The organism is Klebsiella sp. BDA134-6 (assembly GCF_015601345.1).
GTDB classification, from domain to species: domain Bacteria; phylum Pseudomonadota; class Gammaproteobacteria; order Enterobacterales; family Enterobacteriaceae; genus Klebsiella; species Klebsiella grimontii.
The window spans coordinates 5,799,561-5,856,253 of record NZ_CP064784.1; the positions used below are offsets into that span (position 1 = coordinate 5,799,561).

A 56,693-nucleotide genomic window follows, 5' to 3' on the forward strand; every position below is an offset into this window, starting at 1 on the left:
ACCAGCTCCACGTCGAGACCATATTTCTCTTTGGCCACTTTCTTCGCCACTTCCGCCACATCCTGTTCCGCGCCGTTAATGACGCCGACTTTAATGTGCTTCGCATCGCTGCCCTTCTGGTCGCAGCCCGCCAGCAGCAGGCCCGCCAGCACCACGGCGGCGGCTGTCCGTAAACGCAATTTCATTGTTATAACCCCATCAGTCCATAGAAAATCGTTATTATTTTTCGTCTGAAACTATAACGACTTTATGGCGAGGTTTTAAACGCAAAAACCGCAACCGGAAATAAAATCATCTTCCCCCTTTCTCCCGGGGGGCGGCTCGCTGCGCAGAACGGGGACGCGCCTTACAGCCCCAGCTCACTCAATCCCGGGTGATCGTCCGGGCGGCGGCCCTGGGGCCAGTGAAACAGACGCTCGCTCTCGGTGATGGGCAGATCGTTAATGCAGGCGTAGCGCGTATGCATCAGTCCGTGCCGATCAAACTCCCAGTTCTCGTTGCCGTAAGAGCGAAACCAGTTGCCGCTGTCATCTTGCCACTCATAGGCAAAGCGTACCGCAATACGGTTATCGCTCCACGCCCACAGCTCCTTAATCAGCCGGTACTCCTGCTCTCTACGCCATTTGCGCTGCAGGAAGTCGATAATCTGCGTTCTGCCGTGAACAAATTCGCTGCGGTTACGCCATTCGCTATCGACGGTATAGGCCAGGGCGACCTTAGCGGCATCGCGGCTGTTCCAGCCATCTTCTGCGGCACGGACTTTTTGCGCGGCGCTCTCGCGGGTGAACGGCGGCAGAGGCGGACGTTGTTCGGTCATCATGAATCTCCTGTATGAATACCCTTCATACTTCAAGTTGCTTATGTGTTGGCTATGGATTACTCGGCCCATCCATGGGCCTCGCCCTCACGGGCCGTCGCAAGCGACGTTCAAATCTGCTCCCGGCAGATTTGTCGTTCCCCCCAGTCACATAGTTATCTATGCTCCTGGGGACTAATAAAAGGCTCCTGCCTCTCACCGGAGGCCAGACTTCGGCTGGTCAAATTCGTTCCCGACGAATTTGTCACTCCCTTGCCGCCTTTAAGCAACTCGAATTATTTGGGGTATATAAGCTGCTGCAGGCGCTGATTTTCCCGCTCCAGTTCGTCAATACGCTGTTGCAGCGTCTGGCTATACTCCGCCACCTGCTGAGCGGTGTAGCGGGGAGTAATATGCTGGGGGCAGTTCCAGTCAAAAGCCTGCAAATGAAAACGGTAAATACGCTCAATCCGTGCCCGATAGTTCTCCGGCGCGACCCGCGCCAGCAGCTGCGGGTCGGCATCCGCCGCCGTCACCTCTACGGTGGCGTAGATTTTCAGCCTGGCACGGCGCGGGTAATCCATCAAAAACAGGCAGGCCCGATCGCTGCCGCGCAGGTTGCCGGTGGTGATGTACTGGCGATTACCGGAAAAATCCGCCATCGCCAGGGTGGTTTCATCCAGCAGATGCAGAAAGCCCACCGGACCGCCGCGATGCTGAATATAGGGCCAGCCGGTTTGCGAAAGAGTGGCCAGATAGAAGCTGTCGCGGGTGGCAATCATCGCCTCCTCGCTGGCGCCGAAGCGCTCACCCCGGCGCTGGCGATGCGGCGACTGCCACAGCTCATCGCTGCCCATTTCATGCTGGACAGCCATCACGTCCGGCGTCATGGCGATATCAAGAAATTCTGCTGGCATAGTTCCTCCCGATGCGTTGCGGCGTAACTCATCATGGACTGTGCTGGCAGAAAAGATAATAGTGGGAATATGACAATCATCTTTCCATAAAACGGGATAATTATGGACCGACTCAGCGCGATGGCGCTGCTGGTGAAAATTACCGAGCTCGGCAGCATGTCGGCGGCGGCGCGGGCGTTGAATATGCCGCTGACCACCGTTAGCCGCCAGGTTGGCGAACTGGAAAATACCCTCGGCGTGCGCCTGATGATCCGCACCACCCGCAAGCTGACGCTGACCGATGCCGGCGTCGATTATGTCGCCGCCGCGCGGCGCATTCTCGAAGAGGTGGAGAACGCCGAGCGCCAGGCGGCGGGCGAATATCAGGAGCCAAAAGGCGAGCTGGTTCTCTCGGCGCCGACCATGTTTGGCCGTCAGCATGTTTTACCGGTGGTGACGGATTTTCTCGCCCGTTACCCGCAGATTCGCGTCCGTTTACTGCTTAGCGACCGCAACGCCGATCTGGTGGGCGATCATATTGATTTAGCGGTACGGATCGGCACCCTGCCGGACAGCGGGATGGTGGCCACCCGGCTGGGCGAGATGCGCATCGTCACCTGTGCGCACCCGGCTTTGCTGGAAAAACACGGCATACCTGAACGCCCGCGCGAACTGGCCGCGCTACCGATCATTCGTATTGAATCGCCAATGCCTTATCGCGGCTGGCGCTTTAACGCCGAAGAGGCGGAGGACCGGCTGGTGGCGCTGCAGCCGGTGCTGTCGCTGACCACGCCGGAGAGCGCCGCCGACGCCGCCCGTCTGGGGGCAGGCGTGGCGCGCCTGCTGCACTACCAGGCGATTGACGGTCTGGCCTGCGGCGAACTGACGCTTTTCCTGCAGGCGATGGAACCGGAACCTGCGCCGGTGCACCTGCTGTACACCTCCCGGGATCTGGCTCCGCTTAAGCTGCGTAAATTCATCGATTTCGCCGCGCCGGCTCTGCGTCAGGCGCTGTTGCGTATCGCCGCCGCCGTCTAGCGCACGCTGGTTTTCAGCGGCGCTTCTTTCAGTAGCCAGGAGAGGGCAAACGCCACCGCCATAATGCAGGCCGCCATCAGAAACGCCGCATGGATAGCGGATCCGAAGGCGTCCAGATAATCGAGGCGGATCTCCGCCGGGAGATTCTGTACCGCCGCCGGGTTCAGCGCCCTCGGCAACTGTGCCCCCTCAGGTAGCAGGCGCTGAAGATTGCTTTGCAGCACGTGGGTAAATACCGCCCCGAACAGCGCCACGCCGATGGAGCCGCCAATCGATCGAAACAGCGTGACCCCGGAGGTCGCCACCCCGTACATCTGCGCGGGCATCGCGTTCTGCACTGCCAGCACCAGCACCTGCATCACCAGTCCCAAACCCGCTCCTAGTACCCCGGTAAACAGATAGAGCTGCCACATCGCGGAGTGGATGGTAATGCGCGTCAGCAGCACCATGCCGACCACCCCCAGCAGGGTGCCGATAATCGGAAACACCCGATACTTACCGGTACGGCTGATAATGCGCCCGCTGATGATTGACGTCAGCAGCAGGCCGCCCATCAGCGGAATCAGCTGCAGGCCCGCCTCGGTCGGCGTCGCTTCTTTAACCACCTGTAAATAGAGCGGCAGAAAGGTCACCGAGCCGAACAGCGCCATGCCGATAACAAAGCCAATCAGGCTGCATAGCAAAAAGCTGCGGTTGCGGAACAAGGAGAGCGGAATAATCGGCTCGCTGGCCAGCCGCTCTTCATGAATAAAGCCGATAATCCCGACCAGGCCGAACGCCAGGATGCACCACAGCTGCGGGTCGCTCCACGCGCGGACGCTGCCGCCCTCGGAGGTAAACAGGATGATGCACAGCAGCGCCATGCTGAGGTAAATCGCCCCCAGCCAGTCGATCTGATGCTGGCTGCGTTTGTTGCTGCTGTGAAAGACCGCGCCGATCACCAGCAGCGCAAACAGCCCCAGCGGCAGGTTGATGTAAAAAATCCAGCGCCAGGAGGCGTGCTGCACCAGGAAGCCGCCGATTAACGGCCCAATTACCGTCGCCAGGCCAAAGACGCCGCCGAACAGGCCCTGATAGCGGCCGCGATGCGCCGGCGGGATAACGTCAGCCACCGCCGCCATGCTGATCACCATCAGGCCGCCGCCGCCGAGCCCCTGCAGAGCGCGCATCAGCACCAGTTGAGTCATATTTTGCGCCAGCCCGCAGAGGGCGGAACCGGCAAGAAACAGCACAATCGCTACCTGCAAGACGATTTTGCGCCCGAAGAGATCGCCGAATTTGCCGTACAGCGGCACCGCGATGGTCGAACTCAGGATGTAGGCGGTGACCACCCAGGAGAGCTTATCCAGTCCGCCGAGCTCGCCGACGATGGTCGGCAGCGCGGTGGAGACAATAGTCTGATCCAGCGCCGAGAGCAGCATCACCAGCAGCAGGGCGCTGAAGAGCAGGCGGATTGAGGGGACCGCCGGTTGGCTGGCGATTTCAGTTGTCATAGCATGACTCGCTTGAAATTAATTAAATGCATAATTAATATTTAGGGAAATGATGAATCTGGTCAAGGGATCGCCACACGATGTCAGCACAAAAAGACAATGAAGCCCCGCGTCGGCCCGGTCGCCCTCGCGGGCAGAAATCCGGCCCCGCCAACCGCGAACAGCTGATGGATATTGCCCTGGCGCTGTTTGCCCGCCACGGGATCGCCCGCATTTCGCTGAACGCCATTGCCAAAGAGGCGGGGGTAACGCCCGCGATGCTGCACTACTACTTCAGCTCGCGCGAAGCGCTGGTGGAAAAGCTGGTCGAAGAGCGCTTTATGCCGCTACGCAGCGAGATCGGACAAATTTTTGTCGCGCACGGCGACGATCCGGTCACCGCTTTTACGCTGCTGATCGAATCCCTGGCGATGATGGCGGAGAAAAACGCGTGGTTCGCGCCGCTGTGGATGCAGGAGATCATCGGCGAGATGCCGGTGCTGCGCCAGCATATGCACGCGCGTTTTGGCGATGAGAAGTACCACAAGATGCTGGAGACGGTGCGCCGCTGGCAGCGGGAGGGCAAGCTTAATCCGGCACTCTCCCCGGAGCTGCTGTTTACCACCCTGATAAGCCTGGTGCTGGTACCTTTTTCCCGCACCCACACCGATCCGCGGTTGCAATCGGTGGACAGGCAAATGATTGTCAGCCACGCCCTGGCGCTGATAAGCAGCGGGATCGGCGGCTGAATCCCCCCCGGCTCGCGCTGCGCTTAGCCGGGCTACAGGTGCACAGCCGTCTGCAATCCGGGGAATACAATCCGGTTCACAACCGCCTGCGATCGGGTAGCCCGGATAAGGCGACAGCCGCCATCCGGGAGATACAACCCGCTTCACAGCCGCCTGCGTTCGGGTAGCCCGGATAAGGCGACAGCCGCCATCCGGGAGATACAACCCGCTTCACAGCCGCCTGCGTTCGGATTGCCCGGACAGGCGCATAGCGCCGCCTCCGGGAGGATCTCCTGGGCCTGCTTTACAATACTTTCGATAAATAATGGCGCTGCATACCCGCGTGCGGGAAGTCCGGCAGCGACATCTGCAGCTGATAGCCCAGCTTCTGATAAAACGGCAGCGCCTGGAAGCTGAACGTATCCACCAGCATATGGCTGCAGCCGCGCTCCCGCGCCTGGTTTTCCGCTTCATACATCAGCTCGCTGCCAAGGCCGCTGCCGCGCGACGTTTCGCTGACCCACAGATATTCAATACACAGCCAGCTGCCCTTGCGTTTGGCAATCAATCCCCCGCGCATCTCGCCAGCAGCATCGCGTGAATAAACGCCCAGCTCGCCGAACTGGGCCGGGTCCAGAAAGCGCAGATTGAATTCCCGCAGCCCCGTCAGCAGCTCTTCCTGATCGGCGGGATTAATGTTCTCTGTTATTATTAATGTCATTGATTATCTCCATCTTTTATTTTTCATAGACCATTCACCATCCTACTTTCACAAAATATCCTTTTTTTCTCCATTATTTCCTGACTAAATTCCCTGCACTAAATTTTGTGTAAAAAATCTTCCCATCATTCGGTTCAGACGTATAATGGGAAAAATGAGAACGATCATTCTCAAAAACACAAACCATGGAGGATCCCATGAAAATGCCCTGTAGCTGGCGTCACTCCTCGGTTCAGAGCCTGTAACCGCCGTCTGATACCGTATTCGCCGCACGGGAAACTGTCGGAAAAACCGTTTAATTAATATCGGTATTCGCAGGGTCATTTACTGCAAACAGGAATATTTACTTCCCATTTGGTTATTTGTGCTTGCCCGGAGATGCATCATCGCCCGGCCCATCACCCCGCCAGTAAATTTGCGGGGCGGACGTCGTTCATCCTGAGAAAATATAATGAAATATACTTTAGCCCCCATCGCAGCAGCATTATTTCTCCTTAGCGGGTGCGATAATGCGCAAAATGCTTCCCCGCAGCCGATGACGCAGGAAGTCGGCGTCGTGACCCTGCAAAGCCAGCCTGTCCCGGTGGTGAGCAGCCTGACCGGACGCACCACCGCCTCGCTTAGCGCCGAAGTGCGCCCGCAGGTGGGCGGTATCGTGCAAAAACGCCTGTTTACCGAGGGTGACATGGTCAAAGCCGGGCAGGCGCTATACCAAATCGATCCGTCAAGCTATCGCGCGACGTTTAACGAAGCCGCCGCCTCGCTGAAACAGGCCCAGGCGCTGGTCATCGCCGACTGCCAAAAAGCCCAGCGCTACGCGGTGCTGGTCAAAGATAACGGCGTCTCCCGTCAGGACGCCGATGACGCGATAGCGACCTGTAATCAGGATAAGGCCAGCGTCGAGTCGAAAAAAGCGGCGCTGGAAAGCGCGCGCATCAACCTGAACTGGACCACCGTGACCGCACCGATTGCCGGGCGCATCGGCATCTCTTCCGTCACCCCGGGCGCGCTGGTGTCCGCCGATCAGGATACCGCGCTGGCGACGATCCGCGGACTGGATACGATGTACGTCGATCTCACCCGATCCAGCGTCGATCTGCTGCGCCTGCGTAAGCAAAGCCTGGCGAGCAACAGCGATACCCTTAACGTCACCCTGACTCTTGAAGATGGCAGCACCTATAGCGAAAAAGGTCGCCTGGCGCTGACCGAAGTGGCGGTAGATGAATCGACCGGTTCGGTCACGCTGCGCGCGGTCTTTCCCAATCCGCAGCACGTGCTGCTGCCGGGGATGTTCGTTCGCGCCCGCATAGACGAAGGCATCATGAACGGTGCGATTCTCGCCCCGCAGCAGGGCATCACCCGCGATGCCAAAGGCGATGCCACCGCGCTGGTGGTTGACGCTAATAACAAGGTTGAACAGCGCAGCGTGGAAACCGGCGAAACCTACGGCGACAAATGGCTTATCGTCAACGGCCTGAAGAGCGGCGACCGGCTGATTGTCGAAGGGACCAGCAAAGTCGCGCCCGGCCAGCAGGTAAAAGCCGCCGAAGTCAAAAATGACGGAGGCAATGCCTGATGTTTTCCCGTTTCTTCGTGCGCCGCCCGGTCTTCGCCTGGGTTATCGCCATTCTGATTATGCTCGCCGGGATTCTGGCTATCCGCACCCTGCCGGTCGCCCAGTATCCTGACGTCGCCCCGCCGGCGATAAAAATCTCCGCTACCTACACCGGGGCTTCTGCGGAAACCCTGGAAAACAGCGTCACCCAGGTTATCGAGCAGCAGCTCACCGGACTGGACAACCTGCTCTACTTTACGTCCACCAGCAGTTCCGACGGCTCGGTCAGCATTACCGTCACCTTTGAGCAGGGTACCGATCCGGATACCGCCCAGGTTCAGGTGCAGAACAAAGTGCAGCAGGCGGAGTCGCGCCTGCCGAGCGAAGTTCAGCAATCCGGCGTGACGGTGGAGAAATCGCAGAGCAGCTTCCTGCTGATCCTCGCGGTGTATGACAAAAACAACAAAGCCACCAGCTCCGATATCTCCGACTGGCTGGTCAGCAATATGCAGGACCCGATGGCGCGTATTGAAGGCGTCGGCAGCCTGCAGGTGTTCGGCGCGGAGTACGCCATGCGCATCTGGATGGACCCGACCAAACTGGCCTCCTATTCGCTGATGCCATCCGATGTGCAATCGGCGATAGAGGCGCAGAACGTGCAGGTGTCCGCCGGTAAAATCGGCGCCCTGCCCGCCGCCAACGCGCAGCAGCTGACCGCCACCGTCCGTGCCCAGTCGCGACTGCAAACCGTCGCCCAGTTCAAAGAGATTATCGTCAAGAGCAAGAGCGACGGGTCGGTGGTGCGCCTGAGCGACGTCGCCCGCGTGGAGATGGGCAGCGAAGATTACACCGCCTCCGCCAATCTCAACGGCCACCCGGCTGCGGGGATCGCGGTGATGATGGCGCCGGGCGCTAACGCCCTGAATACCGCGACGCTGGTGAAAAACAAGATTGCCGAGTTCCAGCGCCAGATGCCGCAGGGCTACGATATCGCCTACCCTAAAGACAGCACCGAATTCATCAAAATCTCGGTGGAGGATGTGATTCAGACGCTGTTCGAAGCGATTATCCTCGTGGTCTGCGTGATGTATCTGTTCCTGCAAAACTTCCGCGCCACGCTGATCCCGGCGGTGGCGGTGCCGGTCGTGCTGCTGGGCACCTTCGGCGTGCTGGCGCTGTTCGGCTACTCCATTAACACCCTGACGCTGTTTGCAATGGTGCTGGCGATAGGCTTGCTGGTGGATGACGCCATCGTGGTGGTGGAAAACGTCGAGCGTATCATGCGCGACGAAGGGCTGCCCGCCCGGGAAGCCACCGAAAAATCGATGGGCGAAATCTCCGGCGCGCTGATCGCCATTGCTCTGGTGCTCTCGGCAGTGTTCCTGCCGATGGCCTTCTTCGGCGGCTCAACCGGGGTGATTTATCGCCAGTTCTCGGTGACCATTATCTCGGCGATGATGCTCTCCGTGGTGGTCGCCTTAACCTTAACCCCGGCGCTATGCGGCGCGCTGCTGAGCCATTCTAAACCGCATACCAAAGGCTTCTTCGGCGCCTTTAACCGCCTGTGGGGACGCACCGAGCAGGGCTATCAGCATCGTGTTGTCGGCGGCCTGCGCCGCTCGGCAATGATGATGGGCGCTTTTGTCCTGATTTGCGGCGGCATGGCGCTGGCAATGTGGAAACTACCCGGCAGCTTCCTGCCGACGGAAGATCAGGGTGAAATCATGGTCCAGTACACGCTGCCCGCCGGGGCGACGGCGGTACGTACCGCCGAGGTTCGCCGCCAGGTCACCGACTGGTTCCTGACGAAAGAGAAAGCCAATACCGACGTGATCTTTACCGTCGACGGCTTTAGCTTTAGCGGCAGCGGACAAAACGCCGGGATGGCCTTCGTGTCGCTGAAAAACTGGTCCGAACGTAAAGGCGAAGAAAATACCGCTCAGGCCATCGCCCTGCGCGCCACCAAAGAGCTCAGCAGCATTCGCGACGCCACCCTGTTCGCCATGACTCCGCCGTCGGTAGATGGCCTGGGGCAGAGTAACGGTTTCACCTTCGAACTGATGGCCAGCGGCGGTACCGATCGCGATAGCCTGATGAAAATGCGCAGCCAGCTGCTGGCGGCGGCGAATCAAAGTACCGAGCTGCAGTCAGTTCGCGCCAACGATCTGCCGCAAATGCCGCAGCTGCAGGTGGATATCGATAACAACAAAGCCGTGTCGCTCGGACTGTCGCTAAGCGATGTTACCGATACCCTCTCCAGCGCCTGGGGAGGAACCTACGTTAACGATTTTATCGATCGCGGTCGCGTGAAGAAGGTCTATATCCAGGGCGAAAGTGACGCCCGCGCCGTGCCGTCTGACCTCGGTAAATGGTTCGTGCGCGGCAGTGACGACAGCATGACGCCGTTCTCCGCCTTCGCCACCACCCGCTGGCAATACGGCCCGGAAAGCCTGGTGCGCTACAACGGTTCCGCCGCCTTCGAAATCCAGGGCGAAAACGCCAGCGGCTTTAGCTCCGGCGCGGCAATGGACAAGATGGAGGCCTTAGCCAATAACCTGCCCGCCGGCACCACCTGGGCGTGGAGCGGCATGTCGCTGCAGGAAAAACTCGCCAGCGGCCAGGCGATGAGCCTCTACGCTATCTCGATTCTGGTGGTCTTCCTGTGCCTCGCGGCGCTGTATGAGAGCTGGTCGGTGCCGTTCTCGGTGATCATGGTGATCCCGCTTGGGCTGCTCGGCGCGGCGCTGGCGGCGTGGATGCGCGGTCTGAGCAATGACGTTTACTTCCAGGTGGCGCTATTAACCACCATCGGCCTGTCGTCAAAGAACGCCATCCTGATCGTTGAATTCGCCGAATCGGCGGTGGAAGAGGGCTATTCCCTCTCGCGCGCCGCCATGCGCGCCGCGCAGACCCGTTTACGCCCTATTGTGATGACCTCGCTGGCGTTTATCGCCGGGGTACTGCCGCTGGCGATCGCCACCGGAGCCGGGGCCAACAGCCGCGTGGCGATCGGTACCGGGATTATCGGCGGCACCCTGACCGCAACGCTGCTGGCGGTGTTCTTCGTGCCGCTGTTCTTTGTGCTGGTGAAACGTTTCTTCACCCGCCATCGTTCTTCCCAGGAGTAAGTTATGTTTCGTTTTACCTTAATTTTTGTTGCGCTCCTGACGGCGGGCTGCGTCTCTCTCGACCCGCACTATGAACGTCCAGCCGCGCCGGTCCCGGCGACCCTGCCGGGCAGCCACGGCGAGGCAACTGCGGTAGTCAGCGACTGGCAGCAGGTGGTGAATGACGCCCGCCTCAAAAAAGTGGTGAACATCGCGTTGACCAGCAACCGCGACGTGCAGAAAGCGCTGGCCGATATCGAGGCCGCGCGCGCCCAGTTTGGCGAAACCCGCGCCTCGCTGTTTCCGACCCTCGACGCCGAGCTGAGCCATACCCGCAGTAAAACGGTAGCCAGCGGCCTGTCGTCGGCAGCGGAAGCCGACGGCGCGGTCTCCAGCTTCGAACTGGATCTGTTTGGCAAGAATCAAAGCCTGACGCGCGCCGCGCGGGAAACCTGGCTTGCCAGCGAATTCACCGCCCAGAATACACGTCTGACGATGATCGCCGATCTGACCACCGCGTGGATAACTCTCGCCGCGGACAACAGCAATCTGGCGCTGGCGCAGGACACCATGGCCAGCGCGGAGAACTCGCGCCGCATCGTCACCCGCCAGATGGAAGTCGGCACCGCCTCGGCAGGCGACCTGAGCGATGCCGAAAGCGTGTACCAGCAGGCGCGCGCCAGCGTCGCCAGCTACCGCACGCTGGTGGCGCAGGACAAAAATGCGCTCAACCTGCTAGCCGGAGAAACCGTGCCGGATAGCTTGCTGCCCGGCACGCTGGAAAGCCTTGGCGATCGCAGCATCACCCTGGTGCCGGCGGGCGTCTCTTCATCGGTACTGCTGCGCCGCCCGGATATCCAGGAAGCGGAGCATAATCTGAAGAGCGCTAACGCCGATATCGGCGCTGCGCGGGCCAATTTCTTCCCGTCCATCTCGCTGACCGCCAGCGCCGGGGTCGGCAGCGACTCGCTCTCGTCGCTGTTCAGCCACGGTATGCAGGTATGGTCATTCGCGCCGTCCATCAGCCTGCCGCTGTTTACCGGCGGTAGCAACCTGGCGCAGCTACGCTACGCTGAAGCGGAGAAAAAGGGGCTGATCGCCACCTATGAGAAAACGATTCAGAGCGCTTTCAAAGATGTCGCCGACGCGCTGGCGCGGCGGGAAACCCTCAGCGAACAGCTGGACGCGCAGAATAAATACGTCGCGGCGGAACAGAAATCGCTGAATATCGCGCTGAAGAGCTATCAGGCCGGGGTCGGAGATTATCTGTCGGTGCTGACCGCCCAGCGAACGCTGTGGTCGGCGCAGGCCACCCTGATATCCCTCCAGCAAACGGACCTGGAAAACCGCATCACCCTCTGGCAGTCGCTGGGAGGCGGCGCCAGCTAACGCCTTTACCGGGCGACAGCGCCCGGTTTGATGACAAGGAGCTCGCTTGTATGTCCCGAATTTCCCTTTCCTGGGTCGTGGTTCTCGGTTTGCTCAGCGCCATTGGGCCGCTGTGTACCGATTTCTATCTTCCCGCGCTGCCGGAAATTACCCAGCAGCTTAGCGCTACCGGCACGCAGACCCAGCTCTCGCTGACCGCGGCGCTGATCGGCCTCGGCCTTGGGCAGCTGTTTTTCGGTCCGCTGAGCGACCGCATTGGTCGTAAAAAGCCGCTGGCGCTCTCTCTGCTGCTGTTTATCTTCTCCTCGGCGATGTGCGCGATAACCTACGACATTCACCTGCTGATCGCCTGGCGATTTCTGCAGGGCTTCGCCGGCGCGGGCGGCTCGGTGCTATCGCGATCCATCGCCCGAGACCGCTATCAGGGCACCCTGCTGACCCAGTTTTTCGCCCTGCTGATGACCGTAAACGGCATCGCGCCGGTGCTTTCACCGGTACTTGGCGGTTGGATCATTACCGCCTTCGACTGGCGTATCCTGTTCTGGGCGATGGCGGCGATCGGCGTAGTGTTACTGCTGCTCAGCCTGACGGTGCTGCACGAAACGCTGCCGGGAAAAAGCGCCGCATCGGTTGCGCAGCGGCAGGATGAAACTCCTGTGCTGAAAAATCGCCGCTTTATGCGCTACTGCCTGATTCAGGCGTTTATGATGGCCGGGCTGTTCTCCTATATCGGCTCGTCTTCGTTCGTTATCCAGAGCGAATATGCCATGAGCGCGATGCAGTTCAGCCTGCTGTTCGGCCTTAACGGTATCGGGCTGATTATCGCGGCGCTGATCTTTTCCCGCCTGGCGCGCCGCTTCAGCGCCGAATCTCTGCTGCGCGGCGGTCAATTGCTGGCGGTGGCGTTTGCCGCCATCACCCTGCTCTTCGCCTGGCTACCGCAGCCGACGCTAGCGCTGGTTGGCCTGTTTTTTACCGTTTCCATGATGAGCGGCATCAGTACCATTGCCGGCTCGGAAGCGATGAATGCTATTAACGCCAGCCAGTCCGGCACCGCTTCCGCCCTGATGGGCACGCTGATGTTTGTGTTCGGCGGGATTGCCGCGCCGCTGGCCGGACTCGGCGGCGAAACGATGCTCAAAATGAGCCTGGCAATGACCCTTTGCTATCTGGCCGCGCTGCTGATTGGCCTGAAAAAACCGCGTTCTGTCGCATAATCTCCTCCGGTGGTAATAAAATATTCCAATTTTATTACCACCATATTTCCCGCCAATGCTGAAATCTCCTATTATCCATTCAACACCAATCGTGATAGCCTTCACATGAAAGGAATAATTAATTCCTTATACTGCCCGCCACTGTGAATGAAGAGGTTCTTATGAGTATCGACCTGAGCAAACTGCTGACCGAGCGCCGCAACGCCAATAGCGCCAACATTGACACCCTTTCCACCGAAGAGATGCTGACGGTGATTAACCAGGAAGACCAGCAGGTGGCTCACGCCATCACCCCCTATCTGGCGCAAATTGCCCAGGTGGTGGATAAGGTCGCGGCGGCACTGCAGGCGGGCGGTCGACTGATTTATATCGGCGCGGGGACCTCTGGTCGTCTGGGGATCCTTGACGCCAGCGAGTGTCCGCCGACCTTTGGCACTCGCCCCGAACAGGTGGTGGGCATCATCGCGGGCGGCCATAAAGCGATTCTGAGCGCCGTAGAGAACGTTGAAGATAACAAAGCGCAAGGGGCAATGGATCTGCAGAATATTAATTTTAGCAGCCGCGATGTGCTGGTGGGGCTCGCGGCCAGCGGACGCACGCCGTTCGTCATCGGCGCCATGGAGTATGCCCACAGCCAGAACGCTTTCGTCGCCATCGTCAGCTGCAACCCGCACGGGGAAATGGCCCAGCTGGCGGACGTCGCCATTACGCCGGTGGTCGGCCCGGAAGTCGTTACCGGCTCAACGCGGCTGAAGGCAGGCACAGCGCAGAAGCTGGTGCTGAATATGATCTCCACCGGGGCGATGATCCGCATCGGTAAGGTCTACAGTAACCTGATGGTGGATGTTGAAGCGACCAACGCCAAGCTTATCGAGCGCCAGGTGTCCATCGTCATGGAAGCGACCGAATGCGATCGCGCAACCGCCCAGAGCGCGCTGGAGGCCTGCGGTCGCCACTGCAAAACGGCGATTGTGATGGTGCTGGCTGATTTAAGCGCCGCCGAGGCCCAGGCGCTGCTGGCAAAAAATAACGGCTACATTCGCAAGGCGCTGAGCCACTCCTGACCGCTGACCAACAGGTAATCTGCAATGGCAAAAATAAATAAAGAGATGATAGCGCGGATCCTTCGACACGTTGGCGGCGCCGGTAACGTCGCGCAGGCGGGCAACTGTATGACCCGGCTACGCCTGACTTTGCGCGATGAATCACGGGCCGATAGCGCCGCCATCCGTCAGATTGAGGGCGTAATGGGGGTTATCGTCAGCGATGAGCAGTTCCAGGTCGTGCTCGGCCCCGGCAAGGCGCAAACCGCGGCGGAAATGATGAATGCGTTACTGGAAGATACCCCGGCGGATGCGCCATCGCTGGCCGATGTCGCCGCCGAGAAGAAGCAGGCGCTGAAGAACAAGCAAACCAGCGGCATCCAAAAATTCCTCGCTAAATTCGCCACCATCTTCACCCCGCTGATCCCCGGTTTTATCGCCGTCGGCCTGCTGTTAGGGTTCGCCACCCTGGCGGAGCAGATATTTGTCCTCGAAAACGCGCATCCGAACGCGACGATGGTGGCGCTGATCGGCTACATGAAAGTGTTCAGCAAGGGGATGTTTACCTTCCTGAGCATCCTGATCGGCTATAACGCCCAGAAAGCCTTCGGCGGCTCCGGGGTCAACGGGGCCATCGTCGCTGCGCTGTTTGTCCTCGGCTATAACCCGGAGGCTACCAGCGGCTTCTATTCCGGAATTTCGACCTTCTTCGGCCACGGTATCGACCCGCGCGGCAATATTATCGGCGTGCTTATCGCCGCGATTATCGGCGCATGGGTGGAACGACAGGTACGCCGCATCATGCCTGCCAACCTCGATATGATCCTCACCTCGGCGGTGACGCTGCTGATCATGGGCGCGATCACCTTTACCGTCATAATGCCTATCGGCGGCTGGCTGTTTACCGGAATGTCATGGCTATTCCTGCACCTTAACGGTAACCCGTTCGGCTCTGCGGTGCTGGCCGGCCTGTTCCTGCTGGCGGTGATGTTCGGCGTCCATCAGGGCTTCGTGCCGGTCTATTTTGCGCTGGTGGATGCGCAGGGGTTTAACTCGCTGTTTCCGATTCTGGCGATGGCCGGGGCCGGACAGGTCGGCGCGGCGCTGGCGCTGTTCTGGCGGGCGAAGCACGGCTCTCTGCTGCGTACGCAGATTAAAGGGGCGATTATCCCCGGCTTCCTCGGCATCGGCGAACCGCTGATTTATGGCGTCACGCTGCCGCGCATGAAGCCGTTTATCACCGCCTGCCTCGGCGGCGCCTGCGGCGGTTTCTTTCTCGGGCTTATCGCCTGGCTGGGGCTACCGGTCGGCCTGAATACGGTATTTGGCCCTTCCGGGCTGGTGGCACTGCCGCTGATGACCTCCAACAGCGGGATCTACGCCGGAATGGCGGTGTATGCCGCAGGGCTGGCGGTCTCTTATCTGTGCGGCTTCGCTCTGACCTGGCTGTTCGGCAGTAAAAACGTTGATTTGAGCTAAGAGGCGCGTCTGGCGCACGGCGGTAAACGTGAGTTTATTCGCCACATGGCGGGAGGCAATGACGCCCCATGCTGAATATTTTTTGCACGTGGCGCCGCGTTTCTGTCTACCCGGTCAGGCGCCAGCCGCCGCCGGGCAACGTCGGCCAGGGTACACATCTGATAAAGGATCCAGCGACCATTTCCTGCCCCGCTTCCCACACGTGCTCATGCTATGATACTGCTTTCGCACTATTTTCACCTGAGGGAAAGATGGGCTCCAGCAAAAAAGGGATGCTGAACGTACTGATCGCCGCCGTGCTGTGGGGCAGTTCCGGCGTCTGCGCGCAATATATTATGCAGCAAAGCCAGATGTCATCGCCGTTTCTGACCATGACGCGCCTGTTGTTCGCCGGCCTGATCCTTCTGATGCTCTCGTTCTTCCACGGCGATAAGATCTTCCGCGTCCTGCAAAACCGTAAAGACGCCGTCAGTCTGCTGATCTTTTCGCTGTTCGGCGCGCTCACCGTGCAGTACACCTTTCTGATGACTATCGAGCAATCCAACGCCGCCACCGCGACGGTGCTGCAGTTTCTGTCGCCGACGATTATCGTCGCCTGGTTTGCCATCGCCCGCAAAACGCGCCCCAGCCCGCTGGTGCTGGCGGCCATCGGCACCTCGCTGGCGGGCACTTTTCTGCTGGTGACCCACGGCAACCCAACGACGCTGTCGATTTCCCCCACGGCGCTGTTCTGGGGGATTGCTTCAGCGTTTGCCGCTGCTTTTTATACGACTTACCCTTCGACGCTGATTGCCCGCTACGGTACGCTGCCGATTGTCGGCTGGAGCATGCTGCTCGGCGGCGCGATGCTGCTGCCGTTCTACGCCGGACAGGGCAACCATTTTGTGGTGACCGGCGGCCTGCTGCTGGCCTTTTTCTACCTGGTGGTCATCGGCACCTCGCTGACCTTTAGCCTCTACCTGAACGGCGCGCAGAAGATTGGCGGCGCGAAGGCGGGGATCCTCAGCTGCGCGGAGCCGTTGAGCAGCGCTCTGCTCTCTCTGCTGCTGCTCGGCATCACCTTTACCCTCCCGGACTGGCTGGGCACGCTGCTGATTCTCTCGTCGGTGGTGCTGATCGCCATGGATTCGCGGCGGCGGGTTAAAACGGCCTGAGGATTATCGGGCAGGAGATGCTGCGACCTGCGTTTGCAGCATCTTCAGGTCGTCATCCGACAGCTCACAAACCACCTGCACCAGCTCGCGCTCAAATCCCTGTTCCAGACATGAACGAGCAATACGCAATGCCTCTTCTCGTTTACCCTCCTGAAATCCTTCATAAAACTCCAGGTATAATTCCAACAGATATCCCAGTAAATACTCAGGTTATAACTCCTGTGGTATCTCTTCCAGCGGTAGTCTCTCTACAATCGTCATTAATTTTCCCCCATCTTGAGGGATGCATCCTGGAATGCATTCAGATCATCATCCGAGAGCCCAATAGTCATCCGTACCAGCTCGCGCTCAAACCCCTGCTCCAGAAGTGAACGGGCAATACGCAACGCTTCTTCTTGTCTACCCTCTTGTTTACCTTCTAACTTGCCCTCTAACTTGCCCTCCAACTTGCCTTCTTGTCTCCCTTCCTGCCGTAGCCTTTCCGCAATCGTCATGAATACCTCCTTATGTTGAGGAACGCGCCGCTCGACCTCGTGAAGAAATTCACCAAAATGAGGCGCATCGCCACACTGCAGCATGTAATTAAACAGCGCTTTCAACTGGCTGTCATTAGCGCAACCTTTAACCAACAGCTCTGCTAATCGCTCCACCAGGCCAAGTAAATCGCGCTGGCGAATGTGCTTTTGAATCAGCTCCAGCAGCGCCACACGCCGGTTCTGCATGATCTCGTCATCCGGCACCACCGTAATATCCACCAGCGGGAAAGCGGCGGCATAGATCCGCCGCGCGGCCTCCGTATCGGCAAACTCATCCAGCCAGCACAGCGAGAAAGGATAGGGGCTTTTCGCGCCGTGATAGAACAGCATCGGCACCACCAGCGGCAGCGTTTTGTGCCCGGCGTCCAGATGACGCTGCATCGCCGCCAGCGCGTAGCGCATCAGCCTGAATGCCATATGCGCTTCCGGCGTGCTCTGATGTTCAATTACCACGTAGATATAGCCGTCACCGTCGCGGGTTTTCAGCGACCACAGTACGTCGGAGTAGCTTGCGCGCAAATCGGCCTCAATAAAGCTGCCGGACTCCAGCTTAAGCGTTTGCAGGTCGCACAGCTGGCGCAGCGAAGCGGGAAGATGAATCTCGATAAAATCCCTTGCGCACTCGGGATGCGATAAAAACTGTTTAAAAACCGCATCGTGCGGCGTCGAGGTCGTTCCTTTTTTCGTCATGGTCCGCCATCCCTGAAACGCGATGGCTGGAATATATCCATCATCGCGACGCCGGGCATCTGCGCATCAACGGCTTTGCTTGCCGCTACGGAAGATAAATTTCAGCGACTGAAACAGATACATTCCTGCGGAAAGCGACACGCAAAAATGTTGATTCAGGAATGCGTCTATAGTTAGAGGAACGCTTTAATAAAAATAAGGATATCCGTGATGACGAGAATGAAAATTGCGCTTTCGCTGGCCGTCTGTCTGGTGCTCCCCAGCGTGGCGACAGCCGCACCGCTCTCCGGGCTGAAGTTTGAACAGCAAAAGCAGCAGATAGTGAAAGATGTGAGGAAAAACTGCCCTGCCAGCAGCGCGCTGGACGATACGCAGTTTGCTAACCGCGTACTGGAATCAGCGGAAAATAAGACTGCCGTACAAAGCGCGACGCGGGCGCTGGATAAAAACAACAGCGCCGCTTACCAGAAGGCCATTAGCGGCATTACTTGCCCCATGCCCTAGCGCCGGTTGCGGGGGAGCGCCATCAACGGTTCGGAATGATCAAATCCCCGCGCAGCGGGCTGCTGCCGAGCATTTGCGTCTTCTCGGTCAGCCAGTTAACGATCTGGCTGGCCATCGCGTCCATTGAATATTCTATCGCCGGAATAGTCGGAATACCGGGCAGCTGTAACGAGCCCGCAAGGCTGAACACCATGACTTTTTCCGGCACCGCACGATTAAACGCCTGGAACTGCGGCACCACCAGTTGCGCCTGCTGCTCGTTGGCCACCAATAACGCATTAAAATTCAGGGTGGTTGCGTTGTTTACCAGCTCCTGCACCGCCACGGATGGCGAATGGCTGTCGAGAAAAACCAGGTTGCGATTGAACGGCAGAAAATTCTTTTCCAGCGCATGCTTATAGCCCAGCAGAACCTGGTCAGCAAAGCCGCTGGCCTGGGGATGGATTAGCGCAATCTGGCGCCGCCCCTGGCTTATCAGATAGTTGCAGGCCGTTTCCGCCGCGAAGGCGTGGTCAAACTGAATGCTATTCGTTCCGTCGCTTTCCAGGCAGTCAATCAGTACCACGTCGGGCCGGTCGATATTGAGCGGAAACCGCGCGCCGATGATTAACACATTATCGCAAAGGCCGCAGGTCAACTCTTCCAGCGAATGCAGCACTCTGTCGCGGCTGTTGGCAAAACGCAGCAGCAGATGCTTCTGGTGCTGGCTGAGCTGTTTTTCCAGCGCGTAGAGATAGCTGGTGGTTTGATTTATGTTGTCCTGGGCGCAAATGACGCCGATGCAGCCAGTGGTCTGACTCAGCAAAGATTGCGCTATCATATTCGGCCGGTAGTTAAGCTCTTCCGCCGCCTGCAGTACCGCCTGTCGGCTGGCTTCCTTTACGCCGCGCGAACCGCTCAACACCCGAGAGACTGTGGCTTTAGACACCCCAGCTAACCGCGATACATCGTTGATTGTAGACATTATTTTCCCCTGACAGGGCCAATCCGATCCCTGTAAATCCTTAAACCTGAATCGCTTCAATAATCACCAGCGGCAGTATATCCGTTTCCCTTTTTATTTGGAAACCGATTTTCCGTTTCATGGAAAATCGTAGCAAAAACCAGGAAAATTTGTGAGCAAAATCTAATTAACAGCCCCTTTGACTGACAGATCTTGATGATTATCACAGTTCTGTTTTTTATAAATGGAAACCGGTTTCCGTCTGATATCAAATCATCCACGCAATAACTTTTTACATTTTGAGGACGAATGTCGATGTACAAGATTATGCTGTGCTGCTCTGCCGGAATGTCCACCAGCCTGCTGGTCAGAAAGATGGTTGATGCCGCGAAGGAACGTAATCTGCCAGTGCAGATTGACGCCTACGGAGTTTCCGAATTTGACATGCAGTTTCCGCAATACCAGGTGGTGCTTCTTGGGCCACAGGTGAAATACATGCTGAAAAACTTATCTGAGAAAGCCGCTCCCCTGAATATTCCGGTCCAGGCGATTAACACCATGGATTACGGAATGCAGCGGGGAGATAACGTCCTGGATTATGCCCTGTCGCTGATTGCAGCGCATTAAGAGGTGTGCAAATGAGTTCTCTGTATCAGTCCATGATTGCCGTGATCGAGCAATCAATTACCCCGCTGGCAGGACGCCTTGGGCAGCAGAAATACGTTATCGCGATTCGCGATGGCTTCACTGCCGCATTGCCGTTTATGATCATCGGCTCATTCATGCTGGTATTTATCTTTCCACCTTTCTCCCCAGATACCACGAATGGTTTCGCCCGCGGCTGGCTGGATTTCTCCCAGCAATACCGTGAACAGCTGATGCTGCCGTTTAACCTCAGCATGGGCGTAATGACGTTTTTTATTTCGGTGGGAATCGGCGCCAGCCTCGGACGTCAGTTCCAGCTCGACCCGGTAATGTCCGGTCTGCTGGCGTTCATGGCCTTCTTACTGGTTGCCGCGCCGTACGCCGATGGCAAAATCTCCACCCAGTACCTCTCCGGTCAGGGCATTTTTACCGCTTTGATCACCGCCATCTACTCCACCCGCGTTTACGCCTGGTTAAAGCAGAACAATATTACGATTCGCCTGCCAAAAGAGGTGCCGACCGGCGTGGCCCGCTCGTTTGAAATTCTTATCCCGGTACTGGTGGTGATCGCGACCCTGCATCCGCTGAATCTGTTTATCGAAGCGCAGACCGGTATGATTCTACCGCAGGCGATTATGCACCTGCTGGAGCCCCTGGTTTCCGCCTCTGACTCCCTGCCGGCGATTCTGCTTTCCGTCCTGATGTGCCAGATTTTCTGGTTCGCCGGAATCCACGGTTCGCTGATCGTGACCGGTATTATGAACCCCTTCTGGATGGCCAACCTGTCGGCAAACCAGGCCGCGCTGGCGGCCGGTGCGGCCCTGCCGCATGTCTATCTGCAAGGTTTCTGGGATCACTATCTGCTCATAGGCGGCGTCGGTTCCACGCTTCCGCTGGCGTTCCTGCTGCTGCGTAGCCGCGTAACCCATCTGCGTACCATCGGTAAAATGGGCATTGTGCCAAGCTTCTTTAATATCAACGAACCGATCCTGTTCGGCGCGCCGATTATCATGAACCCGATGATGTTTATCCCGTTCGTCTTTGTCCCGATGATCAACGCCGTTCTGGCTTATGGCGCGACGCGTCTCGGCTGGCTCAGCCAGGTGGTTTCGCTGACGCCGTGGACGACGCCGGCGCCTATCGGCGCATCATGGGCTGCAAACTGGACGCTAAGCCCACTGGTCATGTGCCTGATTTGTATGGTGATGTCGGCGCTAATCTATCTGCCATTCCTGCGCGCCTATGAACGCTCGTTAATGAAAACTGAAGTTGAAAAAGCAAAAGCCGCGGTTCCGGTTGCCGAAACGGTCAGCCAATAATGAATCAATATATTTAATATTATATTTTAGATGACGGCATAAATAATGCGGAAAAGGGATTTTGCTGCATTATTTTAAATAATAAAGTTAATGACCTCAGGACCTATCATGATTGAATTAGAAGATGCGGTAATGGAAATTATCGTTAATGCGGGACAGTCACGCTCATTGTGTTTTGAAGCACTCCATTGCGCCCGCAACGGTAATATAGATGAAGCGCGCTTGCTTCTGAATGAAGCCGATGGCTACGCCCGCCGGGCGCATCAGATGCAGACCCAGCTTATCGAACAGGATGCCGGCGAAGCGCGCCAGCCGATGACGTTAATTATGGTCCATGCTCAGGATCACTTAATGAATTCGCTGCTCGCCCGTGAATTTTCGGAAGAGTTAATTCATTTATATCAGCGTTAATTTATATAAATATTTAACAACAGTACCTGGAATAAATACACCAGCTTATCCTGGCGGGATAGCTATTATCTGAATATATGAATTATTAAAAGCGAGATAATGATGAAAACTGTAAAAATGCTGCCATTAACCATGGCGGTCGTCGCCGCGCTGTGCCCAATTTCCGTATTCGCGCAAGAATTTACTCAAGAACAGATCGACGCCATTGTGGCGAAAGCCGTCGATAAAGCTCTGGCCGAGCGCCAGGCAAAAATCGACGCCGCCGCCGATAAAAAAGTGGACGTCATTACCAACCCGCAGACCACCGCGGCCACGCCGGATATGGCGATCCCCTTCGGCCTCAAGTTCAGCGGCTACGCCCGCTACGGCGCGCAGTTCCAGACCGGCGATCAGAAGTTTGTCGGCGTGGATGGCTCCTATAACGGCGCCTCGGCGATCGGTCGTTTAGGCAACGAAGGTAACGGCGGCGAATTCCAGATAACCAAAGCCTTTAAGAGCAATAAAGGCGCGATCTGGGATATCAACGTCATGTTTGACCACTGGAGCGATGAAGTTAACCTGAAAAAAGCCTACGTCGGCGTCACCAACGTGCTGGAATCTAACCCCAACGCTTATATCTGGGCAGGCCGCGACTTCCATCAGCGTCCGCAGCAGGGGATCAACGACTACTTCTGGATGAACCACGATGGCCAGGGCGCCGGGGTGAAAAACTTTGAGATCGGCGGCGTGCAGTTTGACGTGGCGGGGGTGTCGCAGGTGGAGTCCTGTAGCCCGGAAGTGATGGCCGATGAGGCCAACCCGTCGCGCATCACCTGTACCGGCGGCTCCGGTACCGGCGATAACGGCCACTACGCCCTGACCACCAAAACCCACAACATCAAGGCCGGGCCGATCGACGTTGAGGTATACGCCAACTACGGTTTTGATTCGAAAGCGGTGGACAGCGACGAGCGTCTCGACGCCTGGCAGGGCGGGCTGGTGCTGAGCCACACCAACGACAGCGGCGTCAATAAAGTGATCCTGCGCTACTCCGATAACTCGGATAACAGCGTCTACAACAAAACCGATGACCTGACCGCTATCTACGCCAGCTTTGAAGGGCTGCATAAATTTACCCGGCAGGCGCAGATCGAATATCTGCTGGCCTTCCACGACTATGACAACGGCAAGGACAACACCGATAACCGCAAAAACTACGGCGCCATCGTCCGTCCGATGTACTTCTGGAACGACGTGCACTCCACCTGGCTGGAAGCGGGCTACCAGCGCGTCGATTACGACCAGGGCGGCGATAACCACGGCTGGAAGCTGACGCTGTCGCAGAATATCGCCATCGGAATGGGGCCGGAGTTCCGTCCGATGCTGCGCTTCTACGTGACCGGCGGCCAGGTGGATAACAAGCGCACTGCGAAGGTCAACGGCACCAAAGACGAACAGCTGGATTCGCTGAACGTCGGCGGCATGTTTGAAGCGTGGTTCTAAGAGAGTGAAATCGCCCGGGGTCACGGTGTAAGAGCCTGACCCGGGTGCGCATTCCCGGAGGCGGCGCTGCGCGCCTGTCCGGGCGACCTAACCGCAGGCTGCGGTGAACCCGTAGCCCCATTACACCCGCACTTTCGTCGCCACCAGCAGGCCGGTAATCAGCATCAACGTACCGGAGAGGACCAGCGGCGAGAGCAAACCGAGGTGATCCAGCGCCACGCCGCCAACCGCTGCGCCGCAGGTGTTAGCCAACTGGATCACCGCCACCTGAATCGACCCGGCTTTTTCCGCCTGATCGGACAGGGAGCGGGTGATCCACGTTGACCAGCCTACCGGTATCAACGCGAAGGCAAAGCCCCAGATTACCGCCACCGTCGACGCCACGATTTTACTCTCTCCCCACAGCACCAGCACCGCGGCGCTGATAGCCAGCACTACTGGAGCAATCGCCAGCGCCGCTTTCACCGAGCGCTTGAGCAGCATTGAGGAGAGCGAGGTGCCGACAAAGCTGGCGATGCCGAAGCTGAGCAGTACCAGCGTCAAACCGTCGACGTCAAAGCCCGCCAGCGTCATATACACCGGGCGGATATAGGTAAAGAAAGCAAACTGGCCAGCGAAGGCCATAAAGATGGCGCACATCCCGGCCATCACGCCGGGCCGCTTCAGCAGGCCGAACATGTTTTGCTGCGCCGAGGTCGACTCGCCCGGCAGAGACGGCAGCGCCTTCAGCACCCAAATCGTACAGATCACGCCCATGACTGCCGCGCCGTTAAAGACGTTACGCCAGCCGATAATACCGCCAAGGAAGCTGCCCAGCGGCGCGGCGATCACCAGCGCTATCGATACCGCGCCGAAAATAACCGATAGCGCTTTGGGCACCACGCGCATCGGCACCAGCCGCATGGTGAGCGACGCCGACATCGCCCAAAAGCCGCCCAGCGCCAGACCAAGGCACGCGCGGCCCAGCAGCAATAACGAAAAGCTGTTGGCAAACGAGACCAACAGGCAGGAAAGGGTCAGCAGAACCGAAAACAGGATCACCACGTAGCGGCGATCGGTACTGCGGATAATTGAGGTGATAAACAGGCTGGCAAACATCGCCACGAACGCCGTAGTGGTAACCGACTGCCCGGCAACGCCTTCGGAGATGCCCAAATCCTGCGCCATCGGCGTGAGCAGGCTTACCGGCAGGAACTCAACGGTAATCAGGCAGGCAACGCAGAAGGCCACCGCAAAAACAGCCGACCAGTTGGGTCGCGCTGACTGATTAGCCTGGGGCGAAGTGGCATTCGAAGGGGTCATAAGTTACCTGCATGGTTGAACGACGGGGAAGCCGCGCAGTGTAACATTTTAAATGTGACGAATTTAACGTTTTGACAACTTTTCAGGCCTTGCAAAGCTCCTGCGTAGCTGCTCGCATAACCGGAAAATCACGTTCTCAGGTATTTCAGAACAGTAAGAGGAAGAAATAACATAGCACTTGGTGCTATATTTATGGTTACAGGATGTCAGCCAATGCGTGTTTTTAAAACGAAATGGTTTACCAGGGAAGCCCGGGCCCATGCGATTGATGATGGCGAACTCTGCAAAGCGATTGAAGCCACTCTCCTGGGAAAAGCAGATAACCTTGGTGGCGGCGTTTACAAAAAACGCCTCAATAAAAATCGCGATCGCGCAATTATTCTGGCAAAGGGCGCTGCGCATTGGTTTTACACATTTTTATACGCCAAACAGGATATCGCCAATATCGATAACCGAGAACTCGCGGCGTTCCGTGAGTTAGCCAGGCATTATTCCCTTCTCAGCGAGGAGAAAATGGCGGCATTGGTTAAGAGAAAAGAATTGGTGGAGATTTGTCATGACTGCAAAAACTAAATTCAAAAGCCCCGCCTTTGAAGCTATCCATAGCGCTGCAGCAGGTTTATACAGTGTTGATGCGATCGCGCAGGAGACAATGCGCAGCTTTGATGAAACATGCATCAGCCGCGTAAGCGATTTCCAACCTGGTGAAATTAAGGCTCTACGTGACCAACTCAACGTCAGTCAGCCGGTTTTTGCCCGCTATCTGAACACCAGCGTTTCCACGGTCCAAAAATGGGAAAGCGGGGCAAAACGCCCCGGTGGGCTGGCACTGAAATTACTCACCATCGTGCAAAAACATGGGTTAGAGGTACTGGCATGATGGCTTTGTTGCGATGACTTTTGCACCGGTGGCCTCGTCGGCGTGACGTTTAACGAAGCCAACAGTGCACCGGGAAGTGATATCAGTGCAGCCAGTGGACGCCATCCTCCGGCAAAAACAGCGCGTTATAGCGCTCCTGCAAAGCGTGCAGCTCACTCACTTCCGGCTCCAGCTCGCGAAGAAAACCTTGTGCCAGGCGGATTTGCGCTTCGGTAATCGGCGCCGCGAGGCGGGACTTTTTCATCAGCCGATACCAGTAGTGCAGGTTCTGCTCGCTGCCGTCGACGATAGCGACCTGCCAGACCAGCAGCACCTGCGCGGCATTTTGCAAATGCGCTTCATTCGGCCGCTCCAGGTAGCGCAGATACTCGTTGCCGGCGGTTTTTCCCAGCTGATCGATCATCGATTCCAGCGGTACCGGCGTAATGCCTAACCGTTCGCTCAGACGGCGAATCGCACGGCGTGAATCAGAGGTAAGCACCCGAAATCCCACAACAAATACCACTATCAGCGTGGCCAGTCCTAACCAGATCATGCATCCTCTCATTCAATCGCAGCCCCACTATCATAATGGGAAATTGCCCGCTGTCGACTGCCGGAAGTACCATAATGTGACTTATCGCGGCCCCGTATCGCTATCATCAAACCGCCCGGCAAGAGGCATAAAAAAGCCCGGCGCAGAGGCCGGGCAACGTAACTCACACCCAATGACTCAGGCAGTCTGCAAAGTTTGTGTCTTTTTCTGGCGGCGGATTTTACGTTCCTCAAAGACCGCGACGATGGCCATCAGGCAGATGCAGCCAATTGCCGCCGCATCCAGCGCCGCAAAGGTGCCCGCCCAGCCGGTGAGGCCGAAAATTGGCGTACCGTCGGCAATCATCCCGAGTCCCAGCTTGGCGAAGCTGTCGCCGATCAGATAGGCGAAGGTGCCCTTGATCCCGTCGGCAGCGCCAATCGCTTTTTTCGGCACGAAGCCTACCGCGGCGACGCCGATCAGCAGCTGCGGGCCAAACACCAGGAAACCCAGCGCAAACAGCGATGCGAGATAAACGTATTGATTGCTGGCATGCTGATAAACCCCTAGCGTGGCGATAATCAGCGCCAGCGCAACGCAGGCCACCAGCGCGCGGCGTCCGTTTGCCAGATCCGACAGCCATCCCCACAGCAGCGTGCCAACCAGCGCGCCCACTTCAAACAGGGTAAAGCCCTGAATCGCCACCTCTTTGGAGAGCTTCAGCTCCTGGAAAGCGTAAACGGTGGACCACTGATCGATGCCGATGCGTACCACGTACAGGAAGATGTTGGAGAAGCACAGCAGCCAGATAACTTTGTTCTTCAGCACGTATTCGACGAAGATCTGCCATTTGGTCATGGCATTCTCTTCCGTCTCTTTATCCTCTTCGCTGATCTCTTCGCCAAACAGCTCTTCGGCGTTACCGAGACCGTAGGATTCCGGGGAGTCGCTGCCGAAGCGCAGGCCGATAAAACCGACGATTAACGCAATAATCGACGGGAAGATAAACATCCCGATCACGTGGCCGTCAAACAGGTAGTTGGCGCCAAACAGCGCCACGCCCGCCGCGCCGGCGCCGCCGAGGTTGTGAGAGATATTCCAGAAGCCGAGGAAGGTGCCGCGCTTACGGCGAGGCGTCCACTTGGTAATGGTCGAATAGCTGCACGAGCCGCCGGTGCTCTGGAAGAAGCCGCTCAGAGCGTAGAAGGCGATCATCAGGAACAGGCTGGTCGACCCCGCGCCCATGCTGGCGCTGAAGCCGAGCATACAGATGGCCGAGAGAATCAGCATAAACGGCAGAAACTGCTTGGTGTTCTTACCGTCTGCGTAGTAGGAGACCAGCGTTTTCCCCACGCCGTAGGTGATAGAAAAGCCGAGGCCGATCATCCCCAGCTGCGTCATACTCAACCCGTAGGTAGAGATCATGTCGTTCTGCGCGATATTAAAGTTTTTGCGGATCAGATACATGGTCAGATAGCCGATGAAAACCACCAGATACGACTGCATGAACGGTTTGAACCACATTTTGCGCCGCGCTTCGAGCGGCAGGTCCAGGGTTGGCTTGCGCACCTGGTTTAAGAAGGCCAGCATGATTGGGTGACTCCTGAGCTGATTTAGTACCTGCGAATGGCAGGCATTGTAAAAATCAGCCGGGAGACTCGCCTGAGACAGCGTCCAGGCGAAACCGGGAAAATTTCTTAGTTTTACGCCATTCGGCGAAGAAAGGTGAAGTCGGTCACGCTTCTCGCGGCGCCTGGGCGTTTAAAAACGGCAGCAGCAGCAGGGCGGAAATACCGGCGGCAATGGCAATAACCACGAAAAATCCGCTCCAGTGCCAGATCTCCATCACCTGCGCCAGCGGCCAGCCGGAGAGCGATGCGCCAAGATAGGCAAACAGGCCAACAAAGCCGGTTGCCGCCCCAGCCGCCTCTTTGTGCGAGCACTCCGCCGCCGCCATGCCGATCAGCATCTGCGGGCCAAAAACGAAAAAGCCGGCGGTAAAGAAGCAGGCCGCCTGCATCACGTAGCTGGCGAACGGCATCAGCCACAGCCCGCCAACCGACAACAAAATCCCGGCGGCGAAAATCAGGTTCATCGGCCCGCGGTTGCCGTTGAAGAGCTTATCCGAGCCCCAGCCCGCCACCAGCGCGCCGATAAAACCGCCCACTTCGAACATGGTGACCGCCGAATTCGCCGTGACCAGATCGACGCCGAGCGTTTCCGACATGTACAGGTTGCCCCAATCGTTAATTGCCGCGCGCACCACGTATACCAACACGTAGCACAGCGAGAGCAGCCAGATATAGGGATTCAGCAGCACGTATTTGGTGAGGATCTCTTTGCGAGTCAGGCCAGCGCCCTCCTGCTGCTGAGCAATCTCCAGCTCATCGTGCCGCCAGTCGCCCACTGCGGGCAGGCCGACCGCCTGCGGCCGGTCGCGCAGCCGCCAGCAGAGAAACAGCCCGGCGAGGATCGCCAGCATCCCGGCAATCATCATCCCCGTTCGCCAGCCGTAGTGCAGCGCCGCCGCGCCAACCACCATCGGAATCAGCGCCCCGCCGACGTTATGCGCCGTGTTCCATAGCGCCCACCAGCCGCCGCGCTCGGTACGCGAATACCAGGCCGTCAGCAGGCGGGCGCATACCGGCGAACCCCATCCCTGGAAGAAGGCGTTCAGCGCCCACAGCAGCGCGAAGGCCCACAGGGAAGTGGAAAAGCCAAACAGAATATTCACCACGCCGGTAGCGACCAGGCCGATGCCCATAAAATAGCGGGCGTTAGAGCGATCGCTGACGATACCGGAGAAAAATTTCGATAGCCCATAGGTGATGTAGAACAGCGTCGCCAGCAGACCGATATCGCTGCGGGTCAAAACGTTGCTGGCGAGAATTTCCGGCACCGCGGCGTTAAAGCTTTTACGGGTGAAGTAAAACAGCGCATAGCCCAGCCAGATGGTCAGCAGAATATGCCGACGCCAGTAGCGGTAGCGCTCGTCCAGCGCCTGTTTGTCGGTAATCGGCGGAGCATCGGGCGGGGATTTTAAAAAGGCAAACATTATCGTTCCTCAGGCGTAACGCAGCGGCAGGCTGACGCAAACGCGAGTGCCGTGGGTGCAGGAGATGGTCAGGGTGCCGCCCAGGGCGGTGACGCGCTCGCGCATGCCGGTGAGGCCAAAGCCCTGCTGACCGGAGCCCGGCGGCAGGCCGCAGCCGTCGTCCTCGATCACCAGCATCAGCCGCTGCTCCTGCTGCCAGCCTTGCAGCGTGACGGCGCTGGCGCTGGCATGTTTGACGATATTATTCAGCCCCTCCTGGCAGACGCGGAACAGGGTGACGCGCTGGTTTTCGCTCAGCAGCGACTCATCGATACGCCACGCCAGATGGCTGACCATACCGCGATCCTCCAGCTCCATTTCGCGCATCAGCGAACGTACCGCCTGTTCAAGCGTCAGGTCGTCCAGCTGGCGTGGACGCAAGCGCCCCAGCAGACGGCGCACGGAATCGTAGACGCCGAGCGAGAGCTGCTCAATCAGCTGACCGCTCTGCCTGACGCTGGCGCTGTTGGGCGCCAGCCGCTGAACGATCCCCGCCTGGGTACGAATTGCGGTGATGGTCTGCCCGATATCATCGTGCAGCTCGCGGGCCACCTCGCGGCGCACGCTCTCCTCGGTTTCCAGCAGGCGCTCCGCCAGCCGCTGGTTACGCACCAGCTCCTTTTGCAGCGATTGATTCAGCTCGCGCAGCCGCTGTATTCCGGCGCCCAGCAGCAGGCCGGTCAAGCTTTGCGCCAGCAGCGAAAGCAGTAAATCCACCGGATGATCGTGCCAGGTCTGGCTGGCAATCAGCGCGATGGCGTTCATCAGGGTCGCGATCAGCGCCCCCTGCCAGCCGTAATGCCAGGCCAGAGCGATAATCGGCAGCGCCAGGCAGAAGGGCGTAAATCGTGAGAGCTCGGCGGGCAGCCCCAGTTGGAGCCAGAGGCTGACGCTGAACAGCAGCAGGTACCAGATAAGATGCCGCCCGCGCCAGTTCACCGGCTGCGAGACCAGCGATGGCCCCAGCGGCCGCCAGACGGTGCTGGTAAGGTAGTGCCAGATAACCAGACAGGTGGGCGCCAGCGTCAGGCCGCCGGTCAGAGTCAGCAGCAGCGCATTCAGCCCCTCTTTACCTTCCGCCAGCCAGGGTAGCGATTGCAGCAGCGCGGCGGCAATCAGCGCTGCGCCCTGGCGCAACAACGTCAGCCAGTCACGCTGATGACGATAGCGCGATATCAGCGCCACCGGCAGCAGAGTCAACAGGCTTCCAGTCATCAATATTATCGGGTGCGCCAGCGCCACTTCCTGCGCCAGCCAGAGGATCAGCAGCCACTCCGCGCCCAGCAGAACCGGCCAGTAGCCGCGCGGGCACTGCAGCATCAGGCCAAGCCGCAGGCCAAAGGGGAAAAGCAACACCGCAAGGTCGGGGCGCTCCACCAGGTGCAGGCTGATGCTCCACAGGCAAAACCACGCGGCGGAAAAGATAAAGCAACAGCCGACGACCGAGAGCAGCCGCGAGAAAAAGGCTTTCATTGCCAGCTATCGAACATGCGGCGCGCCAGCTCGACGTCGTTGCTGACGCCCAGCTTTTCGAGCAGGTTGGCGCGATGAACGTGGACGGTTTTCGGCGACAAGCCCAGCTCGGCGGCAATCTCTTTTACCGCCATCCCCTGCGCCAGCTTTTCCGCCACCTCGCGTTCGCGCCTGGTCAGCGGGTCCCGTCGTCCGGCCGCCAGCTTCATGGCGATATCCGGCGTCAGATAACAGCCGCCAGCCGCCACGGTGCGCACGGCAGCGATCAGCTCATCCGGGCTGCAGCGCTTAGAGAGAAAACCGCGCGCCCCTGCGTTCAGCGCCTGCTCCACCAGCGCCGGGCTGTCATGCACCGACAGCATGACGATCGCCATCCCTTTCGGCAGCTGGTTTAATAATTCAAGCCCGGAGATATCCGGCATCGAGATATCGCAGATGCAGACCTGCACGCCGCGACCGGGCAGCCCCGCCAGCGCCTCGCGCCCGGAACCGAATTCGGCGACGACCTGAAAATCGGCTTCCAGCCCCAGCAGTTGGGCAAAGCCGGATCGGACGATAAGGTGATCGTCAATAAGGGCGATTGTGGTCATGGCGATTCCTGGCGGGTTAAAAAACGCGCTTACCTTAACGATAAGCGCGCAGTGGTTCAAGCCTCGAGCGATTATTCGAACAACACCGCGATTTTGCTGAACAGGGTAGTAAGCAGTTACGCAATGGGCTGGACAGTCGGTAAGCCCTTTGACTGCAGACGAACAATTTAAAATTTTTGTCTTATTTGAGTAATCGCAGTGTAACGCTATAAATTATTCATGCCGAGAATGATTTATATATTATGACAGGCAGAATGCCATGCGGCCATTATGTACAGAGAGTAACCAGCGTGATATTGTCTCTTTGATATCAGCAAGGAAAAATATATGCAGCAACGGCCTCACTTAGCAAAGCAAACGATCGATGAGCACCAGCTCAATAAGCTAAATAAAACAACACAGAGCAAAACGGATAAGCTGTCGCATAGCGGTAAATTGGCTTATATCAATGATAACTACTGTGAGATTACGCGTAACTACACTTCATTTTATGGGATGAACATCCTGGGCGTGGTGCTTTTCTTACCTGTTGCTATTTTATGCTTTGGTGCTGTTTTATTTTTTTTCTATGATGCGATATTTAATTATGCGCGATATGTTGAAACCTGGCAGTCCAGAGCAGACGATCAACTTTTAATGCATTTCGCAGTTGTTATTATATTTTTTATGACTTTTGTTTTCGCAGCCGTCGTAAATTACTTTATCTTCGCCCCTCGTCACTATCCCGTTCGTTTTAATCGGAAAACAGGCAAGGTTTATGTTTACGATCACGTTATGTATAGTATTACTTATAAATTAACTTATACTTTCTGGTGGTATTACCCTTTTTATAAGAGAACAAGACCTGAATGCAAAGAGTATGACTGGAGTCAGATACAAGCCATCAGTATATATTCACGCAATAAGCACTCATCATACTCCACCATTCGCTGTATCGTTTATGACTCCAGTATTAGCACCACTATGATCGATGCCTTTAACCTGATATCGACCGACGCAGGTACGGACGCGCTATTAATGCCTAACTACAAGCTGTGGCTATGGATCTGTAACTATATGAGTTTCAACGATCGGTTATTAGACACATCCGTTAATACGCAAGTTGGCATTTATGGCCGCGAAGTAAAGTGGCCTGATGATATAGATAAAAAATCGAAAGCGTTCTCTTTAGATGAGTACAGAAGAATCTGCTCTGAATAAATCCAGAGCAGATTTTCTTCCCGGCAGGAATATGTCCAGCGGAAAAATTAGTTACTCAAAAAAGACCGCAATTTTGCTGAACATGGACGGGTCTGACTGGTTGCGTACCACCTTCTCAACGTCTTCCAGCTTTTCGATCTGGCTAATCATCTGCCCGAGGCGCTGATCGTCGTTGACCAGCAGCCAGATGCGGCTCTGGTTGCTGTCCTGAATCGGCAGACAAAGAATGCCTTCCACGTTGAAAGCGCGGCGGGCAAAAAGGCCGCAAACGTGGGTCATCACGCCAGGGTGGTTGCGCACGGTGAGCTGTAGAATAACGTTTTCATGAGTCGCTTGTTGCATGGCTTATTCCCCCACCATTTCAGTATTGGCCGCACCCGGCGGTACCATTGGATACACTTTTTCTTCGGCATCGATACGCACGTGGATCAGCGCCGGGCCTGGGCGGTCGATAATCGCCTGCAGCGCCGCCTGCGGGTCGGCTTCGTTATTTAAATTACAGGTTTGCAGACCAAAACCAGCGGCGATCTGCATAAAGTTGACCATGCCAGGATAGGTGGCGGCAAACACGCCCTGCTTATAGAACATGCTTTGCTGTTGATGCACCAGCCCCAGCGCTTCGTTATTCATCAAGATGATTTTCACATCCAGCTGATTTTCCGCCGCCGTCGCCATCTCCTGAATATTCATCATCAGGCTGCCGTCGCCGGAGAAGCAGATAACCTTGCGCTGCGGGTTCGCCAGCGCCGCACCCACCGCGGCAGGTAAGCCAAAACCCATCGTACCCAACCCGCCGGAGGTCAGCCACTGGCGCGGACGGTTCAGCGGATAAGCCTGAGCGGTCCACATCTGATGCTGGCCAACGTCGGTAGTGATGATCGCTTCATCATCCACGCAGGCGGCCACGGCGTTAATCAGGCCGTAATGGGAGAGCGGGTCTTTCTCCTGCGGAATGGTGCTGGGGAACTCGCGCTGCAAATCTGCCACCAGCTGCAGCCATGCGCTGCGCGGCTGCGCCTCGACCTGCGGGATCAGCTGCTCCAGCACTTCGCCAACGTCGCCCTGAATCGCCACGTGCGGCTGCTTGATTTTACCCAGCTCTGAGCGGTCGATATCAACGTGGATAATTTTCGCGTTCGGGCAGAACTGCTCGGTTTTACCAATCGCCCGGTCATCAAAACGAGCACCTAAAACAATCAGTAAATCAGCCTCTTGAAGAATAAAGTTGGTACTGCGCGCACCGTGCATCCCCAGCATGCCCAGCGACAGCGGGTGCGCTTTCGGCAGCATCCCCAACGCCATTAAGGTCAGGGTAGTCGGCAGATTAGCTTTCTCCGCCAGCTGGCGAATCTGCTCAGGAGCGTTGATGACCCCACCACCCAAATAGAGTACCGGACGCTGCGCCGCGTTAATCATTGCCGCCGCTTCGCGCACGCTGGCGCTATCGAATTCCGGGGCTGCCATGCGGGCGCCGGGTTCCGGCAGGGCGTCGAGCTCAATGGTCGCCGCCTGAACATCCTTAGGAATATCTATCCACACCGGCCCTGGTCGCCCGGACTGCGCGATGCGAAACGCGTCGCTTATCACCTGCGGCAGCTCAGCAATGTTGCGGACCAGATAGTTATGTTTGGTGATGGGGATAGAGATACCGTAGGTGTCGACTTCCTGGAAAGCGTCGGTGCCGATCATTGAGGCCGGAACCTGGCCGGTAATGCACACCAGCGGAATCGAATCCAGACGGGCGTCGGCGATAGCGGTGATCAAGTTAGTGGCTCCCGGGCCGCTACAGGCCATACACACGGCGGGTTTGCCTTCGGTACGCGCCATGCCCTGGGCGATGAATCCCGCCCCCTGCTCGTGACGCGCCAGAATATGGCGGATCTGCGTGCTTTGGCTTAACGCATCGTAAATGGGAAGGATGGAGCCGCCCGGAATGCCGCTGACCGTGGTGATCCCCTGACGCTCCAGTAAATGAACGACTAACTGCGCGCCAGTGAAGCGCATTTTTTCTGATGTTGTGCCCGAACTTGCCATGCTCCAGTCCTTTTATTCTGAGCCGACTTACCGAGGGGCATGAAACGAAAAACCCCGCTCGGTTTGCGCCGGCGGGGTTTGGAATTCGTGTTGTTCCGGACCCTACGGCGCGTTGCCGACGACGACCACCACAGACACGACGACCACCGCGGCAGGCGCGGTTAGTAGTAGGGTCGAAGTCAGCGTGGTAGCGTTCATTAGGGACCTGTTGTCTCAAAAAAGGGAATGAATTTATACAAACACAGCTTTTGTCATTTCACAATGGATTTATTTTCAACCAGGGAAAACTGCGCGGAAGATCACATTAATTTGCGGAGGAGAGATGAAAAACAAAAACCCCGCCGCGGCGAGGTTTTTTGCTCGGTGTTTTTACGGTTGGTAGCCGCAAGCACACTGTATTACGTCAACGAAAAAAGTATACGCGATCGGCGAAGAAGGCGCAATTTTCACGACGGTTTTTGCTGATGTAGAGTATGGATCGCGTAGGCAAATTTGTCCAAAAAATACTGTTCATACATACAGTATTCATTCTATACTGAGGGGGTACGCAGGGTGAATCTGGGGCCGCACTTTTACCGGCGCAAAAAAAAGTCCTGGCTGAAACGGGTGGTGCCGTCAGCGCCTTAACCCCAGAAGAGCACACTGTGTTACGTCAACAAATACCCCGAATTATTGAGTCCGCCACCGGCAGGTGGCGTCTGAATATGACGGGTATACCCTGGCTGGCAACAGGCGGCGGAAAGGTACGCCAGCCGGTTGTGCTCCTGAACCAGAGGAGACGCGTATGGGCGGAGTGGATATCGTTGTTCTCATCCTGAAACTCATGGTTGCCGTGTTGCAACTACTTGATGCAGTCCTGAAACAGTTCCGCTGATTCAGGTTCAAGTCGCACCTGGGAGGGGCGGGAAACCGCCCCTCTACAGGCTAACCTGACGGAGAAAATTATGGCCCCCTTGTTGATTGCCGCCATCACCCCGGACGAACCCGGTTTTTCGGCGTTGCGCGCCGAAAGCCTGGCGCAAAATCTGAATATGCTTGGCCGCCTGGCTGAGAACTGGCAGAGTGGGAAAAACCGCTTTGACGCACCGGGAGAAAAGCTGCTGGGGGCCTTTGCGCATGGGCAGCTGGTCGGCGTTTGCGGACTGAATATCGACCCTTTTAGCCAGCAGGTGCGGGCCGGGCGAATCCGCCATTTATACATCGGTGAAAGCCACCGTCGACAGGGGATCGGGCATCAGCTGCTGGTCTCGGTTATCACCCACTCCGGCGCCAGCTTTGATTTTCTCAACACCCATGCGCCGTCAACTGCCTGGTCGTTTTATGAAAATCTGGGGTTTCGCCCGGTGCATGATGAACCGCGGGTCACCCATCGCCTGTTTTGTTCGCTCTAGCCGCAGCTGGCTGACGACAAGCGCGCATGTTACAGTCCAGTGACGATTTTTTCCTCAGCGCCAGGCCGTAATGACCATTACCGTATTCTCTATTTTGCTGTTTGCCGCCCTGCTTCACGCCAGCTGGAACGCTATCGTAAAAGCCAGCGGTGATAAACTGTACGCGGCGGTCGGCGTTAGCGGCTCAGCGTCGCTCATCGCGCTGGTTATGCTCCCCTTTTCCCCCCAGCCGACGCTGGCCAGCGTGCCGTTTCTTGCCGTCTCCTGCGCGCTGCAGGTGGTGTATACGGTGCTGGTGGCAAAAACCTATCAGGTCTCGGATATGAGCCAGACCTATCCGCTGATGCGCGGGACCGCGCCGCTACTGGTGGCGATAATCAGCGTCATCTTCCTTGGCGACCATCTCTCCCCGCTGGCATGGCTGGGCATCGGCGTCATCTGCCTGGCGATTCTGGCGATGGCTTTTAACGGCCGCGCCAGTTCAAGCCAGGGTATCGTACTGGCGCTAATCAACGCCTGCTTCATTGCCGGCTACACGCTGGTTGACGGGACCGGGGTACGGCTTTCAGAAACCGCGCTGGGCTATACCCTGTGGACCTTTTTTATGAACGGCTTCTGCCTGCTGGGCTGGGCGATGATTGCCCGACGCCCGCAGGCCAGTCGCTATCTGCGCCAGCACTGGAAGAAAGGCATGGTGGGTGGCGTCGGCACCATGGGCTCCTATGGTCTGGCGCTGTGGGCAATGACTCAGGCGCCGCTGGCTGTGGTTGCCGCCCTGCGCGAAACTTCGATTCTTTTCGGCGCGGTTATCGCGTTTATCCTGTTGAAAGAGAAAATGGTTCCATTGCGTATCGTTGCCGCCTGCGGTATCGCCGCTGGGGCGATTTTGCTGCGGCTGTCTTAATCTATACCCTAAATAATTCGAGTTGCAGGACAAAACGGTTAACCGTTTTGAACAGCGCTTGCGCTGGCCCCGTAAGGGGCGAGGCCTTAGGCCGAGTAATCCGCAGCCAACGCATCTGCAACTTGAAGTATGACGGGTATATACATGGCAACATTAGTTGCCGATTGTTGTTTACAAAACCTGCCTGAAAATCCTCCCACAATCACCGTCACGTGGTTGTCCTGTCATTATTATGTGGTAGATTCCTCCATCGTTTTGCGGATGTGCCAGTCACATATTCTCTATACTCAACTTTATACAAAGTATTCATCGACATGAAACGCCATAAGAACTTCAATTTGTTGTTGATGCTGGTACTGCTGGTGGCCGTAGGCCAGATGGCGCAGACCATTTATATTCCGGCGATTGCCGATATGGCGGTATCGCTAAACGTTCGCGAAGGCGCGGTGCAGAGCGTGATGGCCGCTTATCTACTGACCTACGGCGTCTCACAGCTTTTCTACGGCCCGCTCTCCGATCGCGTTGGCCGCCGCCCGGTGATTCTCGTTGGGATGTCTATTTTTATGCTGGCGACGCTGGTTGCCATCACCACCCATAGCCTGCCGGTGCTGATTGCCGCCAGTGCGATGCAGGGAATGGGCACCGGCGTCGGCGGCGTCATGGCGCGCACCCTGCCGCGCGATTTGTATGAAGGCGCGCAACTCAGGCATGCCAATAGTCTGCTGAATATGGGGATTCTGGTCAGCCCGCTGCTAGCTCCGCTGATTGGCGGTATTCTCGATACTCTATGGAACTGGCGGGCCTGCTTCGTGTTCCTGCTGGTGCTTTGCGCCGGCGTCACCCTCAGCATGGCGCGCTGGATGCCGGAAACCCGGCCCACCGGCGCGCCGCGTACCCGGCTCATTACCAACTATAAAACGCTGTTCAGTACCGGCGCGTTCAACTGCTATCTATTGATGCTGATCGGCGGCCTGGCGGGCATTGCCGTATTCGAAGCCTGTTCCGGCGTGCTGATGGGCGCAGTGCTGGGTCTGAGCAGCATGTCGGTCAGCATTCTGTTTATTCTACCGATCCCGGCGGCGTTCTTCGGCGCCTGGTTTGCCGGACGGCCGAACAAACGCTTTCCGACGCTGATGTGGCAATCGGTGATTTGCTGCCTGCTGGCGGGCGTGCTGATGTGGATCCCTGGCCTGCTTGGCGTGATGACCGTCTGGACCCTACTGGCTCCTGCCGCGCTGTTCTTTTTTGGCGCCGGGATGCTGTTCCCGCTGGCGACCAGCGGCGCGATGGAGCCCTTCCCGTTCCTCGCCGGCACCGCCGGGGCACTGGTGGGTGGGCTGCAGAATATCGGTTCCGGCGTGCTGGCGTGGCTGTCGGCGATGATGCCGCAAACAGGACAGGGTAGTCTTGGCCTGCTGATGATGCTGATGGGGTTACTGATTCTGCTGTGCTGGCTGCCGCTGGCGTCGCGCTTTCATCAACACCAGCAGCCGGTTTAAGGCTTCATTGCGGGTTCCCCGGGTCGTGACGCGGCGCGTCTTACCCGGGCTACAAAATGACGGACGCCGATGAACCCGTAGCCCGGCTAAGCGCAGCGCAAGCCGGGATGAAACTAAGCCGGTCATCATAATTGTGCCTGACTCTGCAGCCAGTTGATAAAGGCATCGATTTTCGGCCATTGACGACCCGGCAGGGTCGTTACGTAATAGTGCTGATGGCACTTCAGGGTCATCTCGCCGAACGGCGCGATCAGCTCGCCGCTCTCCAGGCGCTTTTGCACCAGCCGCTTACGCCCCATCGCCACGCCGACGTGGTTCATCGCCGCAATGACCGCCAAATCCGAACGATCGAAGCCAATTCCTGACGATTGCGGCAAATCGATGCTAAATTTCTGCGCCCAACTGAACCACTCGTCGGTACCGGAATCGTTGCTCCAGGCCTGACGATCGTGCAGCAGCGTGCAGTGACGAAGGTTGCCGGGATTCTGCCGCAGATGATGCTGGCGCGCGTATTCCGCCGTGCAAACCGGCACGATAGCCTCATCCATCAAAAAATGATGGCTAAGCTGTGAGGAAGGCGCGTCATCAAAGTAGATCGCCAGGTCGATGCCCGCACGCTGCATGTTGACGTTATCGTTGCCGGTCAGCACGGTAAGCGAGATCGAGGGATAGCGGCGGGTAAAATCGCCGAGCGCGGGCACCAGCCAGCACTGGGCGATGGACGGACGCGAATAGACCGTTAACGTTCCCGACAGCTCCTGGTTTTTAATATCCAGAATCTCCTGGTTCAGGCTGTCCAGCGAGGACTTCAGCGCCCAGAACACCCGTTTGCCCTCATGCGTCAGCTCCACCTTGCGGTGCGAGCGCACAAACAGCTGGATCCCCAGCTCTTCTTCAAGCTGATTGATACGGTGGCTCACCGCGCTAGGCGTCAGCGATAGTTCCTCCGCCGCCAGGGCGAACGACTCATGGCGGGCGGCGACTTCAAAAGTATACAGCTTCGAAAGCTGCCAGCCGTTGAGTAGCCTGTTACCCAGATCTTTTAGCGTCTCCATCACCTACTCCTTTAATTTTCCCCGCCGAGTGTAAGAAAATTATCGCCCTGCTAACCGCTTAAAGATGAAAAAAAGTGATTCATAGCACAATAAACATGCAATATTAGAGCGAAATCACCTTTTTGATTCAATCTGATTCACCTGAAGAGCCGTTTATATCGTTTGTCAGCGCGTGCCGTTTTTCTGTTCAATACCCGTAGATTATTCACAGGCGAGGTGGGGTATGGAATCTCAGATCTGGGTTGTGAGCACGCTACTGATTAGCATCGTGTTGATTGTGTTAACTATCGTCAAACTAAAGTTTCACCCGTTTCTGGCGCTACTGCTGGCCAGCTTTTTCGTCGGCGCCATGATGGGAATGAGCCCGCTGGATATGGTTAACGCCATAGAGAGCGGGATTGGCGGTACGCTGGGCTTCCTGGCGGCGGTGATTGGGCTGGGGACGATTCTCGGCAAAATGATGGAGGTCTCCGGCGCAGCGGAACGTATTGGCCTGACGCTCCAGCGCTGCCGCTGGCTGTCCGCCGACGTTATTATGGTGCTGGTGGGCCTGATTTGCGGGATCACCCTATTCGTTGAAGTGGGCGTGGTGCTGCTGATCCCGCTGGCGTTTTCCATTGCCAAGAAGACCAACACGTCGCTGCTCAAGCTGGCCATTCCGCTGTGTACGGCGCTGATGGCGGTGCACTGCGTGGTGCCGCCGCATCCGGCGGCGCTGTTTGTCGCGAACAAGCTGGGCGCGGATATCGGGACGGTGATCGTATACGGTCTGCTGGTGGGCCTGCTGGCTTCGCTGGTCGGCGGCCCGCTGTTCCTACGGCTGCTCGGCAACCGCCTGCCGTTTAAAGCGGTTCCGGCTGAATTTGCCAATCTCGAAGTGCGCAAAGAAGAGACCCTGCCGTCGCTTGGCGCAACCCTGTTTACGGTGCTGCTGCCGATCGGCCTGATGCTGGTCAAAACCATCGCCGAACTGAATATGACCAAAGGCGGCACGCTGTATATGCTGCTGGAGTTTATCGGCAACCCGATCACCGCCATGTTTATCGCCGTTTTCGTGGCCTACTACGTGCTGGGTATCCGCCAGGATATGGGGATGAGTACCCTGCTGACGCATACGGAAAACTGCTTCGGTTCAATTGCCAACATTCTGCTGATTATCGGCGCTGGCGGGGCCTTCAACGCCATCCTGAAAACCAGCGGCCTGGCCGATACGCTGGCGGTGATTCTGTCGAACCTCGATATGCACCCGATTCTGCTGGCCTGGCTGGTGGCGCTGATTCTGCACGCCGCGGTCGGTTCCGCCACCGTCGCCATGATGGGCGCAACCGCCATCGTCGCGCCGATGCTGCCGCTCTATCCCGGCGTGAGCCCGGAAATCATCGCTATCGCCATCGGCTCCGGCGCGATTGGCTGCACTATCGTAACGGATTCCCTGTTCTGGCTGGTTAAACAGTACTGCGGCGCAAGCCTCAACGAGACGTTCAAATACTATACCACCGCGACCTTTATCGCTTCGCTGCTTGCACTGGCCGGTACATTCCTGCTTTCTTTCATCATCTGAGCGCAAAGAGACGTAATATGAAAAACGCTGACATGACCACTTTACTCGCGCAGTTTCCTCTCCTGGAGGAGCTGATAACCCTGAAAGAAACCACCTGGTTTAACCCGTCAACGACGTCGCTGGCGGAAGGGTTACCCTATGTTGGCCTGACGACAGAAGACGTTCAGGACGCCCATGCCCGGCTCGATCGCTTTGCGCCTTATCTGGCGGAGGCCTTTCCGGAAACCGCCGCCACCGGCGGCATTATCGAGTCTGAGCTGGTGGCTATTCCGGCAATGAAGGCCCGGTTGGAAAAAACTTTTAGCCAGCCAATTAGCGGCGATCTGCTGCTGAAAAAAGACAGCCATCTGCCGATTTCGGGTTCGATCAAAGCTCGCGGCGGCATTTATGAGGTGCTTACCCACGCGGAGAAACTGGCGATAGGCGCGGGATTGTTAAACACTGCCGACGACTACCGTAAGCTGCTGACGCCCGAGTTCAGGGGGTTCTTTAGCCAGTACAGCATCGCCGTCGGCTCCACCGGCAATCTGGGGATGTCGATTGGCATAATGAGCGCGCGCATCGGCTTCAAAGTAACGGTCCATATGTCCGCCGACGCCCGGGCGTGGAAAAAAGCCAAACTGCGCAGCCATGGCGTAACGGTGGTGGAGTACGAAGAGGATTACGGCGTGGCGGTTGAGCAGGGGCGCAAAGCCGCCGAATCTGACCCAAACTGCTTCTTTATCGATGATGAGAACTCGCGCACCCTGTTCCTCGGTTATTCCGTGGCCGGCGAGCGGCTAAAGGCGCAGTTTGCCCGGGAAGGGCGCGTGGTAGACGCCGCTCATCCGCTGTTTGTTTATCTGCCGTGCGGCGTGGGCGGCGGCCCCGGCGGGGTGGCGTTTGGCCTGAAGCTGGCGTTTGGCGACCACGTCCACTGCCTCTTCGCCGAGCCGACCCACTCCCCTTGCATGCTGCTGGGGGTCTATACCGGCCTGCATGACCAGATTTCAGTTCAGGATCTGGGGATCGATAATCTGACCGCCGCCGACGGTCTGGCGGTAGGCCGCGCTTCCGGTTTCGTGGGTCGGGCAATGGAGCGCCTGCTGGATGGGTTCTACTCTCTCGATGACCAGACTATGTACGATATGCTGGGTTGGTTAGCCGAAGAAGAAGGTATTCGCCTCGAGCCATCCGCCCTGGCCGGTATGGCCGGGCCGCAGCGGGTCTGCGCCAGCGAGGCATATCAGCTGATGCACGGCTTCACCGCGGAGCAGATGCAGAATGCGACCCATCTGGTGTGGGCGACCGGCGGCGGCATGGTGCCGGAAGAGGAGATGGCGCAGTATCTGGCAAAAGGGCGGTAAACTTTAAGACAGGTAAACGCAATGGCGACGAAGATCCTCTCGTCGCCATTTTTTTAGCGCAGCAGATGCATGAGCTCAACCGGCGAGCGGTGCTGGTTGAGTAAATCGCGCAGGACGCGCATATAGGGGGCGCTCCAGCTATAAAACTGCCGGTATCCCTCGCATAGCGCATTGGAGCCATCCTCCAGTCGCAGCTGCGGGCAGCCGCCACCGCATAATCTTAGCCAGGCGCAGCCGGCGCAGGCCGGCCCAGGCGGATTATTCTCATAACATACTGCCTCACCGCGCCAGGCGCGCAGCGTTGCCTCAAACAGCGGCACGACGATGCGATTAGCGTCTTCTTTGATCCAAATAGCGAACACCGCGCAGAGAAAATCCCCCCACAGGCGGGCGTCGGAAGGTTGCAAATGGGGAATGAACTTGATAGCCGCTGCCCCCTGAGCGCTCAGCTGATGATAGACATGCTCGGGGCGTTCACACTCCTGACGATGGATAATCACTTCCCATACCGGGATATCGCTCGCCAGAGACTGGCAGTTACCGCAGTGCCGATCGTCACTGTAATCGGCCTGACATCCTGTCATATCAGATCCTTAATAAACAAAATCACCTGTCGTATATGGGTTACAGCAAACAACAATGACAGGGAAAGTACTGCGAATGCGATCAAAAATTTGTCACGAACCGCCTGCCGCTGGACAAAATCACTATGCTCAACATCCATCACATTGCGGCTGCGGGTATAGCGCCAGAGGATGACAGCGACAAACGGCAATATGCACAGCGAAATCCAGAACGGAAGCCCTGCCTGATGCCAGTGGTGCTTAATCGCCAGCGCCAGCAGCGCGCCATAGCCTAAAAGAGTGCGAAACCAGGCCAGCGACGTGCGCTCCGGTTGCAGGCCCGGGTCGTTCTCGCGGCGCGCCCGGCGATTATCCGGCATAGAGCACCAGCGCCATGACCACCACGATAACGATAGTCAGCAGAATACTGATCAGCAGCAGGGTGCGGGTATAGGGAAGATCCTGTTTAAGCCGCATCGCCTTTTCGTTGCTCAGCCAGCGTATATAACCGTAAATCGCCAGGCCGCCGGCAAACAGGCACAGCAGCAGAGCAAGAATTTCGCGGATCAGCGGCGTCGCGAAATCCGGCGCCAGCTGGTCCAGGCCGACGCCGCCAGCTAAAAAGCCAAGCGAAGTGCGGATCCACGCCAGAAAGGTACGTTCATTCGCCAGCGAGAAGCGGTAATCCGGCGCTTCGCCAAGGCGGGATATTTTCATCATAACTCCTTGATGGGTTGCCGATTGCGTAAAATACCGGCGATTCTACCTGAGAGCCAATGCGGAAGGCATCAATAATCGCCCCGTTGCAGAAAAAGTTCAGGCCTGATAACCATTTAGCGTCAGGTTATCAGGCTGATGATTGGCGGCTATATCGTTCAGAGTGATGGCCCAGTGCGTCCGCCTTTCTACCGGGCAATGCCTGACGAGCGCCCTTTGCCAACGCTGTGAACTCGTCAAAATTTCTGTTTTTTCTCCTCTACCTTCACGCCCCGCGTCGGCAGACCGGTGTCATAGTCGCGCACGACCGGCGAGTAGCCATCCTGCGGACGCGGGCGGAAAGCGCCCATCCAGCGCGGCTGGGCATCCGGCCGCCACGGACGCAGGCTCCATTGATAGGTGCGGAACGGGTCGCGGATTTTATCCATATAGTCCAGCAGCGCATCGTGCATCCGGTAGCGAACGTCGGCGAATTCATGGACATCGATCAGATTATGTAGCTCATCCTGGTCATTTTTCCGATCATACAGTTCATCACTGGTAAACAGATTGAGTACCAGTTTGTACTCATCCGTCACCCAGCATCGCACCGGAATAAAACCGCCAAAGCTGTCGTGTTCGATTTCATAGCGATTGAACTCGACCATCACGCCACGCGGCGTTTCAGCATCGAGAATATTTTCTCCCGGCAGGATATCCGGCTTATCGATGCCCGCCAGCGCCATCATCGTCGGCAGCAGGTCGATATGGCTGACCGGTGTGTCGACCTGCGCGGATTTGCCCTGCGGCGGGCGCATAATCAACGGGATACGGGTAATGTCGTCATACATCGCCGCGCCTTTGCTGATGAGCTTATGCGCGCCCATCATCTCACCGTGATCGGAGGTGTATATCACCCAGGTATTATCCCGCTGTTCCGGGGTTAAGGCATCGATCACCCGACCAATCTGGTCATCAACAAAGTCGTTGCAGGCAAAGTAGAGCGGATGATGATAGCGCCCATCCTCGCCTACCGGTGAGAGCATCGCCTGCGACCATAGCCGATGGTGTTCCGGTTTATTGCTCAACGAATCATGAGCCTTCGGCCCGAGGTCGTAATAAAAGTCCTGATACTTCTCCAGATACTCCACCGGGCAGGTAAACGGATGGTGCGGCTCGTCATAGGACACCACCATCAGGAACGGCTCGTCGGCGCGCGCGGGTTGATGCAGGAAGTCTACCGCCCGATTGCTGATGCGGTGCGCCCAGGTAAAGGTTTCGTCGATACCGTGTCGCTGTAAATCTTCAACCGAGTTCAGGCCATTGCGCCACAGGCTGATCTCCTCCTTGGTCAGCTCCGCGAGGTAATTTGCGCCGTCGAACCAGTAGTCAGCGTCCCACTCCGGCGGGCACTCGCCGGTACCAAAGTAGTCGTGACCATCCAGATGCCACTTGCCGATATAGCAGGTGCGGTAACCTGCATCCTTAAAGTAGCGCCCCATGGTAGAGATGTTTTTTCCCGGCGCGATGTTATTGGTCCACGGGCCGGACTGGTTGGCGTAGATTCCGGTAAACAGTCCGGCACGCGCCGGAGTGCATACCGGCGAGCAGGTATAGGCGGAATTAAAGCGGATACCTTCGGCGGCCAGACGATCAATATTATGGGTGTTCAGCGGTTTACCGCTGTAGCAGCCCACCATATTGGTCGCCTGGGTATCGGTCATAATAAACAGGAAATTGGGACGACTCATGATTTTTCCTTAACGTCGATAGCATAGGAAGCTGGAGCGGAGCGGCGTTCCCGCCAGCTGCTGTAAATCAGATAGATAACGACCGCTGCGGTAATGGCGTAGCTCACCGCCGCCAGCCAGCGAGTGCCGTAGCCGCCAAATTCGGCGAGGCCCGCGTAAACGCCGATCATCGCGAACAAGATCCCCACCGAAGCAATTTTCACGTGCCGGTACGGCTGCATATCAACGGCAAACGCATCATGGAATTTAAACGGCGTCGCCCGCGGCTTAATGACGCCGATAACCAGCATGACTACCACGTTGATGCAGAACGTGCAGGCAAGCACGTAGAGGAAATGGAAATCGAACTTCACCAGGTAGTTAATCGTGATGTAGCTAACAATCCCCAGCCCCATCGCCACTTTGGCGGCGATCGCCGGGATACGCGGAAAGAAGAAGCCCATAATGATGATGGTTACCAGCGGCACGTTATAAATACCGTTGAGCTGCTTCATCCAGCTATACAGTCCCTGCGGCGCATTGGCGATCCACGGCGCGACAATCACCGATATCACCGCAATAAAAAGGCCAAATTTCCGCCCAATGCGCACCAGCTGTTCCGGCTGTGCGTTTTGATTAATGATGCGCCGGTAAATCCCCATGCTGAACAGGGTACTGGCGCTGTTTAAAAAACCGTTAAAGGTGCTAATAACCGCGCCAAACAGTACCGCGCCGAAGAACCCAACTAACGGGAGCGGCATCACCTTATTGACCAGCGTCGGATAGGCCATATCCGCGCTCGGCAGATCCTGGTAGAGGTGAAAGGCAATTAAACCGGGAAGAACCAGAATCAACGGATCGAGCATCTTGAGAACTGCCGTCAGCAGCGCCCCTTTCTGCCCCTCCGCCAGGCTTTTTGACGCCAGGGTTCGCTGAACTATCCCCTGATTAGTACACCAGTAGAAGGTGTTCACCAGAATCAGGCCGGTAAACGCCGCGCCAATCGGTAAGGGGTCAGTGCTGCCGCCAATGGAGTTCAGCTTCTCCGCATGTACCGTCGTCAGCTGCTCTATGCCCTGTAAAAAGCTCCCCTTCCCCATCGCCATCAGGCCAAAAATCGGTACCATCAGACCGCCAATCACCAGGCCAATTCCGTTAATGGAATCAGCGATTGCCATTGCGCGCATACCGCCGATCACCGCGTATAAAATCCCGGCCAGACCGAGCAAAATGACCAGTAACCAGATGGCGGCGCCCTGGGTCAGCCCCAGCGACTCACCGATATGAAACAGGCTATTTAGCGCCAGCGCGCCGGAGTAAAGCACGATGGGTAAAAAGCAGATACCGGTGGCGATAAGAAAGCAGAAGTCGATAATAATGCGGGTCGTTTTATCGTACCGCTCTTCCAGAAAGTCCGGGATGGTGGCGATACCGCGCTGCAAATAACGGGGAAGAAAGATCAGCGCCAGGAAGATTAGCGTCACCGCCGATGTCACTTCCCAGCCCATGACCGACATGCCGCTTTTGTAAGCCTGGCCCGATAATCCTACCAGCTGTTCGGTCGATAAGTTGGTTAACATCAGCGAGGCGGCGATGACTGGCGCTTTCAGCGAACGGCCGGCAAGAAAATAGCCCTGCTGCGAACCGGTATCCGCTTTTCTTACCTTGAACCAGGTAATGATAGCCACCAGCAATGTAAAACCGACAAAGCTCAAAATTTGTATAGTATTCATCTTTAAGCCCTTATTTGTCATTATATCCCGGCGCTATTAGGTACAAAGGTATAGCGTTTTATCCAGGTAAGGCGATGATTTATATAAAACGAGATGTAATGTATCCCTGCAAGGCTATTTCTTGCTAAATTCACCTCATCAGGTTGCAGGCATCATTGGCCGATGGGAAATTAAAATGAATGGAAAAATACAAATTTCGCATGTAAAAAACGAAACTACGTATAACATTCCGTTAGTTCTGGAAGAAAATGTGATCTCAAGCGGGATTTCCCTGCTCTCGCTGTGGCATACCCTGGCCGATGAAAGCTACCGGGTTAGCTGGCCGCGCGATAAAAAGAAACCGCTTATCGCCAACTCGTGGGTGGCGATATATACACTCCAGGGGTGCGGGAAAATATATCTTAAAGACCATACTGAAATAACGTTAAACGGTAACTGCGTCATATTTCTAAAACCCATAGAGATCAAATCCTATCACTGCGCCGGATTGGTCTGGGAACAATACTGGATGGAATTTATTCCTACTACGCTGATGCCTATTCCGGTATTACAAATCGGCACTATTTATCACGCCGATATTTTTAATAAGGAACTCAATGAAGTGGCCTTACTGATTGCTGACCGCGATCCGCTAAAGAATAACCTGGCCGTAGCCTACCTCACGAAAATCATTTATCAATGGATTTGCCTGATTGCCGAAAATGGCAACAAAGATCGTCAACTGCAAAAGCTGGAGAATCTTATTGCCGCTCTACACGCTAATCCGCAAAAACGCTGGAGCGTAGCCGATATGGCTGATGCTATGCAGTGCAGCGAACCGTGGCTGCGGCGCCTCTTTTTGCGTTATACCGGCAAAACGCCAAAGGAGTATTACCTTAACGCCCAGCTTGAGCTGGCGCAGTCGCTATTAAAGCAGGAGGGGAATACGGTGGGTAAGGTGGCGGAAATGCTGAACTTCTTTGACTCCTTTCATTTTAGCAAGGCGTTTAAACGCCGGTTCGGCTATGCGCCCTCAGCGGTGTTAAAAATGAATGACCGGCACCCCATGGATGCCGGTCAGCAGGATTAATGCAGTTCCGGCCAGTACTCTTTGTTGGCCGCGATCAGGTCATCAAGAATCGCTTTGGCGACCGATGCGCTCGGTACGGTTTTCGACAGTGCGATGGCCTGCCACAGCTTATGGTACGAGCGCTGTTCCCAGGCATCCACCACCAGTTTTTCCACCGCGACCTGCTGGCTCATCATCCCTTTCTGGAAGTGCGGAATATCGCCAACCGTCAGCGGCTCCGGTCCGTTGTGGCCCACCAGGCACGGAATTTCCACCATCGCATCGGCGTCAAAGTTATGAATCGCGCCGTTGTTCGGCACAATCAGCAGCATCCGTTCCTGGGTATTAAAGGCAATCGCCGCCGCCAGATCGACGATGTAGGAAGCGTGTTCGTCAATTTCCAGATCGCCGGCGGAGGATTTACCCGCCTCAATAATTGCCCGACAGGCGCTAAAGACGTTTTTCTCACGATGATCCATCACCTCATTGGCGCGGGTGCGTTCCGGGTTGGAGTGCGCCACCACATAGTCCGGGAACAGATAATACTTGAGATAGGTATTCGGCATCGTATCAGGATCCAACGCCTGCACGTCTTTCGCCTTGGCGAAAGTGTCGTTCCAGCTGGCTTCGGTATGCGGATCGTTTGATGGCGGCACATAGCCGAATTTCGCGACATGTTCGCGCAGTTTCGGCATCAGATCGTTGCCCTGCAAATCTTCAATCGAGGTCCACCAGCCGAAGTGGTTCAGCCCGTAGTAGCGCACGCGCATCTGTTTACGGTCCTTAAGGCCGACGATTTGCGCCATCCGACCTTCAATACCGATCGGCATATCACAGATGTTGAGAATTTTAGCGTTCGGACGCAGGCGGCGGGTCGCTTCCGCCACAATGGCCGCCGGGTTGGAGTAGTTCAGCATCCAGGCGTTTGGTGAATATTTTTCCATATAGTCCACCAGTTCCAGGACGCCGCCAATGGAGCGCATACCGTAGGCGATCCCGCCTGGGCCGCAGGTTTCCTGGCCCAGAACGCCGTGGCGCAGCGGAATTTTTTCATCTTTTTCACGCATCGGGTATTTGCCCACGCGGATATGCGCCATCACGAAATCGACGTCGGTAAACGCCGCCTGCGGGTCGGTGGTGTAGCTGAACTCGATCTCCGGGGCCTGCTCTTTGAGAATGACTTTGCACGCCTCGGCGATGGTCTCCTGACGCGCGCCGTCGTTGTCGTAAAATTTCAGCGACCGCAGCGGGAAGCGATCCTGGTTCGCTAACAGCATCAGCACGATGCCCGGGGTGAAGGTACTACCGCCGCCTGCGATAACAACTGAGAATTTTTTCATGATACTGCCTCCGTCATGGTGGTTTGTTCGGTCTGTAGAGAATCTTTTATCAGGGTTTCCAGCTGGTCGCGGACCTGAGGAACGTGCAGGCCGACGATGACCTGAATTGCATTGCCGCGGCGGACTACGCCGTGGGCGCCCAGCGCTTTAAAGACGTCGTCGCTTTGGGTCTTCGCCATATCGACCAGCGCAATGCGCAGCCGGGTGGCGCAGTTATTGATGCTTTCGATATTGCCCGCTCCGCCCAGCGCCTGCAGGAAGCCGGCGGCCTGGCCCAGTTTGGTGTCCGCAGCTCCGGCGGCGCTGGTTTTACCGCGTGCGGCCTGGTAATCCGCTTTGCTGTAGAGCTTAATTTCACTCTCTTCACGGCCCGGCGTTTTGAGGTTCAGGCGCAGAATCAACGTGCGGAAAATGACGAAGTAGAGTGCGGTGAAGCACACGCCAACGCCAATCTGGATAAACATCATCGACGCGTGGTTGTGGAACATCGGGATCCAGTTTTGCGGCAGGAACTGGTCGAGCAGGCCGCCGCCAAAGTTGCCTACCACGCCGCAGATATACATCACCGTCGCCATAGTGGCCGCCAGCACCGCATGGACGGCAAACAGCAGCGGCGAGATAAACAGGAAGGTGAACTCTAACGGCTCGGTTATTCCCACCAGTACGGCGGTTAAGGTGGCAGGAATCAGCAGACCGGCGACTTTCACGCGGTTTTCCGGTGCTGCGGTGTAGTAGAGCGCCAGCGCGATACCCACGGAACCAAAGACCTTCGAGTTACCGTGCAGCGCGAATCCGCCTTCCGGGAACAGGGTTTTCAGCGCCTCGGAACTCTGGCTGAACTCATGTAAATGCTGCGCCCAGTAAACCTGAATACCGCTTTCCACTACCGCCGGGCCGAAAATAAACGGTCCATAGACGAAGTGATGTAAACCGGTCGGGATCAGGATACGTTCAAGGAAGATATAGACCCAGACGCCCAGTGCTCCGGCGGAGCGTAAAAAGGCCTGCAGCGATTCAATGCCCATCTGCACCTTTGGCCAGCCAAGCAGGGTCAGCCAGGCGCAGGGGATCATTGCCAGGAAGGCAACAATGACCACAAACGAGGAGCCCTGGAAAATCCCCAGAAACACCGGCAGCGGTTTATCGAAATAGCGGTTATGCAGGGCGGTCACCAGCCCGGAAATGACGATCGCGCCGATAATGCTGGTATCAAGCGTTTTAATCCCGGCCATCATCGTCAGGCCGCTGCCTGCCGTTGGCTCAACGGAAAAGTCGACGCCGAAGAAGTGGCCCCAGGTCATCCCCATGGCGTTGATAAAGTAGTTCCAGGTAAGGAAGCTAACCAGCACCGCCAGGCAGGCCCGGCCCTGGGCCTGTTTCGCCAGGCCGATCGGTAGACCGACGGCGAAAATCAGCGGCATATTACGAAAGACGGTCCAGCCGCCCTCTTCAATAATGTGAACGATCTGAGCAAATAAACTGTCGGGTGCTGTGAGCGCTTCGCCGACGAACATCGGGTTGCGCAACATAATGGCGATACCCACCACGATCCCGGCGAAAGGAAAGAGTAAAACCGGGGTAAACATGGCGCCGCCAAAGCGTTGTATTTGACTGAGCATTTGAAAATCCTCATGTAACAACTCATAGGGTGAGTGGCCTTATTCATACCCGCCATGCTTCACCTGCCGCGGTGAATTATTCAGGGTAACTATTTGTACTGGCCTGAGATGAGAATAGAAATTTGCCCCTCCAACAACATGCGGCGCCGTTGCGATTCGTGATCGCTTTCATGGTTTTAATTGCGTCAATGTTGTCTACTTTTTAAGTAAAAATTAGACATTATGAATTGCGCTGTTTAAGTCGCTATAACGAATACTCTTTATCCCCATGTATTAACTGTATTTTTATAGTGGATAATTCATGCACTATCGTTTTCAACTGAATGAATAGAGGTCTACAGGTGATCTACAAATCCATCGCCGACAGACTACGTCTGCGGCTGAACTCCTCCGATTTCGAGGTCGGCAGCCCGCTTCCCGGCGAAAAAAAGCTGGCGGAAGAGTTTGGCGTCGCGCGCATGACCATCCGCAAGGCGATAGATCTGCTGGTCGCCTGGGGGCTGGTGGTGCGTCGACACGGCTCCGGCACCTACGTCGCCCGTAAAGACCTGCATCATGAAACCAGCAATCTGACCGGTCTGGCCGAGGTGCTGCGCAAGCAGGGTAAAGAGGTGGTCAGCCGGGTATTGGTTTTTGAGGTGATGCCCGCCCCCCCGGCTATCGCCAGCCTGCTGCGGATACAAATTGATGAACGGATCTACTTCTCGCGCCGGGTGCGCTATGTCGATGGCAAGCCGCTAATGCTGGAAGACAGCTATATGCCGGTGAAGCTGTTTCGCAATCTATCGCTGGTGCATCTGGAAGGGTCGAAGTTTGATTACATCGAGAAGGAGTGTGGAATAACCATTAGCGGTAACTATGAAACGCTGTCGCCGGTGCTGGCGGACAGGCAGCTGGCGCAGTCGATGAACGTGCCGGAACAGACGCCGCTGCTGCGTATAACCTCTCTTTCCTACAGCGACAGCGGCGAGTTTCTTAACTACTCGGTGATGTTCCGTAACGCCAGCGAGTATCAGGTGGACTACCACCTGCGGCGTGTCCAGGCGGAGAATCCGTTAACCTATCCCCCAGAACAGCACCGCCAGTAGCTGCGGCGTAATAATACGTAAGAACATGACCAGCGGATAAACGGTCGCGTAAGAGAGCGCCGCCGCGCCGCTGGTGGCATGCAGGTTGTTGGCAAAGGCCAGCGCGGGCGGATCGGTCATTGAACCGGCCAGCATGCCGCATAGGGTCAGGTAGTTCATCTTCGCCAGCATCCGCGCCAGAATACCGACAGCCAGCAGTGGGATAGCGGTGATAAAGATGCCGTAGACAATCCAGCTCATGCCGTCACCTTCAATCAGCGTCGCCACAAAGTCGCCGCCGGATTTCAGCCCAACCACCGCCAGGAACAGCACAATACCCAGCTCGCGCAGCGCGAGGTTGGCGCTGGGCGGCATAAACCAGTACAGCTTACCGATGCTGCCGATACGCCCGAGGATCAGCGCCATTATCAGCGGCCCTCCGGCCAGACCCAGCTTCAACGCCGCCGGGAACCCCGGAATAAACAGCGGAATAGAGCCCAGCAGCACGCCTAAGCCAATGCCGATGAATACCGGCAACATCTGCACCTGCTGCAGTTTTTGCTGGGCGTTGCCAAGCTCAGCGGCCACCGCGTCAATCGCCTCCGGACGGCCGACCAGGTTGAGAATATCACCGAACTGCAGGCTAGCATGGCTGCTGGCCACCAGTTCAACCCCGGCGCGATTGAGGCGCGAAATCACCACGTCGTAGCGCTGTTTAAAGTGCAGATCGCGAATTCTTTTACCTAACACTTTTTCGTTAGTGACCACCACGCGCTCGACTTTCAGATCGGTGCCGCGCGTGGAGAGCGAAGTGGAAACCTCCTTGCCAATCACCAGCTGGGCATTGTGTAAATCCTCCGGTCGCCCGACCAGGTGCAGCAGGTCCCCAAGCTGAATCAGGGTATTCGGCGCGGGCACCATTAGCATCTCCTCACGCTTGAGGCGCGAGCAGATCAGCTTGTCGCTGTTTAGCATCGGCACATCCTGAATCGCCATATTGTTCAGGTTCGGGTTTTCGACCCGCACGTTGATGGTCTGGAGATGCGCATGGCCGTTGCCGCTGATCTCGTCAAACTGCTGGGCTTCTTTCTCGACGTTGATGCGGAAAAACAGTCGCACCAGCCACATGGTCAGCAAAATGCCGCAGATGCCAAACGGATAGGCCATGGCGTAGCTCATCCCCATCTGATCGACGGTATCAAGCGGTACGCCAAGGTCGCGCAGGATCTGCTGCCCGGCGCCCAGCGCAGGCGTGTTGGTTACCGCGCCGGAGAAGATACCGAGCACCACGGGAAGAGGGATATCGAACAGTTTATACAGGACCGCGGTGACCAGGCCGCCGAGAATGACGATCAGAATGGCGAAGAGGTTCAGCCGCAGGCCGGAGACGCGCAGCGAGGCGAAGAAGCCCGGCCCAACCTGGATACCGATGGTATACACAAAGAGAATCAGGCCGAATTCCTGAATAAAGTGCAGCATTGGGCTACTGAGCGTAATGCCCGCCTGGTCCACAAAGTGGCCGACGATGATGCCGCCAAACAGCACGCCTCCGATACCGAAGCCGACACCGCGCACTTTTACATTGCCGATCCACAATCCGACGACCGCCACCAGCGCCAATACGCTAACGGTCAATGCTATATCACTCATCGTCTCTTCCCTGTGTATAACATTACTCACAATGAGGATTATGACCGGTACTCACCAGGCTGTATGCCGCCTGGCGCACAATAATCACGGGATCAGGTTTACGACTCAGGGGAACATTTCTTTTTCGCGGCGATTTTTAGCTGCTGAATACTTTTCTCCGGGGAAGGAAGCGCTTCCGGCATCGTGCCGCCAAGTTCTTTGATAGTCTGGCGTACTTTTTGTACCTACTTCATAATGGGTTTGATTGGCCAACTGCTTCGTATCAACCTCATCACGGCGTAGTTTTTCTTCCGTTTGAGTAGCGCGAAACAGGTTGTCTGCAAGTTCAGTAGACCCCATATGGTCGAGAATTTTTTGGCTTTTCTTCAGCTTCTTACGCTCGTGAATCGCTTTTTGATCCAGTCCGCCATAAAGGCCTTTATAGCCATGGTTCTGGAAGATGGCAAAATCCAGCGTTGTCTCCACGCCTGCCTGTTGGGCCGTTTCAACCAGATGTTTATTATGTTCAGTAAGCTCATTGCGCAGAAACAGTCGCTTTTCATCCTCTCGTAGTGATTTAAACGTTTGATCGTCTTCCAGCTCCTGGCGACGAGTTTGCAAAGCAAAGTAGGTTTGCCCTGCGGCAATCACCGGTTTCGATGGATCGCCATTTTGCACAACCAGATAGCAGGCATAGCGTGAGAGCTTAATATCCTTAAGTTCTCTTTGCGCTCCCGAACCTGTCTTGACCATAGCGAGGATCTCTTCGAAATGGTCGCTAATAGCATGACCACTATTCGCACAGGCTTCAGTTGCCTTAATTATCACGGGATTAAAGTGTCGATATTCCGAGTATTCAAGCAGTTTTGCTAACGCCCGGGCAGACCAGTACTCTCTTCCCGCCTCATCCCTATTTTTAATCGCTTCAAACGGCTACTGTTCGTTCATTACATATCCTTTGTTTCAGTGAGCCTATAAAACCTGATTATTTTTTAAACTGAAACATCTATTGCAGCAAGGGGATTTAATGCGCTCTCGCGCACAAAAAAGCCCCGAAAATCGGGGCCTTATGGGTGGTTAGCTTAATTAGCTATCTAACGCGGGGCGCTCGCTGATGGCGATGCGCTGCGGTGCGATCTGTTCCGGCTCGTTACGGGTCAGATCGATATGCAGCAGGCCGTTGGTAAAGGTAGCCCCGGAGACTTCCATATTTTCGGCAAGCGTAAAGCTCAGGCTAAAGGCCTGGTTAACCAACCCCTGGTGCAGCCATTTGGTCTCTTTTTCCGGCTGCTGCGGCGCGCCTTTTACCGTCAGGCGCGTGCCTTCAAGCTGGATATCCAAATCTTCCTGACGGAAACCGGCCAGCGCAAGGGTAATGCGATAGTGGTTGTCGTCGCTTTTTTCGATGTTATAAGGCGGGAAGGTCTGGCTTTCACCGGCGGTTTGCAGCGCGTTGGCCAGTTTGTCAAAACCGATCCATTGACGCAGCAGCGGGGATAAATCGTAGTTACGCATTGTGTTTCTCCTTCTAAGAAGCGAGTGGATAGCTGCAAATCCTGCGGATTCGCATTTGCCCCCTGACGGCAGGCAGATTTTTACATTAATACCGGGCCGCGTTGGCGGCCCGAGGAAATTAGTTGATCTCGATACGGCGCGGTTTATTCGCTTCGGGAATCACTCGCTCGAGGTCGATATACAGCAGGCCGTTTACCAGGTTGGCGCCGCGAATATGGATATTTTCCGCCAGCTGGAATTTACGCTCAAAATTGCGTTCAGCGATGCCCTGATAAAGATAAGTACGCTCTTTCTGTTCGGCGGCATGGGCGCCTTTCACGATAAGCAGATTATCCTGAGCGGTAATTTCCAGTTCGCTCTCGGCAAAACCGGCCACGGCAATCGCGATGCGGTAGTTGTTCTCGTCTACTAACTCAACGTTGTACGGAGGGTAGCCGCCATTACTCTGGCTTTGATTATTTTCTAACAGATTGAAAAGGCGGTCGAAACCAATAGCAGAACGATACAGCGGGGAGAGATCGAAATTACGCATAATACATAGCTCCTGAAATCAGCGAGAATTATCAGACCTTCCATCATGGACAGGTCGTTATTAAGCGGAATACCCATTCGGCGTATTCTCTGAGTGATACATTCCTAAAATGGGTATATCCATGCCCTTTTCAAGGTGAAGAGGGCAATTTTTTTTGCAGTTTGCGGTCTATTGCTTAGACTGGAGTGACAGCACAAAAGGCAAAGTGCGACGCCTGCCACAGTGCGGCGCAATCGCACTATGCATCCATGGAATGGCCCGATATAACCGATATGTACGCCATTCTTCAGACCGCGCCATTACCGGCGGCGCTCTGAATTTTTTGTACATTGAAGGTTCTATCAACGCCCGTAACGATGACGGAAAAATGATGAAAAACGGTCTGTTAAAGCTGGTCCTGTTTAGCGGGATGATAAGTGTAGGCGGTTGCTCCAGCGTGATGTCACATACCGGCGGTAAGGAAGGAACCTATCCGGGAACGCGCGCCAGCGCGCAAATGCTGGGAGATAGCGATGCCAACTGGGGAACGAAATCCCTTGTGGCGCTGGATATGCCCCTTACGGCGGTAATGGACACGCTGCTGCTGCCGTGGGATATGTTCCGCACCGACAGCTCGGTCAAATCGCGCGTCGAAAAGAGTGAGAAAGAGACGCTGGCGACCAACTCCGTGATCCCGCCAGCGCGGATGACTAATCAGTAATTTAGCGCCCCGTTGCGGTTACCCAGAGCTGGCGGTAACCGTCTACCTCTTCCATCCAGGCAAGCTGTTTGCCGTCTGGCGAAAAGACGATCGCTTCGGCCGATGGCGGATTGGCATGTCCGTCGGTCAAAAAGAGGATTTCCCCGCTCAGCGCATCACAAAGCGCGATTCGGTTTTCCAGCACAAAGCCCAACCATTTCCCCGACGGATGCCAGTTAAACGCCGACTGGATATCGGAGCGGTTGTGGGTCAACTGCCGCAGCCCGTCCCCCTGAGGCGAGATAAGCCACATTTGCACCACGCCGGCCTCATCGCGCATCAGAAAAGCAATCTCCGTTGCCTGCGGATTGGCGCGTACCCAATGACGGGGCGTAATCACCAGCCCCGGATAACGACGTTCATGGGTAAACGTTAAGCGACGCTGAACCACGCCGGCAGGAGGCGCCGGCATCGTGGTTTGCGTTCCTGCCAGCGGCGCATCGCCAGACTGCTTCCAGCCCTGCTCGCTCTGCGGCAACGCGACAATAAACAGCTCCGGCACTTTGTCGCCGTT

55 protein-coding genes, 1 pseudogene and 1 other annotated feature (2 of these 57 cut by a window edge) are annotated in these 56,693 nt (G+C 56.7%); of the genes and pseudogenes, 26 read left to right on the forward strand and 30 right to left on the reverse strand.

Going from position 1 to position 56,693, the window contains the following annotated elements; genetic code table 11:
* The 3 genes from nlpA to IYV58_RS26935 all read right to left on the reverse strand — a co-directional run.
* Positions 1-185: the start of a lipoprotein NlpA gene (gene nlpA / locus IYV58_RS26925; RefSeq protein WP_142481837.1), read on the reverse strand. The gene continues 625 nt to the left of window position 1, outside the view; 185 of the gene's 810 nt are visible here — the first part of the coding sequence; its start codon is at positions 183-185; its stop codon lies off the left edge, out of view.
* Positions 186-346: 161 nt separating this feature from the next.
* Positions 347-817: a nuclear transport factor 2 family protein gene (locus IYV58_RS26930; RefSeq protein ID WP_004126772.1), complete on the reverse strand. Its 471-nt coding sequence runs from the start codon at positions 815-817 to the stop codon at positions 347-349.
* A gap of 275 nt (positions 818-1,092) precedes the next feature.
* Positions 1,093-1,713, reverse strand: a complete 621-nt coding sequence (locus tag IYV58_RS26935) for a pyridoxamine 5'-phosphate oxidase family protein (protein WP_087828382.1) — start codon at positions 1,711-1,713, stop codon at positions 1,093-1,095.
* 102 nt (positions 1,714-1,815) lie between these two features.
* Here IYV58_RS26935 and IYV58_RS26940 point away from each other — a divergent pair, with 102 nt between their 5' ends.
* Positions 1,816-2,730: a LysR family transcriptional regulator gene (locus IYV58_RS26940; protein ID WP_112166077.1), complete on the forward strand. Its 915-nt coding sequence runs from the start codon at positions 1,816-1,818 to the stop codon at positions 2,728-2,730.
* On the opposite strand, the gene IYV58_RS26945 is transcribed toward IYV58_RS26940, so the two are convergent.
* A complete protein-coding gene (locus tag IYV58_RS26945; RefSeq protein WP_004126784.1) occupies positions 2,727-4,223 on the reverse strand; it encodes an MDR family MFS transporter in 1,497 nt (498 codons plus the stop codon). The genes IYV58_RS26940 and IYV58_RS26945 overlap by 4 nt on opposite strands.
* 80 nt (positions 4,224-4,303) lie before the next feature.
* Between IYV58_RS26945 and IYV58_RS26950 the strand changes: the two genes are divergently transcribed.
* On the forward strand, positions 4,304-4,951 hold the full coding sequence (locus IYV58_RS26950; RefSeq protein WP_004126785.1) for a TetR/AcrR family transcriptional regulator: 648 nt from the start codon (positions 4,304-4,306) through the stop codon (positions 4,949-4,951).
* A gap of 283 nt (positions 4,952-5,234) precedes the next feature.
* Here IYV58_RS26950 and IYV58_RS26955 read toward each other — a convergent pair whose 3' ends face one another.
* Positions 5,235-5,651, reverse strand: a complete 417-nt coding sequence (locus tag IYV58_RS26955) for a GNAT family N-acetyltransferase (protein ID WP_049112463.1) — start codon at positions 5,649-5,651, stop codon at positions 5,235-5,237.
* A 451-nt stretch (positions 5,652-6,102) separates the two neighbouring features.
* Here IYV58_RS26955 and IYV58_RS26960 point away from each other — a divergent pair, with 451 nt between their 5' ends.
* The 7 genes from IYV58_RS26960 to IYV58_RS26990 all read left to right on the forward strand — a co-directional run bounded on the left by IYV58_RS26960 (position 6,103) and on the right by IYV58_RS26990 (position 16,595).
* Positions 6,103-7,227, forward strand: a complete 1,125-nt coding sequence (locus tag IYV58_RS26960) for an efflux RND transporter periplasmic adaptor subunit (RefSeq protein ID WP_004126787.1) — start codon at positions 6,103-6,105, stop codon at positions 7,225-7,227.
* Positions 7,227-10,334, forward strand: a complete 3,108-nt coding sequence (gene eefB, locus IYV58_RS26965) for a multidrug efflux RND transporter permease subunit EefB (protein ID WP_123828635.1) — start codon at positions 7,227-7,229, stop codon at positions 10,332-10,334. Before IYV58_RS26960 ends, eefB begins: the two co-directional genes overlap by 1 nt.
* Positions 10,335-10,337: 3 nt before the next feature.
* Positions 10,338-11,702: an efflux transporter outer membrane subunit gene (locus tag IYV58_RS26970; RefSeq protein ID WP_004126797.1), complete on the forward strand. Its 1,365-nt coding sequence runs from the start codon at positions 10,338-10,340 to the stop codon at positions 11,700-11,702.
* A 50-nt stretch (positions 11,703-11,752) separates the two neighbouring features.
* Complete coding sequence (locus IYV58_RS26975) at positions 11,753-12,919, forward strand: multidrug effflux MFS transporter (protein ID WP_004126800.1); 1,167 nt, start codon at positions 11,753-11,755, stop codon at positions 12,917-12,919.
* Between the two features lie 161 nt (positions 12,920-13,080).
* Positions 13,081-13,983: an N-acetylmuramic acid 6-phosphate etherase gene (murQ, locus tag IYV58_RS26980; protein ID WP_004126810.1), complete on the forward strand. Its 903-nt coding sequence runs from the start codon at positions 13,081-13,083 to the stop codon at positions 13,981-13,983.
* Positions 13,984-14,007: 24 nt separating this feature from the next.
* Positions 14,008-15,441, forward strand: a complete 1,434-nt coding sequence (gene murP / locus IYV58_RS26985; RefSeq protein WP_195729348.1) for a PTS N-acetylmuramic acid transporter subunit IIBC — start codon at positions 14,008-14,010, stop codon at positions 15,439-15,441.
* A 251-nt stretch (positions 15,442-15,692) separates the two neighbouring features.
* Entirely contained in the window at positions 15,693-16,595 is a 903-nt protein-coding gene (locus tag IYV58_RS26990; RefSeq protein WP_004126812.1) for an EamA family transporter, read from the forward strand.
* Positions 16,596-16,598: 3 nt separating this feature from the next.
* Here IYV58_RS26990 and IYV58_RS26995 read toward each other — a convergent pair whose 3' ends face one another.
* Entirely contained in the window at positions 16,599-16,781 is a 183-nt protein-coding gene (locus IYV58_RS26995; RefSeq protein ID WP_227676878.1) for a hypothetical protein, read from the reverse strand.
* A 74-nt stretch (positions 16,782-16,855) separates the two neighbouring features.
* Positions 16,856-17,821, reverse strand: a complete 966-nt coding sequence (locus IYV58_RS27000; protein ID WP_049115967.1) for an Rpn family recombination-promoting nuclease/putative transposase — start codon at positions 17,819-17,821, stop codon at positions 16,856-16,858.
* A 210-nt stretch (positions 17,822-18,031) separates the two neighbouring features.
* Between IYV58_RS27000 and IYV58_RS27005 the strand changes: the two genes are divergently transcribed.
* Complete coding sequence (locus IYV58_RS27005) at positions 18,032-18,325, forward strand: YicS family protein (protein WP_004126821.1); 294 nt, start codon at positions 18,032-18,034, stop codon at positions 18,323-18,325.
* Between the two features lie 22 nt (positions 18,326-18,347).
* On the opposite strand, the gene IYV58_RS27010 is transcribed toward IYV58_RS27005, so the two are convergent.
* Complete coding sequence (locus IYV58_RS27010; protein WP_195729349.1) at positions 18,348-19,289, reverse strand: LacI family DNA-binding transcriptional regulator; 942 nt, start codon at positions 19,287-19,289, stop codon at positions 18,348-18,350.
* A 294-nt stretch (positions 19,290-19,583) separates the two neighbouring features.
* Here IYV58_RS27010 and IYV58_RS27015 point away from each other — a divergent pair, with 294 nt between their 5' ends.
* The 4 genes from IYV58_RS27015 (at position 19,584) to IYV58_RS27030 (ending at position 23,125) form a co-directional block, all read left to right on the forward strand.
* Positions 19,584-19,895: a PTS sugar transporter subunit IIB gene (locus tag IYV58_RS27015; RefSeq protein ID WP_004126827.1), complete on the forward strand. Its 312-nt coding sequence runs from the start codon at positions 19,584-19,586 to the stop codon at positions 19,893-19,895.
* Between the two features lie 11 nt (positions 19,896-19,906).
* Complete coding sequence (locus IYV58_RS27020; RefSeq protein ID WP_004126829.1) at positions 19,907-21,232, forward strand: PTS cellobiose transporter subunit IIC; 1,326 nt, start codon at positions 19,907-19,909, stop codon at positions 21,230-21,232.
* A gap of 108 nt (positions 21,233-21,340) precedes the next feature.
* On the forward strand, positions 21,341-21,643 hold the full coding sequence (locus IYV58_RS27025) for a PTS lactose/cellobiose transporter subunit IIA (RefSeq protein ID WP_004126831.1): 303 nt from the start codon (positions 21,341-21,343) through the stop codon (positions 21,641-21,643).
* Positions 21,644-21,745: 102 nt separating this feature from the next.
* Positions 21,746-23,125, forward strand: coding sequence for a carbohydrate porin (locus IYV58_RS27030; protein WP_142471540.1), 1,380 nt, complete (start codon positions 21,746-21,748; stop codon positions 23,123-23,125).
* Between the two features lie 120 nt (positions 23,126-23,245).
* On the opposite strand, the gene nepI is transcribed toward IYV58_RS27030, so the two are convergent.
* Positions 23,246-24,427, reverse strand: coding sequence for a purine ribonucleoside efflux pump NepI (gene nepI / locus IYV58_RS27035; RefSeq protein WP_004126834.1), 1,182 nt, complete (start codon positions 24,425-24,427; stop codon positions 23,246-23,248).
* Between the two features lie 213 nt (positions 24,428-24,640).
* Between nepI and IYV58_RS27040 the strand changes: the two genes are divergently transcribed.
* A complete protein-coding gene (locus IYV58_RS27040; protein ID WP_004126836.1) occupies positions 24,641-25,000 on the forward strand; it encodes a type II toxin-antitoxin system RelE/ParE family toxin in 360 nt (119 codons plus the stop codon).
* Entirely contained in the window at positions 24,984-25,307 is a 324-nt protein-coding gene (locus IYV58_RS27045) for a helix-turn-helix domain-containing protein (protein WP_004126838.1), read from the forward strand. The genes IYV58_RS27040 and IYV58_RS27045 overlap by 17 nt, the downstream gene beginning before the upstream one ends.
* Before the next feature lie 82 nt (positions 25,308-25,389).
* Here the strand turns inward: IYV58_RS27045 and IYV58_RS27050 are convergent, their stop codons facing one another.
* From IYV58_RS27050 to uhpA, 5 genes are all read right to left on the reverse strand, one after another.
* Positions 25,390-25,842 (reverse strand): DUF1198 domain-containing protein, encoded by a 453-nt coding sequence (locus tag IYV58_RS27050; RefSeq protein ID WP_004126841.1) that lies wholly within the window; start codon positions 25,840-25,842, stop codon positions 25,390-25,392.
* A gap of 177 nt (positions 25,843-26,019) precedes the next feature.
* Positions 26,020-27,411: a hexose-6-phosphate:phosphate antiporter gene (gene uhpT, locus IYV58_RS27055; RefSeq protein WP_004126843.1), complete on the reverse strand. Its 1,392-nt coding sequence runs from the start codon at positions 27,409-27,411 to the stop codon at positions 26,020-26,022.
* 145 nt (positions 27,412-27,556) lie between these two features.
* A complete protein-coding gene (locus tag IYV58_RS27060; protein WP_004126845.1) occupies positions 27,557-28,876 on the reverse strand; it encodes an MFS transporter in 1,320 nt (439 codons plus the stop codon).
* Positions 28,877-28,885: 9 nt separating this feature from the next.
* Positions 28,886-30,367: a signal transduction histidine-protein kinase/phosphatase UhpB gene (uhpB, locus tag IYV58_RS27065; RefSeq protein ID WP_162626104.1), complete on the reverse strand. Its 1,482-nt coding sequence runs from the start codon at positions 30,365-30,367 to the stop codon at positions 28,886-28,888.
* A gap of 17 nt (positions 30,368-30,384) precedes the next feature.
* Entirely contained in the window at positions 30,385-30,978 is a 594-nt protein-coding gene (gene uhpA / locus IYV58_RS27070; protein WP_004126848.1) for a transcriptional regulator UhpA, read from the reverse strand.
* A 327-nt stretch (positions 30,979-31,305) separates the two neighbouring features.
* Between uhpA and IYV58_RS27075 the strand changes: the two genes are divergently transcribed.
* Positions 31,306-32,178: a DUF6708 domain-containing protein gene (locus IYV58_RS27075; protein ID WP_049113099.1), complete on the forward strand. Its 873-nt coding sequence runs from the start codon at positions 31,306-31,308 to the stop codon at positions 32,176-32,178.
* 51 nt (positions 32,179-32,229) lie between these two features.
* On the opposite strand, the gene ilvN is transcribed toward IYV58_RS27075, so the two are convergent.
* The 3 genes from ilvN to ivbL all read right to left on the reverse strand — a co-directional run bounded on the left by ilvN (position 32,230) and on the right by ivbL (position 34,410).
* Positions 32,230-32,520: an acetolactate synthase small subunit gene (ilvN, locus tag IYV58_RS27080; RefSeq protein ID WP_004107116.1), complete on the reverse strand. Its 291-nt coding sequence runs from the start codon at positions 32,518-32,520 to the stop codon at positions 32,230-32,232.
* A 3-nt stretch (positions 32,521-32,523) separates the two neighbouring features.
* The gene (gene ilvB / locus IYV58_RS27085; RefSeq protein WP_087828617.1) at positions 32,524-34,212 is read right to left on the reverse strand and encodes an acetolactate synthase large subunit; all 1,689 of its coding nucleotides are present in this window, start codon (positions 34,210-34,212) and stop codon (positions 32,524-32,526) included.
* A gap of 102 nt (positions 34,213-34,314) precedes the next feature.
* A complete protein-coding gene (gene ivbL / locus IYV58_RS27090) occupies positions 34,315-34,410 on the reverse strand; it encodes an ilvB operon leader peptide IvbL (RefSeq protein WP_004107123.1) in 96 nt (31 codons plus the stop codon).
* A gap of 586 nt (positions 34,411-34,996) precedes the next feature.
* On the opposite strand from ivbL, the gene tisB reads away from it, so the two are divergent.
* The 4 genes from tisB to emrD all read left to right on the forward strand — a co-directional run bounded on the left by tisB (position 34,997) and on the right by emrD (position 38,006).
* The gene (gene tisB / locus IYV58_RS27095) at positions 34,997-35,086 is read left to right on the forward strand and encodes a type I toxin-antitoxin system toxin TisB (protein WP_004107126.1); all 90 of its coding nucleotides are present in this window, start codon (positions 34,997-34,999) and stop codon (positions 35,084-35,086) included.
* A 70-nt stretch (positions 35,087-35,156) separates the two neighbouring features.
* Positions 35,157-35,603 carry a GNAT family N-acetyltransferase gene (locus IYV58_RS27100; RefSeq protein WP_087828618.1) on the forward strand — a complete coding sequence of 149 codons (447 nt, stop codon included), beginning with the start codon at positions 35,157-35,159 and terminating at the stop codon, positions 35,601-35,603.
* Positions 35,604-35,673: 70 nt separating this feature from the next.
* A complete protein-coding gene (locus IYV58_RS27105) occupies positions 35,674-36,507 on the forward strand; it encodes a DMT family transporter (RefSeq protein ID WP_004126860.1) in 834 nt (277 codons plus the stop codon).
* Between the two features lie 314 nt (positions 36,508-36,821).
* Positions 36,822-38,006: a multidrug efflux MFS transporter EmrD gene (gene emrD, locus IYV58_RS27110; RefSeq protein ID WP_004126863.1), complete on the forward strand. Its 1,185-nt coding sequence runs from the start codon at positions 36,822-36,824 to the stop codon at positions 38,004-38,006.
* 125 nt (positions 38,007-38,131) lie between these two features.
* Here emrD and dsdC read toward each other — a convergent pair whose 3' ends face one another.
* A complete protein-coding gene (gene dsdC, locus IYV58_RS27115) occupies positions 38,132-39,061 on the reverse strand; it encodes a DNA-binding transcriptional regulator DsdC (RefSeq protein WP_004126866.1) in 930 nt (309 codons plus the stop codon).
* A gap of 223 nt (positions 39,062-39,284) precedes the next feature.
* Between dsdC and dsdX the strand changes: the two genes are divergently transcribed.
* Complete coding sequence (dsdX, locus tag IYV58_RS27120; protein WP_004126868.1) at positions 39,285-40,622, forward strand: D-serine transporter DsdX; 1,338 nt, start codon at positions 39,285-39,287, stop codon at positions 40,620-40,622.
* A gap of 17 nt (positions 40,623-40,639) precedes the next feature.
* Positions 40,640-41,968, forward strand: coding sequence for a D-serine ammonia-lyase (dsdA, locus tag IYV58_RS27125; RefSeq protein ID WP_087828620.1), 1,329 nt, complete (start codon positions 40,640-40,642; stop codon positions 41,966-41,968).
* A 53-nt stretch (positions 41,969-42,021) separates the two neighbouring features.
* On the opposite strand, the gene IYV58_RS27130 is transcribed toward dsdA, so the two are convergent.
* From IYV58_RS27130 to IYV58_RS27150, 5 genes are all read right to left on the reverse strand, one after another.
* Entirely contained in the window at positions 42,022-42,552 is a 531-nt protein-coding gene (locus IYV58_RS27130; RefSeq protein WP_049115575.1) for a radical SAM protein, read from the reverse strand.
* The gene (locus IYV58_RS27135; RefSeq protein WP_004126877.1) at positions 42,549-42,911 is read right to left on the reverse strand and encodes a DUF202 domain-containing protein; all 363 of its coding nucleotides are present in this window, start codon (positions 42,909-42,911) and stop codon (positions 42,549-42,551) included. Before IYV58_RS27135 ends, IYV58_RS27130 begins: the two co-directional genes overlap by 4 nt.
* Positions 42,901-43,248: a YidH family protein gene (locus IYV58_RS27140; RefSeq protein ID WP_004126880.1), complete on the reverse strand. Its 348-nt coding sequence runs from the start codon at positions 43,246-43,248 to the stop codon at positions 42,901-42,903. Before IYV58_RS27140 ends, IYV58_RS27135 begins: the two co-directional genes overlap by 11 nt.
* A gap of 236 nt (positions 43,249-43,484) precedes the next feature.
* Complete coding sequence (locus IYV58_RS27145) at positions 43,485-44,978, reverse strand: sulfatase-like hydrolase/transferase (RefSeq protein ID WP_142447096.1); 1,494 nt, start codon at positions 44,976-44,978, stop codon at positions 43,485-43,487.
* The gene (locus IYV58_RS27150; protein ID WP_004126885.1) at positions 44,975-46,690 is read right to left on the reverse strand and encodes a solute:sodium symporter family transporter; all 1,716 of its coding nucleotides are present in this window, start codon (positions 46,688-46,690) and stop codon (positions 44,975-44,977) included. The genes IYV58_RS27145 and IYV58_RS27150 overlap by 4 nt, the downstream gene beginning before the upstream one ends.
* Positions 46,691-46,865: 175 nt before the next feature.
* Here IYV58_RS27150 and IYV58_RS27155 point away from each other — a divergent pair, with 175 nt between their 5' ends.
* Positions 46,866-47,759 (forward strand): helix-turn-helix transcriptional regulator, encoded by an 894-nt coding sequence (locus tag IYV58_RS27155; protein ID WP_004126900.1) that lies wholly within the window; start codon positions 46,866-46,868, stop codon positions 47,757-47,759.
* On the opposite strand, the gene IYV58_RS27160 is transcribed toward IYV58_RS27155, so the two are convergent.
* Both IYV58_RS27160 and IYV58_RS27165 read right to left on the reverse strand, forming a co-directional pair.
* Complete coding sequence (locus IYV58_RS27160) at positions 47,756-49,078, reverse strand: 6-phospho-alpha-glucosidase (RefSeq protein ID WP_004126903.1); 1,323 nt, start codon at positions 49,076-49,078, stop codon at positions 47,756-47,758. The genes IYV58_RS27155 and IYV58_RS27160 overlap by 4 nt on opposite strands.
* Positions 49,075-50,697 carry an alpha-glucoside-specific PTS transporter subunit IIBC gene (locus IYV58_RS27165; protein WP_004126906.1) on the reverse strand — a complete coding sequence of 541 codons (1,623 nt, stop codon included), beginning with the start codon at positions 50,695-50,697 and terminating at the stop codon, positions 49,075-49,077. The genes IYV58_RS27160 and IYV58_RS27165 overlap by 4 nt, the downstream gene beginning before the upstream one ends.
* Positions 50,698-51,038: 341 nt before the next feature.
* On the opposite strand from IYV58_RS27165, the gene IYV58_RS27170 reads away from it, so the two are divergent.
* Complete coding sequence (locus tag IYV58_RS27170) at positions 51,039-51,785, forward strand: GntR family transcriptional regulator (protein WP_004126909.1); 747 nt, start codon at positions 51,039-51,041, stop codon at positions 51,783-51,785.
* Here the strand turns inward: IYV58_RS27170 and IYV58_RS27175 are convergent.
* From IYV58_RS27175 to ibpA, 4 genes and pseudogenes are all read right to left on the reverse strand, one after another.
* Positions 51,753-53,414, reverse strand: a complete 1,662-nt coding sequence (locus tag IYV58_RS27175; protein ID WP_195729350.1) for a putative transporter — start codon at positions 53,412-53,414, stop codon at positions 51,753-51,755. The genes IYV58_RS27170 and IYV58_RS27175 overlap by 33 nt on opposite strands.
* A gap of 98 nt (positions 53,415-53,512) precedes the next feature.
* A pseudogene (dinD, locus tag IYV58_RS27180) lies at positions 53,513-54,314 on the reverse strand (DNA damage-inducible protein D).
* Positions 54,315-54,479: 165 nt separating this feature from the next.
* A complete protein-coding gene (ibpB, locus tag IYV58_RS27185) occupies positions 54,480-54,908 on the reverse strand; it encodes a small heat shock chaperone IbpB (RefSeq protein WP_004126915.1) in 429 nt (142 codons plus the stop codon).
* Between the two features lie 118 nt (positions 54,909-55,026).
* Entirely contained in the window at positions 55,027-55,440 is a 414-nt protein-coding gene (gene ibpA, locus IYV58_RS27190) for a small heat shock chaperone IbpA (RefSeq protein WP_004126917.1), read from the reverse strand.
* Positions 55,434-55,509 (reverse strand) — a sequence feature (ROSE (Repression Of Heat Shock gene Expression) occurs in the 5'-region of heat shock genes and acts as an RNA thermometer to modulate expression.). (Overlaps the previous gene by 7 nt.)
* Before the next feature lie 298 nt (positions 55,510-55,807).
* On the opposite strand from ibpA, the gene IYV58_RS27195 reads away from it, so the two are divergent.
* Positions 55,808-56,140 (forward strand): YceK/YidQ family lipoprotein, encoded by a 333-nt coding sequence (locus tag IYV58_RS27195; RefSeq protein ID WP_032742222.1) that lies wholly within the window; start codon positions 55,808-55,810, stop codon positions 56,138-56,140.
* A 1-nt stretch (position 56,141) separates the two neighbouring features.
* On the opposite strand, the gene IYV58_RS27200 is transcribed toward IYV58_RS27195, so the two are convergent.
* Positions 56,142-56,693: the 3' end of a DUF3748 domain-containing protein gene (locus IYV58_RS27200; protein WP_142481485.1), read on the reverse strand. The gene runs 675 nt beyond the window's last position; only the last 552 of its 1,227 coding nucleotides appear in the window; the start codon falls outside the window, past its right edge; it ends in the stop codon at positions 56,142-56,144.

Coding starts and splice junctions, on each gene's coding strand:
- IYV58_RS26930 (WP_004126772.1), bottom strand. CDS start 817: ATGACCGAACAACGTCCGCCTCTGCCGCCGTTCACCCGCGAGAGCGCC.
- IYV58_RS26935 (WP_087828382.1), bottom strand. CDS start 1,713: ATGCCAGCAGAATTTCTTGATATCGCCATGACGCCGGACGTGATGGCT.
- IYV58_RS26940 (WP_112166077.1), top strand. CDS start 1,816: ATGGACCGACTCAGCGCGATGGCGCTGCTGGTGAAAATTACCGAGCTC.
- IYV58_RS26945 (WP_004126784.1), bottom strand. CDS start 4,223: ATGACAACTGAAATCGCCAGCCAACCGGCGGTCCCCTCAATCCGCCTG.
- IYV58_RS26950 (WP_004126785.1), top strand. CDS start 4,304: ATGTCAGCACAAAAAGACAATGAAGCCCCGCGTCGGCCCGGTCGCCCT.
- IYV58_RS26955 (WP_049112463.1), bottom strand. CDS start 5,651: ATGACATTAATAATAACAGAGAACATTAATCCCGCCGATCAGGAAGAG.
- IYV58_RS26960 (WP_004126787.1), top strand. CDS start 6,103: ATGAAATATACTTTAGCCCCCATCGCAGCAGCATTATTTCTCCTTAGC.
- eefB (WP_123828635.1), top strand. CDS start 7,227: ATGTTTTCCCGTTTCTTCGTGCGCCGCCCGGTCTTCGCCTGGGTTATC.
- IYV58_RS26970 (WP_004126797.1), top strand. CDS start 10,338: ATGTTTCGTTTTACCTTAATTTTTGTTGCGCTCCTGACGGCGGGCTGC.
- IYV58_RS26975 (WP_004126800.1), top strand. CDS start 11,753: ATGTCCCGAATTTCCCTTTCCTGGGTCGTGGTTCTCGGTTTGCTCAGC.
- murQ (WP_004126810.1), top strand. CDS start 13,081: ATGAGTATCGACCTGAGCAAACTGCTGACCGAGCGCCGCAACGCCAAT.
- murP (WP_195729348.1), top strand. CDS start 14,008: ATGGCAAAAATAAATAAAGAGATGATAGCGCGGATCCTTCGACACGTT.
- IYV58_RS26990 (WP_004126812.1), top strand. CDS start 15,693: ATGGGCTCCAGCAAAAAAGGGATGCTGAACGTACTGATCGCCGCCGTG.
- IYV58_RS27000 (WP_049115967.1), bottom strand. CDS start 17,821: ATGACGAAAAAAGGAACGACCTCGACGCCGCACGATGCGGTTTTTAAA.
- IYV58_RS27005 (WP_004126821.1), top strand. CDS start 18,032: ATGACGAGAATGAAAATTGCGCTTTCGCTGGCCGTCTGTCTGGTGCTC.
- IYV58_RS27010 (WP_195729349.1), bottom strand. CDS start 19,289: ATGTCTACAATCAACGATGTATCGCGGTTAGCTGGGGTGTCTAAAGCC.
- IYV58_RS27015 (WP_004126827.1), top strand. CDS start 19,584: ATGTACAAGATTATGCTGTGCTGCTCTGCCGGAATGTCCACCAGCCTG.
- IYV58_RS27020 (WP_004126829.1), top strand. CDS start 19,907: ATGAGTTCTCTGTATCAGTCCATGATTGCCGTGATCGAGCAATCAATT.
- IYV58_RS27025 (WP_004126831.1), top strand. CDS start 21,341: ATGATTGAATTAGAAGATGCGGTAATGGAAATTATCGTTAATGCGGGA.
- IYV58_RS27030 (WP_142471540.1), top strand. CDS start 21,746: ATGAAAACTGTAAAAATGCTGCCATTAACCATGGCGGTCGTCGCCGCG.
- nepI (WP_004126834.1), bottom strand. CDS start 24,427: ATGACCCCTTCGAATGCCACTTCGCCCCAGGCTAATCAGTCAGCGCGA.
- IYV58_RS27040 (WP_004126836.1), top strand. CDS start 24,641: ATGCGTGTTTTTAAAACGAAATGGTTTACCAGGGAAGCCCGGGCCCAT.
- IYV58_RS27045 (WP_004126838.1), top strand. CDS start 24,984: ATGACTGCAAAAACTAAATTCAAAAGCCCCGCCTTTGAAGCTATCCAT.
- IYV58_RS27050 (WP_004126841.1), bottom strand. CDS start 25,842: ATGATCTGGTTAGGACTGGCCACGCTGATAGTGGTATTTGTTGTGGGA.
- uhpT (WP_004126843.1), bottom strand. CDS start 27,411: ATGCTGGCCTTCTTAAACCAGGTGCGCAAGCCAACCCTGGACCTGCCG.
- IYV58_RS27060 (WP_004126845.1), bottom strand. CDS start 28,876: ATGTTTGCCTTTTTAAAATCCCCGCCCGATGCTCCGCCGATTACCGAC.
- uhpA (WP_004126848.1), bottom strand. CDS start 30,978: ATGACCACAATCGCCCTTATTGACGATCACCTTATCGTCCGATCCGGC.
- IYV58_RS27075 (WP_049113099.1), top strand. CDS start 31,306: ATGCAGCAACGGCCTCACTTAGCAAAGCAAACGATCGATGAGCACCAG.
- ilvN (WP_004107116.1), bottom strand. CDS start 32,520: ATGCAACAAGCGACTCATGAAAACGTTATTCTACAGCTCACCGTGCGC.
- ilvB (WP_087828617.1), bottom strand. CDS start 34,212: ATGGCAAGTTCGGGCACAACATCAGAAAAAATGCGCTTCACTGGCGCG.
- ivbL (WP_004107123.1), bottom strand. CDS start 34,410: ATGAACGCTACCACGCTGACTTCGACCCTACTACTAACCGCGCCTGCC.
- tisB (WP_004107126.1), top strand. CDS start 34,997: ATGGGCGGAGTGGATATCGTTGTTCTCATCCTGAAACTCATGGTTGCC.
- IYV58_RS27100 (WP_087828618.1), top strand. CDS start 35,157: ATGGCCCCCTTGTTGATTGCCGCCATCACCCCGGACGAACCCGGTTTT.
- IYV58_RS27105 (WP_004126860.1), top strand. CDS start 35,674: ATGACCATTACCGTATTCTCTATTTTGCTGTTTGCCGCCCTGCTTCAC.
- emrD (WP_004126863.1), top strand. CDS start 36,822: ATGAAACGCCATAAGAACTTCAATTTGTTGTTGATGCTGGTACTGCTG.
- dsdC (WP_004126866.1), bottom strand. CDS start 39,061: ATGGAGACGCTAAAAGATCTGGGTAACAGGCTACTCAACGGCTGGCAG.
- dsdX (WP_004126868.1), top strand. CDS start 39,285: ATGGAATCTCAGATCTGGGTTGTGAGCACGCTACTGATTAGCATCGTG.
- dsdA (WP_087828620.1), top strand. CDS start 40,640: ATGAAAAACGCTGACATGACCACTTTACTCGCGCAGTTTCCTCTCCTG.
- IYV58_RS27130 (WP_049115575.1), bottom strand. CDS start 42,552: ATGACAGGATGTCAGGCCGATTACAGTGACGATCGGCACTGCGGTAAC.
- IYV58_RS27135 (WP_004126877.1), bottom strand. CDS start 42,911: ATGCCGGATAATCGCCGGGCGCGCCGCGAGAACGACCCGGGCCTGCAA.
- IYV58_RS27140 (WP_004126880.1), bottom strand. CDS start 43,248: ATGAAAATATCCCGCCTTGGCGAAGCGCCGGATTACCGCTTCTCGCTG.
- IYV58_RS27145 (WP_142447096.1), bottom strand. CDS start 44,978: ATGAGTCGTCCCAATTTCCTGTTTATTATGACCGATACCCAGGCGACC.
- IYV58_RS27150 (WP_004126885.1), bottom strand. CDS start 46,690: ATGAATACTATACAAATTTTGAGCTTTGTCGGTTTTACATTGCTGGTG.
- IYV58_RS27155 (WP_004126900.1), top strand. CDS start 46,866: ATGAATGGAAAAATACAAATTTCGCATGTAAAAAACGAAACTACGTAT.
- IYV58_RS27160 (WP_004126903.1), bottom strand. CDS start 49,078: ATGAAAAAATTCTCAGTTGTTATCGCAGGCGGCGGTAGTACCTTCACC.
- IYV58_RS27165 (WP_004126906.1), bottom strand. CDS start 50,697: ATGCTCAGTCAAATACAACGCTTTGGCGGCGCCATGTTTACCCCGGTT.
- IYV58_RS27175 (WP_195729350.1), bottom strand. CDS start 53,414: ATGAGTGATATAGCATTGACCGTTAGCGTATTGGCGCTGGTGGCGGTC.
- ibpB (WP_004126915.1), bottom strand. CDS start 54,908: ATGCGTAACTACGATTTATCCCCGCTGCTGCGTCAATGGATCGGTTTT.
- ibpA (WP_004126917.1), bottom strand. CDS start 55,440: ATGCGTAATTTCGATCTCTCCCCGCTGTATCGTTCTGCTATTGGTTTC.
- IYV58_RS27195 (WP_032742222.1), top strand. CDS start 55,808: ATGATGAAAAACGGTCTGTTAAAGCTGGTCCTGTTTAGCGGGATGATA.